We start from the raw sequence: 57,671 nt of genomic DNA, 5'->3' as shown, positions 1-57,671 counted from the left end.
CCAGCAGGTGAATGCAGGCACGACCGATTTCCTGCAGATTGTGCGAAGGAATATCGGTGGCCATGCCCACGGCGATACCGGTGGTGCTGTTGAGCAGGATATGAGGCAGGCGTGACGGAAGCAGCGCCGGCTCGGTCAGCGTGCCATCGAAGTTGGGTATGAAATCCACCGTGCCCTGCCCCAGCTCCTGCAGCAGAGTCTTGGAGAATCTGGCCAGACGCGATTCGGTATACCGCATGGCGGCAAAGGACTTGGGGTCATCCTGCGAGCCCCAGTTGCCCTGCCCGTCCACCAGTGGATATCGATAGGTGAAGGGTTGCGCCATCAACACCATGGCCTCGTAACAGGCGCTGTCCCCGTGCGGATGAAACTTGCCAAGGACATCGCCGACGGTACGCGCCGACTTCTTGTGCTTGGATACCGCCGAGAGCCCGAGCTCTGACATCGCATAGACGATACGGCGCTGTACCGGCTTCAGACCGTCTCCGATATGTGGCAGTGCCCTGTCCAGGATGACGTACATCGAGTAGTCGAGGTAGGCCTTCTCGGTGTAACTGCTCAGAGCCAGCTCTTCCACCATCTCCTGCACCGGTGGTGCCGATACCGGCTCGGTGCGGCTGACCGAAGTGCGTTTCCTGCTGGTGGTTTTCTTTTTCTGTGCCATGGTTCAGCGAATAATCAGGTCAGGCAATGAGGTTCTTGAATTTCAGGGCGCGATTGATCAGACCATTGGTCGACGCATCGTGCGTCTTGACAGTAGCAGCTTCTGCAATTTCTGCATGAATCGACTTGGCCAGCTGCTTGCCCAGTTCCACACCCCACTGATCGAAGGGGTTGATGTCCCAGATGGCCGCTTCCACGAACACCTTGTGTTCATACAAGGCTATGAGCGCTCCCAGTGCATGGGGTGTCATCTGCTGAACCAGCAAGGTGTTGCTGGGACGGTTGCCGGCAAAGGTGCGATGTCCGGAAAGACGCTCTATCTCCTCATCACTGGCACCGGCTGCGCGCATCTCCTTGGCAAGCTCATCACGGTTCTTGCCCATCATCAGCGCTTCTGACTGGGCAAAGCAGTTGGCCATCAGCAGTTCCTGGTGGATGCCGATGGGATTGAGACTCTCCAGCGCCATGATGAAGTCCGCCGGGATCAGATGAGTCCCCTGGTGCAGCAACTGGAAATAGGCATGCTGGCCATTGGTACCCGGCTCACCCCAGACAACCGGTCCGGTGGCAGCTTGCACGGGCGAGCCATCCACATGCACGGACTTGCCATTGCTTTCCATCGTGAGCTGCTGCAGATAGGCCGGAAAGCGATGCAGATACTGATCATAGGGTGCAATCAGGTGGCTGTAAGCCTGCCAGAAATTGTTGTACCAGACTGTCAGCAGCGCCAGAGTGACCGGCATGTTTTCTTTCAATGGCGCCGTGCGCGCATGCATGTCCATGTCATGCGCCCCTTGCAGGAACTGTTCAAAGCGATCCATACCGATGGACAGGATGATCGGCAGACCGATTGCCGACCACAATGAGTAGCGCCCACCCACCCAGTCCCAGAATCCGAACATGTTGCGCGTGTCGATACCGAACTCGCCGACGGCTTCCGCGTTGGTGGACAACGCCACGAAGTGCTTGGAGATATCCGCCCGGCTGGCATGACTGTCCAGAAACCAGCTTCTGGCCGAATGGGCATTCGTCAGCGTTTCCTGGGTCGTGAACGTTTTCGAGGCAACGATGAACATCGTGGTCTCCGGATCGACCTTGCTCAGTGCCGAGTGGATGTGTGATCCATCCACATTGGAAACAAAATGCAGCTTCAGGCGATCGTGAGCAAACGGCGCCAGGGCTTCCACGGCCATCAAGGGGCCGAGATCGGATCCGCCAATACCGATATTGACAATGTCGGTGATCGGCTTGCCGGTGAAGCCGGTCCATGAACCGTCACGAACACGTTCCGAAAAAGTGCGCAGTCGCGTGAGGACTGCCCTGACGTCGGACATTACGTCCTGTCCATCCACCATGACTGGCTGGCCGCTGCGGTTGCGCAAGGCGGTATGCAGTGCCGGACGGTGTTCGGTCGGATTGACGATATCGCCCGTGAACATGCGTTCGAAACGAGCCGGCACATCGCAAGCCTCCGCCAGCGATACCAGCAGTTCGTGTGTGCGAGTCGTTATGTGGTTCTTCGAAAAATCCAGAAACAGGCCGGCAGCAGTCAATTGAAATGTGTCGAAGCGGCTGTCATCCGCGGCAAACAGTTCTCGCAGTGAAACATCCTTCACCTCATCATGATGGGCAGACAGAGCTTTCCAGGCGTCAAGATCAACAGGATCAGTCATGGATACATACCACCTTCAGTCGGGTTTGCGAAATGTCGAGTAGTGGGAGCTTACACAATGAATCGGCTGTCGCCGACCGTCAGGGTTGCATGCAGACGGGATTGTCCCGAACCGACAGTCGCCAGCCCGTCGATTCCCAGGGCCTGCATGCCGGCCCTGACACGATCGGCATCCGGATGCGAGAGCTGGAGCGACGCCAGTCGCAGCTGCTGATCCTGCATCCGGGCCACCGGATTCACCCCGGTGGGCCACTGTATGAGTACGGGAAAGACGCCATCACAGGCCAGCGAACCATCCGCTCGCAGTGCAATACGCCACTGCAGGTCGCCGCGCGTTTGCGTGACGGGCTCGCCCGGATCGATCCCGACCGCTTTTGTGACGTCCAGCGCTGCATCCAGATCATCGGTCGCCACCACCCAGGTGGTCAGTTTTGGTGCAACAGCCAACTGCGCCTGGTGCTCTGCATTATCGAGCATGAACCAGCGTGACCTGTCCGCAGCCGGTGCGTCAGCGTCCGGGTCGTTGGCGATGATTTCCAGGAAACTGGTGTCGCCCAGTGCTGACAGATGATTGTGCGTCCCCATCAGCGGATGCCGCCCCCCGGCGGGCAGTCGAAGACCACTGCGTGCGGCAAACCAGTCGACACCTGCCGCCAGTTCATGCGCACAGATCACCAGATGATCGAGGCGGCAGCTGAATTCCGGAGATGGGCTCATGGCCATGCTTGAAAGCCGACGGGCGGTTGAATGTTGCCACAGTATACTCCGTGCGCACGGAGGAAAGACCGTGCTTGAAGCGCCGATCATCCGTTGGCCGTGGTGTTCTTCGGTGGGAACAACACGCGTGTTGTCCGGCAACCCCGAACTCTGCCGGAGCGTGGAATCGCGATAGGGAGATACAAATCGGCGCCGGTACTCAAGGCCGCAAGACGTAGCCTTACCTTGACGCTGAAGTTCAATGCCGAAGGGTGACGCCGGAACGCAACCGGCAGTGGCAGTGCAGATTCGAGGCCTGCAACAGGAACGAGTGGCAGAGCCCTACTGCAAGTCCGCCACTTGACAGCTCCCTCGGAGCAACGGTGCTGCCTGACAGCAGGATCCGCATCCCCGATTGCGGCAGGGCTAGCCGACGACGCTGTGCCGGAACGATGCACGACTGCCCCCTCAAGGTGCCGTGATGATGCCGCGGGCAACACGGCATGGTCGATCACGGACTCGTCATCGGCTGACAGTCGTGCCGGTCATGCAATCGAACACGGAAACAGGACTTTGGTTATAGTTGCTGCATGGCTGCAGAGGCGAATAGCGAAATGCCTCGAGGTCGGATGTGCGAACCTGAGGAATTGTCAAGGCAGTAATGTGTCCGGCAAGCAACGCTGGCAGCGTTATCCACGGCAAGTTCATGTACGTTGATAACGCAATGCTGGCAAGTGCTCAGGAATGGGTAATACAACGGGATGAAACCATGACAGCTAAAACTAGACGACATTTTCTGAAAGGCGCGGGTGGACTGGCAGCAGCTACCGGTATGGCGACAGGAATATCAGCGCCGGCCGTTATTGCTGCCGAGCCCATCCGCTGGCGCTTTCAGACCTATGCCGGCTCCACACTGGGCCAGTTCGTCACCAAACCGGTCATCGACATGATCAACGAGGCCGCTCAGGGTGAACTGGAAATCGAGTTGTTCTATGCAGACCAGCTGGTACCGACCGGCGAGCTGTTCCGTGCGATGCAGCGCGGCACCATCGACGCAGTGCACTCGGACGATGACTCCATGTCTGCCCCCGTCGACATCTCGGTGTTTGGCGGCTATTTCCCCATGGCAACCCGCCATGCGCTGGACGTCCCCACCCTTTTCTACCAGTATGGCCTGAAGGAAATCTGGGAAGAGGCCTACAATGAAGTCGACGGAGTGAAGTGGCTGTCGGCCGCCGGACAGGATCCGTGCAACTTCAATACCCGCGATCCCATCCGCAGCCTGGAAGATCTGGATGGCCTGCGACTGTACACCTTCCCGACGGCGGGACGATTCCTGTCCCGCTTTGGCGTCGTGCCGGTATCCATTCCCTACGAGGATGCCGAAGTGGCCGTGCAGACCGGAGAGCTGGACGGCATGGCCTGGTCTGGAATCACCGAGGACTACACGGTAGGCTGGGCCGACGTCACCAACTACATCACCACCAACAACATCTCGGGTGCGTGGATCGGCTCGTTCTTCGTCAATGAGGAACGCTGGTCCGAACTGAGCCCACGCTTGCAGGCGATTGTCATGAGCGCCATCCAGGCCGGTCATCACTACCGCAATCAGTGGTACTGGGGTGGAGAAGCCAAACTGCGTGCCACCGGCGACAAGCTGGAACTGACCTCCATCCCGGTTGCCGAGTGGCAGCAGGTTGAAGCGGCGGCTCAGGACTTCTGGGACGAGATTGCCGAATCTGGAGAACGGGCACAACGAGTGGTCAAGATCTTCCGCGACTACAACGACGCCGTTGGCAAGGCCGGACAGCCTTATACCTGCCCCGCCTAAGAGCTGAGGGTCAGACACGGGAACGGCGGAGTTTGCAGACTCCGCCGTTTTTTTTGCTCGTACCGCTACGCCTTTCGCATGACGGTACTCGGGTGCATCGGCAACGCAGCAAGAGGGAGGGCCATGACCGCATTCATGAACAATTACATCCGGATCATTGACGGGTTCAATTACCGGATCGGCCGTTTTGCGATGTATCTCATTTTCGTGATGATCGGGGTACTGCTGTATTCCTCGTTCACCAAGACGTTTGCCCGCCCATCGCTCTGGACGCTGGAGATGGCGCAGTTCGTCATGGTTGCCTATTACATGCTGGGTGGCCCCTACTCCCTGCAGCTCGGCTCCAATGTGCGCATGGACCTCATCTATGGCACCTGGTCTCCGAGGGGCAAGGCCTGGGTAGACAGCTTTACCGTGCTCTTTCTCATCTACTACCTGGTGGTTCTTCTGATAGGAGGCTTCAACAGCACGCTGTATGCCTTCGAATACGCGGAACGCAGCTATTCGGCCTGGCGACCCTACATGTGGCCTATCAAGTCGATCATGATCGTCGGCATCGTCATGATGCTGCTGCAGGCCGTCTCCGAGCTGTTCAAGGATATTCGTACCATTCGCGAAGGACGCCAAGATGTCGTATGAAATGATCGCCCTGCTCATGTTCTCCCTCATGATGCTCATGATGGCGACAGGGCAACGGGTATTTGCTGCCATCGGTTTCGTGGCGGTGGTAGCGGCGGTCTTCCTGTGGGGAACCGGCGGCGTGGATATCGCCTTCTCCGCGGCGATGAAACTGATGAAATGGTATCCCCTGCTCACCCTGCCCATGTTCATCTTCATGGGTTATGTCATGAGCGAAAGCCACATCGCAGACGACCTTTACAGAATGTTTCATGTCTGGATGGGAGGGCTGCACGGCGGCCTGGCCATCGGCACCATCGGACTGATGGTACTGGTCTCTGCCATGAACGGATTGTCGGTGGCCGGCATGGCCATTGGTGCCACCATTGCTCTGCCCGAACTCCTGAAGCGCGGGTATGACAAGCAGATGGTCACCGGTGTGGTGCAGGCCGGCTCCTCTCTGGGCATACTCGTGCCCCCGTCAGTTGTCCTGGTGCTCTACGCGATGATTGCTCGCCAGCCGGTCGGTCAGTTGTGGCTGGCAGGCGTTCTGCCGGGTCTTCTGATGGCGGCATTGTTCATCATCTACATCGTTGTCCGATGCAGATTCCAGCCGCACCTGGGTCCGATACTGCCCGCCGAAGAACGCAATGTACCGCTCGGGGAGAAATTGCGCCTGCTCAGGGCCGGACTACTGCCCCTGCTGATCTTCATCGCCATGATGGTCCCGTTTCTCAATGGCTGGACCAGTCTGGTAGAGAGCTCCGCCATCGGTGCCATGACAGCCTTCATGGTGGCGGTTGTCAAACGACGCATGACCCGCGAGGTGTTCGAGAACTGCGTTCGGCAAACGCTCGGCGTGTCCTGCATGTTCATGTGGATCATTCTGGCTGCGCTGGCCTTCGGAGCCGTCTTCGATGGACTGGGCGCGGTCAAGGCCATTGAAAGCCTGTTTGTCGACCAGTTGAACCTGAACCCCTGGGTCATTCTCATCCTGATGCAGCTCAGCTTTCTGCTCATGGGCACCTTTCTCGATGACACCGCCATGCTGGTCATCGTGGCTCCCCTGTATGTTCCCCTGGTGGGCGCTCTGGGGTTCGACCTCATCTGGTATGGGGTTCTCTATACCATCACCTGCCAGATTGCCTACATGACGCCGCCCTTCGGCTACAACCTGTTTCTGATGCGAGCCATGGCCCCTCCGGAGATCACGATTACCGACATCTACCGATCCATCACGCCATTTGTTCTCGTCATGGTTTTCGCTCTGGCCATCGTCATGATGTTCCCGGGCATTGCCCTGTGGCTTCCCGAACTGGTCTATGGAAAATAGAATGAGCAAACGATAACCGAATCTGCCGTGTACCGGCTGCCATGCCAGAGCGACTCACCTGATGATGGTTGCACTGTTCCGTCAGCCAACTGTTCAGCCAGCTGTCGAGATAGCCATGCCAGCACCTCAATCGTGAAAGTCCGATGAACACCAGTGTCGAGTTGCCTCTGTGGAGTGTCCTGCTCGGCCTGCTGCTTGCCACACTCTGGCTGCTCCAGCACTTCCTGCTGCCCTCGGCCCGCTGGATTCTGCGGCGGCGCGCCAATCGCCTGATCGATGAAGTCAACACGCGTCTGGCCTTGCAGATTCCCTCGTTCAAGCTGACGCGCCGTTCCGTGCTGGTGGATCGCCTGACCTTTCATCCTCGTGTGGTGGAACTGGTTGACCGGATGGCGCAGAGCGAAGACATCCCCCGCGAAGCCCTGATGAGAAAAGCAGGCATCTATGCCCGCGAAATCGTTCCGGCCTTCAACGCATTGTTGTACTTCAAGGCGGCGTATTTCATTGCTCGCCATGTCGTGCACTCCTTGTATCGGGTGCGCCTCGGCTTTGCCGATGACGATGCACTGCAACGATTGCCCGCCGGTTCCAGCGTTGTATTCCTGATGAACCATCGCAGCAATATGGACTACATTCTGGCAACCTATCTCGCCGCTGAAAAGACGGCTCTGTCCTACGCGGTCGGGGAATGGGCACGCATCTGGCCTCTGCAACAGCTGATCCGCGCCATGGGCGGGTATTTCGTCAGACGCGATTCGGGCAATGCACTGTATCGGCGAGTACTGGAATGCTACGTACAGATGGCTGCCGATGGCGGTGTACCGCAAGCCGTGTTTCCAGAAGGTCGTCTGAGTCGTGACGGGCAATTGGGTCCAGCTCGGCTGGGGCTGCTGGGCTATATGACGCGAGGGTTCGATCCGGACAGTGGTCGCGACATCGTTTTCATTCCGGTGGGCATCAATTACGACCGTGTCATCGAGGATCGCAGCCTGCTGCGAGACGCAGAAAAACTGCCTCGCCGAAATCTCGGTGATTCTCTCGGCATCCTGCTTCGCTACAGCAGCAGACTGCTGTGGCAAGCCGTACGCGGCAGGCGATTCAGAAACGGCTATGCCTGCGTCAACTTCGGCCAGCCCGTGTCACTTCGCGACTGGATGCGGGTGCGCCACCTGAAAGCCGGAGAACTGGAGGACGTCGGGCCACTGGCCGAGGCACTGATGTCCCGGATCGGGGATATCACCCCCATTCTGCCAGTGGCGCTGGTCACCACCCTGTTCGCACGAGCTCCTGAACAGACATTTACCGACATGGAGTTGAAAGCGCAGGTACTGGCTCTGCTGAACAGTCTCGAGCAACGCGGTCATCGCGCCTATATACCACGCAGCGATTATCACTACGCCGTGGATGTCGGCGTTCGCATGCTGACGCTGCGCGGCATACTGCTTGAAGAAGACGGCATCTACCGAGCAGCCGAAACGGAACAGCGCATCATTCGCTATTACGCCAATTCCATCGCACACCTGCTGCGCGATGAACCGGTGACAGAAGCCGGGGCATCCGAGACTTCCTGACCATCGTCACTGCTCGATGCGGCGTCGAACACCGGCGCAGGCGTAACCGAGCCGGCTCGCAAGAGAATCAGGCGGCTTTCGGCAGAATGCCGGGCCCCGACAGCAAGGACGGCTCCACCTCGCAAGGCCAGTCGAACAGAAAGCTTGCCCCATGCCCTGGCTCCGATTCGATGGTGATTTCACCGCCATGCCGACTCACCAGTTTTCTGACAATGGCCAGGCCCACCCCGGAGCTCATGGAGTGATCCTTTGGCTGCAAGGTGGAAAATACCTCGAATATCCTTTCATGGTACCTGGCGTCGATTCCCGGACCATTGTCCGACACGACAAAGCGATGAAAACCGGCTTTCGGACTATCTACAGCACTGACGATGACCAGAGCATCCTCCGGGTTGCCATGATATTTGTAGCCATTGCCCATCAGGTTCATGAACACCTGAAACAACTGCGTCTGACAGGTGGTCAGTACCGGCATCTCATCCAGCACCTGAAGCTGATCCTCCCTGACACCCAGCATGGTTCGAATGCCATGCAGAAGTTCCAGCACGTTCACGGTCTCCGGAATCTCCGCATCTGCCCCCAGACCGGAATATTCCAGAACACCGGTGATCAGGCCTTGAGAGAGTGTCACCTGTTTCCGAATGAGCCCGAGCCGTCTTGCGAATTCAGGTTGCGATTCCTCGAGACCGGGAAACTGCTCCGCCATGTCATCTTCAATGCAGCTGGCAAGCGCTGCGATGCCCCTGAGAGGTGTTTTCAGATCATGTGACACCACATAGGAAAATGATCGAAGCTCTTCATTGAGTTCTTCAAGCGTCGCATTGCTTTGCTGCAGGGCTTCCGATTGGCGATCATACTTGGCGGCGATCTTCCTGCCGTAATCCAGCGCTCGTCGGTTGGCCTGTGCCATGTAGACAAGCAGACAGACCAGCAGGGCGTTGATGATCAGTCCGCCGAACAATATCAGTGCCGGCTCGAGACGCTGATGGGCCTGACGAAAAGCGAGCGTACTATCGACCTCGAATCGCCAGACACGACCCATGAAGAACATCTCTCGGGAATACTGCAACATCGGTTCGGGATCGAGATCAGCACGATCGGCGAGTTGCTCGTCGTACATCACCTGGCCTTCATCCGAGACCTTGAGCGATACCTGACGACTGTCGTTTTCCAGAACCACAGCGGCCAGATTCTGAGTGAATATCGAGGCAACGACTGCCCCCCTGAAGCTCGCTCGTCGTTGCGCGACGGTATCCGGAGTTTGCGCATCGTAGATCGGGGCAAACAGCAGCAGGCCTGAATCTCTGTCCAGTCCAAACTGAACCGGTTCGGTAATCTGCACCTCGCCGGTATCCATTGCTCGTTCGATGGCTTGCATACGGCGCGACTCGCGTGCGGCATCCAGACCCAATGCTCTTTTTTCGAGCTTCCGCGGAGCGACGAAGGTTACTGGCAGATAGTACGGTCGGCTGTCAATGGATCGAGAATCGACGGCCGGATTGATACCGAATTCAGGACGCATTCTGCGCTGTTCCAGCTCGAACGAAGCCGCGTCTTCAGGCAATACCTTGTAGACGACACCAAGACTGTTGAGAGCGGGGTGCCGTCCCGCCAAGTCCATCCGGTCAGTGAAAGCCTGCCATTCGTCGGGCAGAATCCCCTCATTGCCGGAGACGTAGCCAACGCCTGCATGGAGCACATCCTCGTAACGACGCATCTGCTCTTCGAAATCACGAATGACGTCATGTGCCTGAGCGTCGAACTGCAACCGGGTGCGCTCCTGCACACCGGCAAGAGACATTTGCCAGGCAATGATTGTCGCCACGACGGAGACGCCCACCATGAGGTAATGCAACCGGGTGATTGGCTCTGCAGCGTTGATCTGACGACGCCCCCCCACAAGTCGTGCCATGCGGTCAGCCAGCCTTGCCACTAGCGTCGGGTCTGTTCAGGAAAACAAGGCATGATTCGAATCGGATTTTTTCGGGTGTAACGCAGGCTATCGGCCAACTCGCGTTCATCTGAAAACCGAATCACCGCTGAATTGACGGCAAGCTGTGACGTCATTCTCAAACAGGCAGTCAGCCCCACCTCGAGGCGGGGCGGCATCCGGCAAGTTCGATCTTGTCTGGCCCCCAGGCAATCGATCTTCGCCTTGGCCCCCACAGCGAGCCCATCAGTGCTCCGTCACTACTCATTTCTCGATGGTGTAGATCAGATCCGCACTGCTGCCGCTACCACTTTCGGCCTCCACCGCCAACTTGTCAGTCAGCCGATAGCGCATGTTGAACGTATTGATGGCATCGAACAGGCCAATGCCGTAGCTGACATACAAGTCCGGCGTCAGGTACTTTCCGAGGGTATAGCTACCCCCTGTGGCGCCAGGCGGCTGCCCCAGCAGGATGTAGGACAGAATGCTGGCATCCGGCATCGGTGGCTCCGAGTACAACTCCAGTCTCGGAGACTGGGCCGTACCCTTGATCCTTGCACCGGCAATGACGTCATATTCCTGGACTTCACGCGCCACTTCCATATCCAGACTGGGATTGTCCACCGGTCCTCCACTGAACAGGATACGACCACGTTCCATATTCAGCTGTTGACCGTAAATCACGTAGTCACCATTGAGCACATTGATCGTACCTGTGCCCCGAGGGGCGATTTCCGGGGTCTGCTGAACACGCAGATCACCTTCGAGACGCCCTCGAAAGTCGCCCGCCTCGACTTCCACGCTGTCACCGAGAATGATCTGCACATCCAGTTCGAGTTGGCTGGGCGGCGTCTCGGCCTGCTCTCCTTCCTCCGAGACGTACACCACATCGGATGAGGAACTGACGGTCTTGATGCCATCATTGCCGCCATTGGCATTGATATAGGCACTGGGAATGGTGACCTTGCCATCGACCTTCATGCCACTGTTGTCCATGGCGATGTCCAGTTCCGGACTGACGACTGCCTGCATCATGCCCGTGTTGGCTACCTGATAGTTCTCGCCGTCAACGCTGATCGAGAGCGTTCGAGTCCCCGGGTCGACACTACCGTTGATATCCAGCTTGCCCTCCCCCGAACTGGATTCGCCATCGATGAGCAAGGTGCCATCAGGATTGCCCCTGATGGTCAATCGGGTGTCTTCGATCAACATGGCGGTTTCGGGTATCTCCGCCGTGAAATCCAGCAGACTCAGTTCGCCTTCGATCTGCGGCGTCTTCAATGTACCTCCCATCGAGAGATTGCTCTTCAGTGCGCCAGACACCTGCTGGATCTGTGGTGCAAACGCGCTGATCAATGTCAGATCCGGTAAGTCGGCATTCAGACTACCAGCCAGTCTGCCTTCGCCAGCGAGATCCGATATCGACGCCTTCGCCGTCAGATCGCCAAAATCGGTAAAGGCTGTCGTCAAGTCCATCACGGCATCATTACCGGACCAGGAGCCCTGGATGCGTGTCGGCTCGAGACCGATCTCGACCGGCGATGTGTCCGCGTTCAAGGTCAACTTGCCCGAGTCCAGCACCAGACTGGCTTCGGCGTTCATGCTTCCTTGCGCACCAAGACTTGCCGTGACATCGCCATTGAGTTCCGTGTCCACGATGAATCCCGGTGGCAGATAGGCCTCCGCCAGGTCGGGGGACAGTCCGCTGATATTCAACGCTACGGTGGAATCACCGGCTGCCAGCCAGTTGGCATCGACACACAGGCTGCCGTAGGCATCGCTGTTGTCGAGACACAGCTGCGAGGCTTCGGCCTTTTCCGCCGATGCGCCGATACTGACCGGTTCACGCAACTGCCAGGTACCAGCGGGCGTCTCTTCCAGTTGCAGGGAAGTCAGCGAGCCATTCCATGCATTATCTCGATAGGCACCCGTCAGCTGCGTGGCGAGATTCCCCTGGTCCGTATCGGCCGACAATGCGAGTCGATGATCGGCCTGGCTGCCTTGAACGCTCAGATCGACATCACTGACAGTCTGCCCACCCGCCGTGATGTCCGCAGCTTCCAGCGACACATCCAGAGCCGCATCGCTGGCAAGGCCGGCATCGATATCAAACTGCAAGCTGCCTACACGGTTTTCGGCATAAGCCACATCGTCCGCCTCACCACTCATGTCGATCACGGGTGCTTCCTGAGTCCCCGACACGGTACCTGCCATGCTGATCGAACCGGCAAGCTCCGGCATGAGACTACCCAGATCGGGCGCTTCAAGTGTGAAATCGAGCGCCATCTGTTCATCGATTTCGCCATTTGCATCAAGCCTGGTCGAACCATGTGTCACATTGAGCTGATCGATGTTCAGTTTTTTCCCGTCCAGCTGGACTTGCCCACCACCGGACAAGGCCTGATCACGCAGGCGTCCCGAAAGACGCTTGATGTCAGCGGACACTTGCGGACCCTGTTCGGTAATCTGCCCCGTCGAGCTGACCGACAGATCGATACTGCCCGGAAAATCCTTCCACTGAACACCAGGATCGATCCCTTCCGTCACCAGCTCCACATCCCAGTCCGGCTGGTTCTCCCAGCTGGCAACGCCGTTGGCTGACACGGTTCCATCCAGAGTCTGCCCCTGCAGCGTGAAATCGCTGAGTGCGGTGGCCGAACCATTCAGTGACAGAGTCCACTGCCCTTCGGGAATGGCCTGACCGTCAACATCGGTGCTGAGGCTGGCCGTGAATTCCTCCGCTGAACCACTGGCATCGAAGGTGCCGCTGGCGCTGCTGAATTGCGCTTCACCATCCAGCGGCCAGCTCAGGTTCTGCCACTGCCCCTGGACTTCGCCTTGCAGCGTGGCAAAGGTCACCTGCCCCGCTGCGGATAACTGGCCACCGTTCTCCTCGATTAGGAGCTGCAGCGATCGAATGTCGAGGCTCTGCGTGGAGCCGCTGACATCGGCATCGAGAGTAACGGGACCTGTTTCGGCGGTAGCCGCATTGACGGTCGCCTGAGCCTGATAATCGTCCGGCGTGCCGCTGGACTGGAGTGATATCCGGGGGCTGGACGTGAGCATTTCGGACAGTGATTCGGGATTTGGCACACTAGCCTCGACCGAAGCCTCCCAGGCCGGTGCCTCGATGACATCGCTGACAGTCGCCGCGATGTCCGCTTCCGCGAATCCGCTGATCTGGTGATCGATCTGCAATCGGGCCAGACTGCCCGCCAGCGTTCCTTCACCCTGTAGCGGAGCAGACTGCCCGACATCGGCCAACCAGTCCAGCGACAGATCCATCGGGTAGTCATCACGGCTCGTCACATCACCCTGGACATGCAGCTCACCCTGCGGCGCAATGACCTCGAACTCCGCCAGATGGATATCAGCTGCTTCAGCACTGGCGCTCAATGCGACACGATCGATCTGTATGGCAGTATCCTGACCTGCCGGGTAGATGGCGATATCCGTCACGGCAATGTCGTTCAGCGTGATGGCCACAGGCAGCGATATATCAGGCAGTCCGCCCCCAGTGGCGCTGTCCTCTTCCGGCTGTTCGCTTGCCTCGGGCAAATGCACTTCCACGCCGTCCAGATGCAACTGATCCACTGCGACTTCCCTGCCAAGCAAGGCGCTCGGCCGCCAGTCGAAATCCAATGCACCCAGGTGGGCCTCGATGCCGTCGGTCTGTACATAATGCAACCCGCGAAGCTGTAGCGGCCCCGCCAGCTTGCCGCTGGCCTCCTTCCATTCCAGCGTACCAGGCGCAAACTTCTTGCCCATGGCCAATGCCTGCTGGAAGCCGCTCTCGGTGCCGACAATCCAGCTTACCCCACCAATGATCACGATGATCAGAAGCAGCAGAACCAGGCCGACGATTTTCAGAATACGTTTGATCACAGGTCGGATCCGATAGTCAGATGCAGGCGCAGCTCCTTGCCCGGCGGTTCATCCAGTGCATGTCCGAAATCCAGACGAACCGGCCCGATGGGCGAGCGCCAGTGAACACCCAGACCGACCCCGGTCTTGTAATCCGGCTCGTCGTCGAAAGCATCACCGACATCGACGAAAGCGGCGATACTCCATTTCTCGCTGACCGGCACTTCATATTCCAGGCTGCTCTCGAGCAGGTGCTTGCCACCCACGACATCGCTACCGATACTCGGTCCGATGACGTTGTAGGCATACCCCCGAACAGTCTTGTCGCCCCCGGTGAAGAACCGCAGCGAGGTCGGCAACTGATCGAAGTCGCTGACCGAAGTGGTACCGGCCGCGCCTCGTGCGATCAGACGGGTGGAGTTGGCAAAGGAATGGATCCACTTGCCGCTGATCATGGGTTGAATGAAACTGGTATCGGACAAGGCATCTTCACTGGCACCTCGAACACTGAGCTGCAACAGAGTGCCATACGCCGGATAGATCCGTTCACTCAGCTCCGCCGGAAAGGTACGAGTCCATTCCACGCTGGGAATCAGCAGCTTGCTGTTTTCATCCTCATTCGACACTTCATAACGTTCTACCAGGTAATCCACTGAATAGGTCTTCATCCAGAGCCCGTCCCGATGTCGATAGTATCCACCGAGCTTGGCGGTGGTGTAATCGCTGGTATCCGAGTGTTCGTCTTCCACCGAACCACGAATACCCCAGGAATCGGTACGCGGATCACTGCCGGGGATGGTGTAGTCTGCCGCGATCCCGTATCTGAGCTCGGAGATCAGCGCCTCGCCGGTGAAATGATGACCTGCCTGATTGACTCGCCGACGCGTCATGCCCGCCTTGATCCTCGCCCCCGTGTCCGTGCCATAGCCGGCACCAAAGGAATAGCGCGTCGGATTGCGTGCCGTCAGGTTGACGACGACCGGAATGACGTGATCGTCATTGGCATTCTCGGGAGAGACGTCGAGTGTGACTTCCTGATAGTACTCGGTATTGCTCAGATCACCCTGCAGCTGTTGAAGATCCTCCGCCAGATAGGGCTGACCGGGTTCGATTTCCGAGTAGCGCGCCAGCATGTCATCGCTCAGCCAGGGCTTGTCCTGATTGAAGCTCACTTCGCCCAGAAAATAGCGAACACCACTGTCGAAGTGCAGAACCACCGCCGCCTCGTACTTCTGCAGATCGATTCGAATCGCACCCTGTTGCAACCTGGCGTCAAAATACCCTCGCTGCGATGCCAGAACCTGAAAACGCTGCTTGAGCGCTTCATAGTCCTCGTGCACCAGGGGCTTGCCGACCTGCAGAGAAGACTCCCGGATGGCCGCAAGAAATTCCGGGTCTGTCTCGGCCTCCCCGCTGAGCGAGACGTCCACCTTACTCGTCAGGATACGGTCCTGTGGATCGACCACGTACGAGGCCTGCCAGACGCCATCGTTCCGCTCCAGCGTGGACGTCACGGTCGGACGGTAGTAGCCGAACGGCGCCAGGGCCTGACGAATCGACTCTTCTGCTTGCCCGTGCAGATAACGCAGACGGCCTTCGGTTGGTGCTTCCTTGTCATCGAAGGAGTACAACGGTAGAAAACCGCGGACATTGCTGAGCAATTCATCATCTACGCCCGAGATTGACACGGCGACCGTCGCCTTGGCATCGCTCTGGGCCAACACGGCACTCGGCTGCAGCACCAGCAGCATGAGTACAGCCAGCAGAGCATGCCCAAGAGCCTCGGGAAATGCCCTGCCCTGGGCCAGGCTGGTAGAGAACTGTTTCATCTGGCGCACGCCGGTTCCGTCGTTGCAGGGTCAGGAGTCGTTGAATGATAGACATCTCACGCGGAGGATTCCTGACAGTGATGGTGAAGTATCGTCAACTTGTTGATCGTACAGTGTAAATTCAGGCTATCATCATATTTCAGGCACACACCGAACCCCGCCTGCCTTACCGTGATTGTAGACTTTACAAACCGATTCAACCGATACGGGGAGAATCTCTGCCCAGAACTCGCCAGCGAAACGTGTCAGGCTGGCACATCGATTTCCTGCCTTCGCTCTATCTGCTGTGTCAGCATGTCGATATGCTGGCGCAGGGCATACAGCTCGTGCGCATAGCTCAGCGGTACCTCGATTGCCCGAGCCTCATCCTCGATACGCTTCAGTTCCAGCAGGCAGCGAGACAGTGCCGCCGGAGAACTGTCGTCGGATGTCGACTGATCAATCGCCTGTACTTCGTCATACCAGTGATACACCTTCTTTCTGACGGTCCAGCGATAGGCCGGTGGCAACATGCGCGACAGCGGCAACAGCAAGGCCAACAGTGGCAAGGCCAGCAATTTCAGACGGTCCACCAGATTGGCAGCCCAGAAAGGCAGATAGCGCAACAGGAAAGGCACGCCATACTTGTAATAGCGCTCGGCATCGGCACTGACCGGGAAGTCCAGGAAGTCACGGGAAGGAAATCGGCCGGCTCGTGAGAACAGGGTGTCACGAGCCGCCACACTGGCAGCTGCCCGCATCATCAGATCTGCCAGCGCCGGATGCAGATCGTCGCTGGCCACCAGAGTGGCAGCCACCGCAATCAGATCGATGGTCTCCGGTGGTCGATCCTGCGCCAGATCGATCACCCCGCGTGGCAGCGTCAGGTGCGAGAACCAGGAGTATCGTCGCGCATAGGCTTCGGCTCTGCCCACACTCATCAAGCGGACATCCGGCTCTGCCAGCAGTCGTTGCACCATGCCGGCATTGGCTGACGAGATGGTCAGCGCCGCATCGATCGACCCATCGAGCAAGGCGTCCACTGCGGCGGAACCGGTCAGTGGCAACAGGGTCAGTTCGGCGTCGGTCAGTGCATTGTCGGCGAGCAGTTTCAATGCCACCTGCCGCGTACCACTACCCGGTGCGCCTACCGCGACTCGCAGGCCTTTCAGATCACCGATACTGCGCAGTCGTGTTTGCTGATTCGAAAACAGCCACAGGGGTTCGAAGTCCACACTGGCCAGGCCTCGCAATTGCGGATGCTCTGCCGCGGAAGCGATACCGGACTGCAGAAAGGCCACCTTGACATCGCTGTCTTCTTCCAGCAAGGCCAGATTTTCCACCGACCCTGCGGTCTCTCGCAGCTGCAGCGTCACACCTTCCTTGGCAAACTCTTCTGACAGCTGCATCGCGAAGGCATGGTATGCCCCTTCACGATTACCGGTAGCCATCACCAGTGTATCCGGTGGCGCCGGCTCGATGAACTGGTAACTGATCCACAGTGCCGCGGCAATCAGGACAGCAGTACCGCCGTACACACCGAGACTTGGCAGCAATGTCTTGAACCGACGCCTGAAACGCCGCCGTGAATCCAGCTTGGCCGGATTGTTGTCCTGCACAGTCATGTCAAGGAGAAGCTATCGGTTGGTTCAGGCCAGTTTGTCCATCGTTCCGGTCTGCTGTGCCAGCAGGTAGTAGAAGGTGACACGACTCTTTTGCCGAGTACTCTTCATCTGCTCGCAAACTTGCTTGATACCCTCTTCGGCAGCGGCCTGGTCCAGATCCAGTTTCTTCGCCGCAAAGCCGTCTCTTACACGGTTCAGCTCACTCTGGTCGGAACTGGAGACCAGCGCGGCATCCTTGCTGCTGCGCAGCGCGATACCGCAGTACTTGACGATGTTATCGATGCAGGTCTGGTCGGGGTTTTCCACGAATCTGGATACATCTGCGGCGTAATCAGTGCTCATGGTTCATCAGCCTCTTCAGCAGGGTTCATTGACTTGAGATATTCGAAGGCCTCACTGCCGGTGGACATGATCAGAGTCGAGTTGTTCTGCAGAACGGTCCGGTACATGTCCATCGTTTTCTGGAATTCGTAGAAATCCACAGCCTCCGCGGACTGATTATAGGCACTGGCATAGATTTCGGTCGCCTTGGCATCGGCATCGCCGCGAATTTCCTCCACTTCCCGGTACGCCTCCGAACGGATCCGATTCAACTCCCGCTCGCGATTACCATTGATACGCGCAGCCTCACCATTGCCTTCCGAGCGGAAGCGTTCGGCAATCTGTCGACGCTCGCTGATCATGCGCTCGTAGATCTTGGGTCGAACGCTCTCGTTGTAATTGACTCGCTTGAAGCGAATGTCCGTCAGTTCGATACCAAAGACTTCCACCTTGGGCGCCGCCGCTTCGAATATTTCCTGCTCGACCAGCGCCCGGCCCTTGCTGATGGGCACCAATCCACCAAGGGTTGCCAGATCGGATTCCGACAAGGAAGCATCGCGCAGAGGTTGCCGCCCCTTGGTCGTTCTGATCAGTTCGATCAACTCGTGCTTGGCAACCGCATTGCGTGTTTCACTACCCAGAATGTCATCCAGGCGAGACTGTGCACTGCGCTCGTCACGCAGACGCAGAAAATACTGCAGGGGATCAACGATGCGCCAGCGCGCGAACAGATCCACAGCGATGTACAGTTTGTCCTTGGTCGGCATGTTGCTGGGAGAACCGTCCCACTCCAGAATGCGTTTGTCGACCGGATTGACCTGCTGGATGAACGGAATCTTGAATTTCAGACCGGCTTCGGTCTTCGGTTCTCCGACCGGTTTGCCGAATTGCGTGATGATGACCTGCCTGGTTTCATCCACGGTGTACAAGGCGCCGGACAGGATCAGCAAGGCAGCAGCCACAACGATGGCCAGTATGATGGATGTGATCTTCATTGTGCGGCCTCCTGGATGGCGTTCAGATGCATCAGGGGCAGTATCTGCTGCGACTGCTCATCCACGATCAGCTTGCTGTCCAGACCCGGCAGCACCTCCTGCAAGGTCTCGATGTAGATGCGACGCCGCGTGACTTCCGGCGCCTTGCTGTATTCCACCAGCACGGAGTTGAAGCGTGCCGCATCACCTTCGGCCTCATTGATTCGCTTGAGTCGATAACCATCGGCGGCGCGGATACGCTGGTCTTTCTCGCCCTCTGCCAAGGGAATCACCTTGTTGTATTCACGGCGTGCGGCATTGATCAGGCTTTCCTTCTCCTGCTGGGCCTGATTCACTTCGTTGAACGACTCCTGCACCGGCTGAGGTGGGTTGATGTTCTTGAGTTGTACCTGGTCGATACTGACGCCTATTTCGTACTTCGCCACCAATGTCTGCATGTTCGTCAGCGCCTCCGACTCGATCTCCTGACGGCCGATGGTGATGACTTCATCGACCGTGCGATCACCCACCACTTCACGCATGACCGATTCGGAAAGGTCACGCAGCGTCTCCCCCGGATTGCGGACATCGAACAGGAACTTGCGAGGCTCGGCGATGCGATACTGCACGACCCACTCGACCAGAGCGGCATTCAGATCGCCGGTGACCATCTGCGACTGCGCAGCAATATCCGGCCGGGTCTGACTGGGGTTTGTCACCCCCGAACTGGCGAATCCGAATTCCTGCTTCAGTTGTCGTTTGACCGGCAGGATAGTGACGGTATCAGCACCCAGTGGCAGCTTGAAATGCAATCCCGGATCCTGCTCGGCAACGTATTTGCCGAATCGCTGCACGATACCCACCGAGTCACTGGGTACCGTATAGGATGCGGTGTAGGCAATCAGTGCCAGCAATGCCGCGCCGAGCAGCCCTAGCCCGCCAAGCAATCGGTTCTTGCTGCCCTTGCCGCCCCCGAAGGCCCCGCGTGTCACATTGGGACCAAATGGACCACCGGTGCTGGCCCGTGCCCCCTTGAGTTGTTTCAGGAAATTGTCGAGCGCGTCATTACCCGCCATATGAAATCCTCCGCCAACATCAGAGCATAGACTGCTGAGCGAGGATTTCCTGAACAAGCGACGTTCAGGGCTTCGCACTGTAATGCTGCAATGGCACCACGACAATGCGCGGAAGCCAACGATTTGACACGCGGGACAACTATGAACTATTGTGATTTTGCCAAATACCGACAGGTCTGACCCTTGCCGGTAGGTTCGTGAACCGAAAGACCGCTGTCCGATCCGCATGGAGCGCTTGCGAGAGAATGAACTCTCCCTGCGAGCTGCAAGTTCTCGTCTGCTGTTTGAATCTCTGGAAGGCAATGACTGTCTGCCCATTATCACCACCGAGATCTTATCTGACATGAGCATGAATATTCGCCGACTGAAAACGTCGCTTTTGCTGGCTGCCTGCCTGCTGGGTACCACCCCGGCATTTTCAGAGACAGTCATCAACGTGGGCGCCTTCGGTGCAGACGCCAACAAGCTGGACCCTCACCTGTCAGGTGGCGGCCAGGATCGTGCGTTGTTTGGCTACATGTTCAACGGCCTGACACGATTCGCACCCGGCAGCATGAATCCGGATGACATCGAGAATGATCTGGCTGAGTCGATCACCGGTTCCGATGACGGCCTCGTCTGGACAGTTGTGCTGCGCAAGGGGGTGCAGTTTCATCATGGCTACGGTGAGCTGACTGCCGAGGATGTGGTCTTCTCTCTTGACAAGGCTCGCAGCCCGGATACGTCCGCTTTTGCCAACACCTTCGGTGTCATCAGCAGTGTCGAAGCTCTGGACACTCACACGGTGCGTATCACACTGAGTGAACGTACACCAACTTTCATCGGCTTGCTGGCCAACCCCGCTGGTGGCCTTGTCATCAGCAAGCAGGCAGCAACAGAGCTCGCAGGTGACGAAAAGGCGGCGCTGATCGGCACCGGCCCCTTCCAGTTCGACAGTTACACGCCCAAGAGCCAGACCGTTCTGGTAGCGCACGCCGACTACTTCCGCGGAACTCCGAAGGTCGACCGTATCAACTATCGCTATGTCGAATCCGACAATGCGAGGGAACTGGCTTTTGCCGCAGGCGAGATCGATCTTTTCTACGGCAAACGCGAACAGGACTGGGTTGATCGCATGCGCAAGCAATACGCCAATGACATTGCCATCGATATCTTTGCACCCAGTCAGTCTCGCATGTTGCACCTGAATCAGAGCGTCAAACCACTGGATGATATCCGGGTACGTCAGGCCATCGAACACGCGATCAACCGTGATGAGTTCCAGATGTTGATCGGACAGGACATCACTCGACAGTTGCGAGCGCCCGTGCCCAGCGGTTTCCTGGGTCAGAACATCGACGTACCTGTTTATGACTTCGATCAGGACAAGTCCAGGACTCTGCTGGCTGAAGCCGGCTATCCGGATGGTCTGACACTCAAGGTACCCACCAGCAAGATAGGCAGTCTGAAGCTGCCCTTCGAGCTGATCATGGAGCAGCTTCGTCGTGTGGGTATTACATTGGAAGTGGACTTCATTGACCACCGTGCCTGGCACGCCCTGATTCGCAATAATGAAAGCCCGCTGGTCATCTATGGTGCGGCCCCCTTTCCGGAGGCTGATGCCTTTCTGACACCCTTCTTCCATTCAGCTTCAATTGTCGGAACAGCTACCGCGCAGACCAATTTCTCTCACTGCAATGTGGCTGACGCCGCGATTGACAAGGCTCGCTCTGCAGCCGATTCGACGGAACAACTCGAAGCCTGGGCCGCGGCCCAAGTGAGCATCATGGAAGCTGCCTGCGTGGTTCCCATATTTGAACTACAACAAGTATGGGGGCGACGCCAATCACTCGATCTGGGTTATGAGCTGACCGGTACCCTGAATCTGGGCCCACCGATTACCGAGAACACCACGATCACACGCTGATGACACTTGGCCTGTGGTACGCCTTGCGACGGCTGGCGCTGGCAGTACCGACCATTCTGGCGGTACTGACAGTCATTTTCTTCGCCATGCGTACTCTGCCGGGAGACCCGGCTTACGCCATTCTGGGCGACGTCGCAACCGCTGAATCAGTTGCCGCACTGCGTGAGACTCTGGGTCTCAACAAGCCCGTCGCAACCCAATATATCGACTTCGTTGCTGGCATTTTTCGGGGAGATTTCGGCTCCTCACTGGTCTTCAACAGACCGGTGATTGATGAAATTGCACGAGTCCTGCCCTACACACTGGAGCTTACCGTGGCCTCGGTGATGATCGGCAGCCTCATTGGCATTCCCCTGGGCATACTCTCGGCCATTCATCGTAATCGCACGCTGGATTACATCACCCGCACTCTGTCTCTGGTGGGTTTCTCGATTCCGGTGTTCTTCATCGCCATATTGCTGATACTACTGTTCGCCGTCAAACTCGGCTGGTTTCCGGTGATCAGCTCGGGCCACCCGGGTGATCTCGGCGCACGCCTGAATGATCTGTTTCTGCCGGCTCTGACAGGAGCCTTGCCACTGGTTGCCATGATGACTCGCGCCACCCGTTCATCCATGCTCGAAGTGCTGGGCGAAGACTACATCCGCACCGCCCGCGCCAAGGGCGCACCGTATCGCCTGATCATACTCCGGCATGCCCTGCGCAATGCACTCATTCCCGTCATCACCATCATTGGCCTGTACTTCGCGCTCATCATCGGTAATTCGGTGTTGATCGAGACCGTGTTCACGCGACCCGGGCTCGGCTCGCTGATCATCGGTTCACTGGACAACCGCGATTATCCAATGGTGCAGGGGCTGTTGGTGGTATACGCCCTGATCATCGTGGTAATCAACATCCTGACCGATCTGACTTACAGCATGATTGACCCCAGAGTGAAGCATTCATGAGCGGCACCCTGCAGCCTCCCTCGCCATCGAATTCGCGCTGGCGACAGCTGGTCTCCACATTCAATTACAACAAGCTGTCCTGGGTCGGGCTCGGCCTGTTCTTCCTGCTGGCCCTACTGGCACTTTGCGCCCCTTTGATCGCTCCCTACCACCCCATCGACCAGAGCATCATGGACCGGATGCAGCCACCGTCCATGGACCACTGGTTCGGCACCGACCAGTTTGGTCGAGACCTGTTCACCCGAGCCTTGTACGGAGCTCGTGTATCGCTGTTTGTCGGCACCGTGTCCGTCCTGCTGGGCATGCTGATCGGTGGCTCTCTGGGTGTCATTGCCGGCTATTTCGGCAAATTGACGGACCTGATCATCATGCGCATCATGGATGTCATGCTTTCGTTTCCGACACTGATCATGGGCATCATCATCGTGGCCCTGCTCGGCCCCAGCCTGCCCAATGTCATCATCGCCATTACCGCAACCCTGATACCAAAATTCGCAAGAGTGGCCAGAGCGCCCACCATCACGATCAGAGAGCGTGCCTATATCGAAGCCTGCCATGCCATGGGCTATTCGGAACTGCGAATCATCGTGTTTCACATCATTCCCAATGTCCTTGCCGAGATTCTCGTCATGGCCTCGCTGTGGACCGCCAATGCCATCATGATCGAAGCGGGATTCAGTTTTCTCGGTCTGGGTGTGCGTCCGCCAACGCCTACCTGGGGCGGCATGATCAGAGAAGGCTTCGAGTTCATTTTCCAGTCGCCCTGGATGAGCCTGTTTCCCGGCCTGTGCATCTTTCTCGCTGTCATGGCCCTGAATCTGGCAGGAGATGGATTTCGAGATGCTGTTGATCCACGGCTCAGCCGCTTGAGAGATCTCTGACGTGCAGACAAGGAACACAGACAGTCTTGGCGAATCGCCCCTTCTGTCCATCAGTAATCTGACCACAGAGTTCAAGGTTCGCGGCAGCTGGCATGCCGCCGTACGCAATGTCTCGCTGGATGTTCATTCCAATGAAACCCTGGCCATCGTGGGCGAATCCGGGTGCGGCAAGAGCATGACGGCCATGTCCATCATGCAGCTTTTACCCGAACATGGCTGCCGCATCCGCCAGGGCGAGATCCGATTTTCCGGCAGGGATATGCTCTCACTACAGGAAAGGGAGCTGCAGACTCTACGCGGCAATCGCCTGGCCATGATATTTCAGGAACCGATGACGGCATTGAATCCGGTACTGCCCATTGGCCTGCAGGTAGCAGAACCACTGATGTTTCACCGCATGATGTCGGAACGCGAAGCTCGAAAGGAAGCCGTCAGCCTGCTCGAGCAGGTCGGCATAGCCGCCGCGGCAAGACGTCTTGATGACTACCCGCATGAATTCTCTGGCGGCATGCGTCAGCGCGTCATGATCGCCATGGCTCTGGCCTGCAACCCGGATATCCTGATCGCCGATGAGCCTACCACGGCACTGGACGTCACCATTCAGGCGCAGGTGCTGAACCTGCTGGCACAGCTGAAGGCTGACCGCGGCATGGGTATGATCCTCATTACTCACAGCCTGGGTGTGGTTGCTGCAGTAGCCGATCGTGTTGCCGTCATGTATGCCGGCGAAGTGGTGGAAACTGCACCAGTGGCGGAGATATTCTCGCATCCGGCTCACCCTTACACCGAAGCGCTCATTCGCTCCATACCCCGCTCGGACCGTGACATCGCAGCCATCAAGCCCATCGGCGGCGCGGTGCCTTCGATCGATCAGATGCCAGCGGGTTGTCGGTTCGCGGATCGATGCCCGATCAGTGAGTCCCGCTGCCACCTGGAGAGCCCACCGATAACTTCCGTGCAAGGGTCAAGCACACACCTGGCGCGCTGCTGGCTCCGGGCAGACGCCGCCGTTGACAGCGAATGAACAAGATGACGACACCCTCCAAAGCGCCGCTGGTACAGGTGCGTGATTTGCAGAAGTTCTTCACGACTCAACGTGGCCCCTTCGGCCGCGCCGGCGATACAGTGCGTGCCGTGGATGGCGTCAGCTTCAACGTCGATCGTGGTGAGTCCTATGGACTGGTCGGTGAATCCGGCTGTGGCAAATCCACCGTAGGCCGACTGGTGCTGCGACTACTCGACCCTGACGCCGGCGGCCTTGTCTTCGATGAACACGACATCACTCATTCATCCAGACCGGAGCTGCGCAAATTCCGCCAGCGCATGCAGATGGTTTTCCAGGACCCCTATTCATCGCTCAACCCGCGCATGCGGGTGGGCAGGATTCTTGAAGAATGCCTGAAGGTACATGGCACTGTTGAGCCGCAACAACGTGGCAATCGCGTCGCCGAGTTGCTGACTGAAGTCGGCTTGTCGCCTGCCGCGGCAGAACGCTATCCGCACGAGTTTTCAGGAGGTCAGCGGCAACGTATCGCACTGGCTCGGGCACTGTCGGTTGATCCGGAATTCATTGTCGCGGATGAACCGGTCAGCGCACTGGATGTGTCCATTCAGGCGCAGATGCTGGAACTGATGAAGAATCTGATGGAACGGCGCAATCTGTCCATCCTGTTCATCTCCCACGATCTGGGAGTGGTTCGTTACTTCTGCCAGCGCCTGGCGGTCATGTACCTGGGACGTATTGTGGAAAAGGGCCGTGTCCCGGAGATATTCGACAAACCCCTGCACCCCTACACTCAGGCTCTGCGTGGTGCCTCACCGATTCCGGATCCGGCTCTGGGTCAGCAGCTGGAAAAACTTGACGGCGAAGTCCCCTCAGCCAGCGCCCCACCCGACGGCTGCCATTTTCACCCGCGCTGCCCACGGGCTACCGAGTACTGTCGTCAGCTGTATCCGGCATGGATAAACGTCGATGAGGAGCGCGCTGTCGCCTGCCATCTGTATGACCCTGAACTTTCCGACAAGATGGCGCCGGAAAAGCGTCTGAGACAAGATTGAAGAAAAAAAAGGACAAACCGAGACTGGCAAGTTCACCAACTGAGCATTGACCTTCCCGCGCCGCCGTCAGTGCCCTCGTTCCAGCAACTTCAGCACACCCGCCAGTCCCAGTTGTTCCAGGCGGTCGATATTGCGTTGCGGAATACTGTCCGGATCCGGATGGCTGTCTACCGCCTTTTCCACACTGTCCTCCTGCAGCAGGTGCAGGATCGGAAAGGGTGCACGATTGGTCCAGTTGCTGACATCGTCCTTGTCGGTACCATCGAACTGGTAATCCGGGTGAAAGCTGGCGATCTGCAGAATGCCATCGAACTCCAGATCTTCGAACAGGGCTTCGGCCAGAGCCAGCAAGTCCAGATAGTCATCAAAATCCTCGAAGCCCGCGGGCAGAACCAGCAAGGTAGTTCGCTCTTCCTCATTGTCTACCAGGCGATGCGCTTCATCGGATAATTGCTGCAGGCATTGTTCGGTGCTGCTGTCGGCGGCAACCACGATGCTGACCTGTCCGCGCCGCCTGGCTGCATTGGCAAACGGACACAGGTTCTGGCCGATGACCATGGCATCGAGCCAGTGCTCGATGGTGGCGGTGATGTCATTCACGGGCAAGTTGTTGCTCAAGTCGGGCTCTTGTGATTCAGGTCTGCCGTTATAATAGAGCAATGACAAACCCTGAACTCGACTTGTTGCAACCCTACCCGTTCGAGAAGCTGCGCAAGCTGCTCGATGGCATCACGCCCGCAGACCTGCCTGCGGTGTCCCTGTCCATCGGCGAACCCAAGCATCCGGCCCCCCAGTTCGTTCTGGATGCCATGCAGGCTGCAGCGCGGACGGTAGAGAAATATCCCACCACCCGCGGCATCGATGAACTGCGCCAATCGATTGCCAACTGGCTGTGTCAGCGTTACGCACTGACCGGTGCCGACGCTCTGGCGGAACACCACATACTGCCCGTCAACGGTACACGCGAAGGCCTGTATGCCATCGCCCAGTGCGTACTGGACAGAAGCCGGCACGATCGCCAGGTGCTGATGCCCAACCCCTTCTATCAGATCTACGAAGGTGCGGCCCTGCTCGCCGGCTGCACACCGGAATTCTACGCCATTGACGAAAATGCCGATGCCAACCTGGATGCCATCAGCGATGCGCAGTTTGCGGCCTGCCAGATGATCTATCTTTGCACACCCGGCAATCCCACTGGCGCCGTGGTCTCCGAAGCCGCCCTGAAGCGCCTGATCCGCAAGGCGCAGCAACACGATTTCATCATCATCAGTGACGAGTGCTACAGCGAAATCTACCGTGAAGCCTCCGGCCCACCCTGCGGCCTGTTACAGGCGGCTCACGCCATGGGGCTTGACGACTACGAGCGTTGCCTGGTCTTCCATTCGCTCTCGAAGCGATCCAACCTGCCGGGCCTGCGCTCCGGTTTCGTCGCTGGCGACGCCACTCTCATCAAACGCTTCGTCGAATACCGCACTTACCAGGGATGCTCCATGTCAGGCTTCGTTCAGGCTGCCAGCATCGCCGCCTGGAATGATGAAACGCATGTCAGCGAAAATCGAGCAGCCTATGATGAGAAATACCAGGCCGTCACCGACATCCTGAATCCGGCATTGACCGTCAGCACCCCGCCCGCCGGCTTCTACCTGTGGCCGGAGCTGCCCGTCGATGATCAGCAGTTCACGCAGCGTCTGCTGGCAGAATTCAATGTGCGCGCGGTTCCCGGCAGCTACCTGGCCAGGGCCCCGGGCAGAGACAATTACAACCCGGGCGCCAATCATCTGCGACTGGCGCTGGTAGCCCCACTGGATGACTGCATCACGGCAGCGCAACGTATCGTCCAGTGTCTTTAAATCAATCATTCACCCACTACTGAGAACCCACACAATGAGCGAACTCGAAAGCATCATCAATGATGCCTGGGAAAACCGTGCCGATATCACCACCGCACAGGCTGACGGCGAAATCGGCAAGGCTGTCGAACAAGCCATTGCACTGCTGGATTCAGGCAAGGCTCGTGTCGCCGAGCCTCTGGGTGCCCCCGGCGAGTGGCAAGTGAACGAGTGGCTGAAGAAGGCCGTATTGCTCTCGTTCCGGCTGCGTGACAATGCGCCCATCCAGGCGGGTGGTTTCACTCAATTCTACGACAAGGTGCCGGGCAAGTTCACCGACATGAGTACCGAGGAATTCGCCGCCTCTGGCGTGCGCGTCGTCCCGCCGGCCATGGCCCGCAAAGGCAGCTATGTGGCTCCCAACACAGTGCTGATGCCCTCCTACGTCAATATCGGTGCGTATGTCGATTCCGGCACCATGGTCGATACCTGGGCCACGGTGGGTTCCTGTGCACAGATCGGCAAGAATGTGCATCTGTCCGGTGGTGTCGGCATCGGTGGCGTGCTCGAGCCCTTGCAGGCATCTCCCACCATCATCGAGGACAACTGCTTTGTCGGTGCGCGCTCCGAAGTCGTGGAAGGCGTGATCGTGGAAGCCGGCTCTGTCATCTCGATGGGTGTCTACATCGGCCAGAGCACGCGCATCTATGACCGTGAGCGCGATGAAGTGAGCTACGGCCGCATTCCTGCAGGCTCGGTGGTTGTTTCCGGCAATCTGCCGTCGGACAACGGAAAGTACAGCCTGTATTGCGCTGTCATCGTCAAGCGAGTGGATGAAAAGACGCGTAGCAAGGTTGGTATCAACGAACTGCTGCGTCTGGCTGACTGATTCACCGCAGCCTGTCCCGATCACTGATCGGGACGCCAGCCTGCCTGTCCGGAACCATAACGCAAGGCGATCTCGCCGTCATGCCATGGTCTGATGGATGGGAGATCGATCCTGGCTGGCTGCCAGGATCCCGGCTATTGATCGAAACAAGGTATTGTGCGGCGAACTCTTGCGCCAGGCCAGCGCGATGGTTCGTGGGCAGGCATCCGGCAAGGGCACCAGATCGATAGCGGCATGTGCCGCCACCCCACCATCGATCGCCAGTTCCGGCAACAGGGTGACACCCAGGCCCTCTGACACCATTGCCACCAGAGTAAGCAGGCTGGTGGCCGCAAAACTGTCATCCAGTGACAACTCATGGCCGGGAAACGCCGCCAGGGCATGTCGCTGCAGGCAATGCCCGCTTTCCAGCAGCATCAGATCCCGGCCACGAAACAGGGAATCTCTAACCTCCTCGCCGGACTCCTTCGACTCCGTTCTGGCCACGGCCAGTTGATAACCGTCGTCGAACAATGTCACATGTTCCAGATTGGCGATATCAAATGGCAGGGCAATCAGCGCCATGTCCAGCCGGCCTGAAGCAACCCCTTCAACCAGACTTTCCGTCACCTCCTCACGCAGATAAAGACCAAGGTCGGGAAATCGTCGACGGATTGCCGGCAGCGCTGCCGGCACGAGGTAAGGCCCGACCGTGGGTATCGCCCCCAGAGTGAATTTTCCCTGCTCGGGATTCGAGTGCGCGCTGGCCACGCTCTCGATTTCCGAGACACGATGGAGTACATCCTTCGAGCGTTCCACGATCTCGCGACCGATCGGGGTCAACATGACGCTGTGCCGCGTCCGTTCGACCAGGGCGACGCCCAGGCGATCCTCCAGCTCCCTGATACCGGAACTCAATGTCGGCTGAGTGACGAAAGCCAGTTCCGCAGCCCTGGAGAAGTTCAGGGTTGCAGCCAGTGCCGCCAGAAATCGAAGTTGCTGCAAGGTGATCATGATAGACACACTCGATTACGAACATTCAAATTATCAATTTCATGAATATTCATTCATACCATATAGTCTCGTCTCAAGAACAGAGACGAGGCGAAAAATGTCAATGAACGGAACGAATCAGAAGACTGTCGACAACTTGCGACACGTATTGGGACAGACTTTCAATCTGTATTTCCAGACTCAGAGCTATCACTGGAATGTGGAAGGCCCGAACTTCCGCCAACTCCACGGCCTGTTCGAAGAGCAGTACACCGAGTTGTCAGGGGCGCTGGATGACATCGCGGAACGCATCCGTATTCTGGGTGCCCTCGCTCCGGTATCCGTTGCAGAAATGATGTCCTACGCCGGTGATGACGCGGCCCCTGCCCACAGTGCTGCGGACATGATCTCGAATACCATCACGGCCCATCGTACCCTCGCCGACACCCTGCGGCAAGCGATTGCCCAGGCAGCCGATGAAGGCGATGAGGTCACGGCCGGCCTGCTGACGGACCGCCTGGCGACTCACGAGAAGACCCTCTGGATGCTGCAAGCCAGTCAGAAATGAGCCCGGTTGCAACAGCCAGAGCACCAGTGGCGACAGAAAAGATCCGGCTTCAAAAAATCATCTGACTGGTGTACAAGATAGCCCTTCCGCAAACGACCATTCCAGTGTGTGACTCATGAAACAGGCCTCTATCCGGATATTCGGCATCCCCAACTGCGACACGATGAAAAAGGCGCGTAAATGGTTGGTGGAACATGACATCGAACATGAGTTTCACGACTACAGGAAAGCCGGTATCGACGAGGAGAGGCTTCGAGACTGGATCGCTGTCACGGGTTGGGAGATCCTGTTGAACCGCCGCGGCACCACCTGGCGAAACGTACCGCAAGAGACCAAGGACAACATCGATGAGGCCACGGCCATCGAACTGATGCTGGACAACCCGAGCATCATCAAGCGGCCGGTGTTGACGATGGAAGATCGCATCGAAGTCGGTTTCAAACCCGAGCTCTACGCGGGCATCTTCGCCTAGGCAGTCAGACCCTTTCATGGCGACAGCGGCTGACGGTCAACGCATCCGTCAGTCGCATCTTGCCAGCGCGGCACGCTCAGCCGTGGTCTGCGCCACCTTGTCGCGCAGGTAGACCGGCGCTGCCTGTTCGGCAGGCAACAGCGCCGAAGTCGAAACAGCCGCCAAACCCAGCCTCAGCAGATCCTGCGCCATCGGCCAGCAGTCGGCATGAATACGCGCATCCAGCGCCGAGGCCAGTACCTGCTCCCGATAGCGTTCAGCCCCGGAACCCGCCCAGCACCAGTCACTGCCTGTCGGCAAGTCAGGCACCTGCCCGGGCGCGACCAGCATCTCATCGATGACCGGTTGCATCACGCCTTCATCGTCACAGGCAAAGGCGGCGAAATACACTTCATCCATGCGCGCATCCAGACTCACGGCGACGTGAGTCTCGCCATGAACCCGGTAGCATCCCTGCGCCAGCGACTGCAACGTGGAAACGCCATGCACACCGGCGTCGGCTCCCAGCGCGATACCCTGGGTCACAGCCACTCCGATTCGCACACCGGTAAAACTGCCCGGACCACGACCGAATATCACGCCATCGATCTGCGCGGGTGCCATACCCGCGCGATTCATCAGGGCATCAACCATCGGCAACACCAGCACACCATGTTGCTGTGCGGCGATGCGGTGATCCAGCAGCAGCTCGCCATCAACGGACAAGCCGACCGAACAGGCATCCGTGGAGGTTTCAATGGCCAGCAGGTTCATGATTGTGCAACTTCCTCATCCAGGACTTGCCTGGCCGATTGGTAGAATTCCTGGACTTCATCCAGACCACGCGTGATGGGCATGGGTGGCAGGCTGGTGATGAACACCTCACCGTAATGACGACTGCGAATGCGTGGATCGCACAGCATCAGTACACCGCGATCGGTTACATCACGAATCAATCGCCCGACACCCTGCTTCAGTGCGATGGCTGCCTGCGGCATCTGGAACTCGAAGAACGGATTGCCGCCTGCCCGTTTCATGTGGTCGATACGAGCACTCATGACCGGGTCACCGGGAGATCCGAATGGCAATTTATCGATCACCACCAGAGACAGGGCATCACCACGCACGTCCACACCTTCCCAGAAACTGCTGGTACCCAACAACACCGCATTGCCGACGGCCTGAAAGGCTTCGATGAGCTCTCGCTTGGGCATCTGCCCCTGCACCAGTATCGGGTAATCGACCTGACCTTCCAGTAGTCGCTCCGCTTCGTGCAGGGCTCGATAGCTGGTGAACAGCAGAAAGGCGCGCCCCTCACTGGCCTGCAACACCGGCTTGATCTTCTCCACGATGGCCGAGGTATAGGTGGCGTGTTGGGGTTCCGGCAGACCTTCCGGCAGATACAGCAAGGCGTTGTGCCGATAATCGAACGGACTATCCACCTGCAGCTCGCGACAATCTTCCAGCCCCAGCTGACTGCTGAAATGACTGAAGTCCCCACCCACGGCCAGCGTTGCCGAGGTAAAGACCCAGCTGGACGTCATCGCCTCCATGGCCTTCTGAAACGGGGTGGCGACCGTCATCGGAGTCATGTTCAGGCTGAAGCCGTTACGGAAGGTTTCATACCAGTGCACATACTCGCCATCAGCCGGATTCTGGACAAATCGTTTCAGTGTCTCGGCATGCTGCAAGGCACGCTTGTGACAGCTCTCGAGCCCCTTGCCGCGACTGGCTCCTTCAGCCAAGGCCTCTTCAAGAGAGCCAAGCAGGATGGTCAGCCGCTCCAGCTCACGCTCGATCGCAGCGGTATCCTTCATTGTCACCCAGGCATCGCGCCCCGGCTCGATGGGAAAGGCCAGCCGAAAATGCCGAATGCCGGTCTCCAGTTCCTGCGCCAGATCACGCAGCTCTCGCATGTCCGGGGCTTCGTGCAATTGCTCGCCGACCGTGTCGCGGGCCAGATCCAGTATCTGGCGGCTGCTGAACTTGTGCCCGAAGAACTGTGCAGCAATATCAGGCAGCTGATGTGCTTCATCAATGACAAAACCATTGGCGCTGGGCAGCAGCTCCCCGAAACCCTGCTCCTTGAGCGCCAGATCAGCCGATAACAGATGGTGGTTGATCACCACGATGTCCGACTCCTGCGCCTTCTTGCGGGCATGGTGAACGTAACAGTCTTCCAGATCCTCGAACTCGTGCTTGGAACAGAACTCGATGTTGGACACCACGAAGCTCCAGGCCATGGAGTCTTCCGGCACGTTCATCACCTCAGCGATGTCGCCGGTGGTGGTTCGGCGCGCCCAATCGGCAATGAGACGCAGATGTTGCTGGTGCTTCTCATCGAGCAGGGCCGGATTGCGCATCGCACGCTCGAGACGGTGCTTGCACAGATAATTGGCTCGCCCTTTCAGCAGGCTGGTTGACACCCCCGAAGACAGAGCTTTCTTGATCAACGGCAGATCACTGTAAAACAGCTGATCCTGCAGATGACGTGTTCCGGTGGAGATGATGATGCGCTGACCGGACAGAATTGCCGGCACCAGATAGGCGAAGGTCTTGCCGGTGCCGGTACCAGCCTCACCGACCAGCACGGAACCCTTTTCGAGCGTGCTGAAGATGGCCTCAGCCAGGTGCTGCTGTTCCGCGCGTGGCGCAAAGCCTTTCAGATGTCTGGCAATCGGCCCATCCTGGCCAAGCACATCCGTTATCGAATCAATCATGTCCATTGCCGGTGCCTCCTTGCTCCGGGTGGCAGCTGCGCATCGGCAGCCTGTCTCTTATCGGTATTGGTATTCTTGCACTTTCCTGTGCGCGCTCCTGACACCCAGCAGATCACCTCGGACCTGACGAGCCTGTTCGATGATGAGCCAGTTGCGATACAGCAGGGTTCTGTCGTCCGGACTGGCGAAGGCATTGGACTTGGACGCATAACTCTCCGCCAGAGCCGCCTCCAGAGCATCCAGTTGCAGCTCGGCCGCACGACTCCACAGCAGTGGATTCTGCGGACTGACATCCAGTGCTTCGTACACCAGTTTCAGGGCCAGAGCGTCCTGTCCGGACTGACGAGCCTTTTCGGCCGCCGACCACAGTTGCGCCACCTGCTGGTCATCGGTATCACCTCGGGCGATATCGTCGGCGGGCGGCGGCGTATCAGGCACAAGTGCGTGATCATTGGCAGCTGGCGTACTCGCGCACGCATGGAGAAACAGCACTGAGCACAATACGACTAATGCCTGTACCGATCGTCTGGGGGATGAAGTAAGGATGATCATGTTGTCCTGGGAGTCTGCAGGCGCATTTTGCCTAGCTTATTCGGCTACAGCAAGCCTTCCACCATGTTGATCTCGATTCTGCGGTTCTGTTCCCTGCCCTCGGCGGTTGCATTGGCGGCCCGAGGGCGGCTTTCACCGTAGCCAAAAGGCTTGATGCGATCGGGAGACATCCCCTGCGACACCATGTAACGCACGACCGACAACACGCGCTGTTTGGACAGTTCCAGATTGTCTGCGGCCGAGCCGCGGTTGTCCGTATGGCCTTCCACCGTGATCATTGTATCCGGATATCGCAGCAGCGCATCGACCATCTTGCTCAGAATCAGGCGGGATTCGACCGACAGGTCCGATTCATTGGGCTCGAATTTCAGCCCTTCGATCACCCCTGTGACAATTTCACAACCTGAGGAATCCACCAGAGCGCCGGAGGTGGTATCCAGGCACCGGTCGCCGATATCGGCGATTCCGTCGCGGTCTTTGTCCTCATCCACTCTCTGCGCAACCGGTTCGATCTTGCCGCTTGTCGACAAGGCCGGCTCCGGCAGACTGACGCTCTCGACGCTGCCTGTCGGCGCCTTCCCGGATGCACAGCCAACTACGATCTGTACAGCGCCGAGCAAAACGGCCCATCTGATGGTGTTCATGGTGCTGGTTCGTTCTCTTTTCATTCGCTTGTCCACGGCCAGGTTTACAACGCCGATTCAGCATGATCGCGCTGATGATTGTCAACAGACGCGGCAAAGGATGATTGCCACTCGATGCAATCGAGCAGCCTCACACCCAGCCCGGTGCTCACGTCCCCTTCCGGATCTGCCCCTGGCACGTCATCATCCAGGGTGATGTAACAGGACCTGCATCAGAGCGTGGCTGCATGTGAATCATATCCGCAGCCTTCTCATCCGGCACAGTGTGCTGAATCGAAGTCGGTACGAACTCCACATGGTTCATGAGCAACGTCTCCATCGAGATCCCGCGGCGTATAGATAACGCTGGTAATCCACCATCCGTGCCATCCGGGCCACCTGCGACGTCGAATTGGTTATCAGGCTGCCCGCCATCATCATCGACAGTGCTCACCACCAGATCAACAGTCTGTGTCGTCCAGAGGCAATACACTCACTATACCGAGCCCGCCAGACAGCCGAACGAATACGCAAGACACGCCGTCCGGCCCGTTTTCTTCGGGCAGAACGACGCGACCACACACTACTCCCACTCGATCGTCGCGGGCGGCTTGCTCGAAATGTCGTAGGTCACCCGGGAGATACGCGGAATGGAATTGCAGATGGTGCGGGATACCTCATCGAGAAAGTCCCACGGCAACTGCGCAGCCCTGGCCGTCATGAAGTCGATGGTCTCGACGGCCCGCAGAGCCACCACGTAGTCGTAGCGACGCCCATCACCGGTGACACCCACGGACTTGATCGGCAGGAAGACGGTGAAGGCCTGTGACACCTTGTTGTACAGATCATGACGCAACAGGGCGTTGATGAAAATGGCATCGGCTTCGCGCAGGATATCGGCATATTCCTTCTTCACTTCACCTAGAATACGCACGCCAAGACCCGGCCCCGGAAACGGGTGACGCTGCACCATGATCGGTGGCAGGCCGAGATCGACCCCGATGGTGCGCACCTCATCCTTGAACAGCTCGCGCAGTGGTTCGACCAGCTTGAGGCGCATTTCGCTCGGCAATCCACCGACATTGTGATGCGACTTGATCAGATGCGCGCTGCCGGAGGTGCTCGCTGCCGATTCGATGACATCGGGGTAGATGGTGCCCTGCGCCAGCCACTTGGCATTCTTCAGCTTCGCCGCCTCTTCCTCGAAGATTTCGACAAACAGATTGCCGATGATCTTGCGCTTGGCTTCCGGATCGGTCACGCCAGCCAGTGCCTCCATGAATCGATCCTGGGCGTTGACCCGGATGACATGTACGCCCATGTTATCGGCAAAGGTCTGCATGACCTGATCGCCTTCGTGCAGACGCAGCAGCCCGTTGTCCACGAACACGCAGGTCAGCTGCTTGCCGATTGCCTTGTGCAGCAGGGCAGCGACCACCGAGGAATCAACACCACCGGACAATGCCAGTATCACTTCATCCGCGCCCACCGTTTCCTGCACTCGCGCCACGGCATCGTCGATGATGTTGTCCGGCGTCCACAGGCCATCACACTGGCAGATATCCAGCACGAATCGACGCAGAATCTCCGCCCCCTGAGTCGTGTGGGTAACCTCCGGGTGAAACTGGATACCGTAGCGGCCCGCGGCTTCATTGGCGATGATGGCACCGGGTGCATTGGCACTGGTGCCGATCAGCGTGAACCCTTCCGGCAACTGCTCGACCCTGTCCCCGTGACTCATCCAGACATCCAGCTGCGCCTTGCCATCGCTGGAGTGATCCTGTAAACCGTCGAACAGACGAGCCCTGTCCTGCAGTGTGACACGTGCGTGGCCGAATTCACTGTGAGCCGCCTGTGCCTGTACCTCACCACCCAACTGATGCACCATGGCCTGCATGCCATAGCAGATGCCCAGAATGGGTACATCCAGCCCCAGCACGGCTGACGGGATGGTCGGTGAGCCTTCCTGAATGACAGACTCCGGTCCACCCGACAGGATCACACCTCTTGGCTGGAACTCCCTGACCACCTGGTCGCTGATGTCCCAGGGATGAATCTCGCAATAGACTCCGGATTCGCGAACACGCCGCGCTATCAGCTGAGTGGTCTGCCCACCGAAGTCGAGAACCAGTATTCGTTGATCGTGCAAGTCGGTCATGGCAATCAGCTGATCCGGTAGTTGGGGGCTTCTTTGGTCATCTGCACATCGTGCACATGGCTCTCGCGCATGCCGGCACCAGTGACCCGCACGAAGGTGGCGTCACGTTTCATGCTGGCGATATCGGGCGCGCCACAGTAACCCATACTGGAACGCACACCGCCGACCATCTGATGCACGATGGCGGACATGGGGCCCTTGTAGGGCACACGACCTTCGATGCCTTCGGGCACCAGCTTGTCTTCCACATCCTCGTCATCCTGAAAATAGCGATCACTGGAACCGGCGCGCATCGCACCAACCGAACCCATGCCACGATAGGACTTGTAGGAGCGCCCCTGATACAACACGACCTCACCCGGCGCTTCCTCGGTACCGGCAAACATGCTGCCGACCATGACCGACGAGGCACCCGCGGCAATGGCCTTGGCCATGTCACCGGAGAAACGAATGCCGCCATCGGCAATCAGTGGCACATCGGTATCCGCCAGAGCGGTCGCCACATTGTGAATGGCAGTGATCTGCGGTACACCCACACCGGCCACAATGCGCGTGGTGCAGATCGAGCCCGGACCGATACCCACTTTCACGCCGTCAGCGCCGCGTGCCACAAGATCGGTAGCCGCCTCGGCAGTGGCAATATTGCCGCCGATGACCTGTACGGAAGAAAAGTTTTCCTTGATCCAGGCAACCCGGTCCAGCACGCCCTGGGAATGGCCATGAGCGGTGTCGACAATCAGTACATCCACACCTGCCTGCACCAGTTGAGCAACCCGCTCATCGGTATCGGCCCCCGTACCCACGGCAGCCCCTGCCAGCAAACGGCCCTGTGTGTCCTTGCAGGCATTGGGAAAGTCCTGCGCCTTGCGGATGTCCTTGACCGTGATCATGCCGCGCAGTTCGAAGTTGTCATTGACCACCAGCACCTTTTCGATACGGTGCTTGTGCAACTGCTCGATAGCTTCGCTGCGAGGCGCATCTTCATGCACGGTGACCAGCCGATCGCGCGGTGTCATGATGGCCGAGACCGGTTGATCCAGTCGAGTCTCGAAGCGCAGGTCGCGCTGTGTGACGATACCGGCCAGCGTCTGCCCCTCGACAACCGGCAAGCCGGAGATGCCATGCTGGGCAATCATGTCCATCACTTGACGGATGGTGGTAGAGGGTGAAATGGTGATGGGTTCGGTCACGACACCGCTTTCGTGCTTCTTCACTCGTGACACTTCCATCGCCTGACGCTCGATGGACAGATTCTTGTGAATGATACCGATACCGCCTTCCTGCGCCAACGCTATTGCCAGCGGTGATTCGGTGACGGTATCCATTGCCGCTGAGAGCAACGGAATGTTGAGTCGCAGTGACCGGGTGAGTTGGGTTGACAGGTCGACATCGCGCGGCAGAACCTGCGAATGTCGGGGAGTCAGCAGTACATCGTCGAAAGTGAGAGCTTCCTGGGAGACCAGCATCGAAAAGCAACCTTGAGCAGAGACAGGATGCGGGCGAAGTATACAGTGATTACGAGCTCTGCCGGTGTATGCTTAACCTTGTGGATAAAAAGATTTATACAGTCAGTCGCCTCAACCAGGAGGTGCAGAAGCTACTGGAATCGGGCTTTGGCACGCTCTGGCTACAGGGAGAGCTGTCAAATTTCAGTCGCCCGTCGAGTGGTCACTACTATTTTTCCCTGAAGGACAGTCAGGCGCAGATTCGCTGCGCCATGTTCAAGGGACGCAATCGATTTCTGGATTTTCGGCCAGAGAGCGGCGATGCCGTGGTGGTTCGCGGCAAGCTCGGCCTGTATGCCGCTCGTGGCGACTACCAACTGATTGTCGAACACATGGAACCGGCGGGCGCCGGAAAACTGCAGGCCGCCTTCGAGGCCACCAAACGAGAGCTCGACAAGCGCGGCTGGTTCGACCAGGAAAACAAACAGCCCTTGCCGGCACTGCCGCAGACCATCGGCGTGGTCACCTCCCCCACCGGCGCGGCGCTGCGCGATGTGCTGCACGTGCTGGCGCGACGTTACCGGCAGGCCGATATCATCATCTACCCGACGCTGACCCAGGGTGCCAGTGCGGCCCCGGCCATTGTCAGAGCGTTGCAAACCGCCAACCGTCGCGCCGAGACCGATGTCCTGCTGCTGGTGCGTGGTGGTGGCTCGCTGGAGGATCTCTGGGCCTTCAACGAGGTAGCCGTCGCCGAAGCCATCAGGAACAGCCGGATTCCCGTCGTCGCCGGCATCGGCCATGAGGTGGACATCAGTATCAGTGATCTGGTTGCCGATCTGCGCGCACCGACACCCTCGGCCGCTGCCGAACTGGCCACCCCCGACACCAGCAGCCTGCAACACCGTCTGAGCTCGACCACCCGCCGCCTGCATCGTGCAGCACTGGGCAGACTCGGCAGCAGCCAGCAACGCCTGTCACAGCAGGTGGCGCGACTGCAACTGCGACATCCGCAACGCCGGCTGAACGAACAGCTGCAACGGGCCGACGAACTGGAAATGCGCCTGGCCAGAGCCTGGCAGTCACGACTGCAGCGTCATCAGTCCCGTTTGCAGGGTCTGCGGGCCAGTCTGGACGCTCATTCCCCCGCCATGCAGCTGACTCGGCACCAGGCGCGCTGGCAGGCACTGGACTCACGCCTGAACGTGGCCATGTCAAGTCGCCAGACGTTCGCCCGCTCGCGCTTCGAATTGTTGGCACGAGCCCTGCACGGGGTTAGCCCGCTTGCCGTTCTGGACCGAGGTTATGCACTGGTAATGGCGAAGGGAAAACTGGTGACGCAGGCCTCCAGTCTCGCGCCAGGCGATGAAATCAGTGCACGCTTCTCAAAAGGAGAAATCAGCGCTATCGTGAAGTCTGGTAACACATCAGAACAGTGAATATTACATGGACACAAGTTGCTTTTCTGGTTTATTACTGGTAAAACGCAGCGCTGCGAATTTCCTGACAGGTGCATGTCGTCAAACGGTAAACGATACGTCAAGTGCAGTTTCTGGCAGTCGTGCAGCTGGCACTTCGAATTCACGGAAGCACAGCGGTAGTACGAACGCCGAGTAAGGATTCCACGGAGAACACGATCTTGTCCACTTCAGCCGACAGCAAGTCATCCAAGAAAAAGGTATCCAGCAAGAAAAAGGCATCCAGCAAGAAGAAGGCTGCGAAGAAAAGCACTGCCGGGAAAACGGCCAGCAAGAAGACGACAGGCGAAAAAGGCGCCGTCGAAAAATCCGCGACTCCTGCGGAGCCGGATCAAGCGATCGACAGCGCTACCGGGTCAGCGGAAGAAACATCATCCTCAACGAAGGGTTCAAAGAAGACAGTGCCAGTATCCAAGACAAAGAAAACCACCTCTGCATCAACGGCTCCGAATGATATGGATTACGACGAGAATGATGGAGACAACGGAGAACTGGAAACCACCAGCAAATCCACCGTTGTGCCCTACGAGCGTGGCAATGGCCACTACATGGACGCCGAGCAGCTGGCCCATTTCAGTCAGAAGCTGGCGGAGTGGAAGCAACAGCTGATGGAAGAAGTGGACCGTACCGTGGGCCACATGAAAGACGATGCCACCAACTTTCCCGACCCCAACGATCGCGCCACTCAGGAAGAAGAGTTCAGCCTGGAACTGCGTACCAGGGATCGTGAGCGCAAGCTGATCAAGAAGATCAACGAAGCCCAGAAGCGCATCGACGACGATGAATACGGCTATTGCCAGACCTGTGGCATCGAGATCGGTGTCAACCGGCTTGAAGCTCGTCCAACAGCAGAATTGTGCATTGACTGCAAGACGCTCGAAGAGATTCGAGAGCGGCAGACTGCCTGATCTGCGACACACCAACCCCGGGCTGTCGGAATGACGATCTGACGGCTCGGGCGGTAGGTCGATTTGCCCCCTCGCCTACCGGATTGCTGCATCTGGGCTCCCTGCTGGCCGCCCTGGCCAGTTACTGCGACATTCGCAGCCGCCGGGGTCTCTGGCAATTGCGCATTGATGATATCGATGGGCCACGCTCCATGCCCGGATCGGCCGATGCCATCCGCAGAACGCTGGAAGCTCTGGGCTTTGAATGGGATGGCCCGATACGATGGCAAGGCAGCCGCCTCGACCTCTACCAGACTGCCCTGCAGAGCCTGATCGACAAGGGTCTGGTTTTCGCCTGTCAGTGCAGTCGCAAGAGCCTGCCTCGCGGTGAAATCTACCCCGGTCATTGTCGCGCCAACCGGATCGAGGCCTTCCCGGTCGCCGATCATGCCCTGCGTGTGCGACTCGTCGGCCAGGTCGCGTTTCACGATGCGGTTCAGGGGCTGCAGGAATTTGACCTGAGCCGCGATGTTGGCGATAGTATCGTCTGGCGCCGCGATGGCCTGGTGTCCTACGCACTGGCCTGTGCCGTGGACGATGCCGACGAGGTCACGCATGTGGTCCGAGGCGCCGATCTTCTGACAGGCACCGGAGCGCAATTGGGCATCATCAAGGCACTGGATCTGACACCACCGGACTATGCACATGTCCCGGTTGCACTGGACGCCAATGGCGACAAGCTGAGCAAGCATTCCCTGGCTCCTCCTGTCGACGAATCCGACCCGCTGGAAATCCTGCAACGCACCTGGCAACTGCTCGGTCAGCAGACATTGACAGACATCGGCACCGTGACCGATTTCTGGCAACAGGCCATACCTGCCTGGCAGATGAGCCGCGTACCGCGCACCCGGCAAATGAGCGTGTGAACCAGCGCCCTCTGCCCACCGATCACAGCCTGCTGATATTCCTGCTGGCGCTGTTTCTGGTCAACTCACCGCTCAGGCAATGGTGGTCAACCCTGTCACTGCCCTGGTATGCCATGTACCTGCCATGGCTGCTGATCATTGCCCTGCTGGCACTGAACCAGCATCGCCAGAAACGGAACCTCGACCGTGGGGATTGACCTTGCGTTTCTGTTCGTCATTGCGCTGAGCTACCTCGGCCTGCTGTTCGTCATTGCCTGGTGTACGGAACGAGGCTGGCTCCCTGACCGGCTGATACGCTCGCCACTGATCTACTCGCTGTCACTGGGTGTCTACGCCACCTCATGGACCTACTACGGCAGCGTCGGCCTGGCCGATACCAGCGGCTATGCATTTCTCAATATCTATCTCGGTCTGACCGGTGCCTTCATACTCGGTCCCTATCTGCTGCGTCCACTGCTGCGTCTGTGTCGGGAACATCAGCTGACCTCGCTGGCCGATCTGCTGGCATTTCGCTATGGCGGCCGGGCCACCGGCTTTGCCGTCACCCTGTTCATGCTGTTCGGCATTCTGCCCTATATCTCATTGCAGATCAGGGCCGTCACCGAATCCATTCAGGTACTGAGCCAGAGAGCGCCCCCCAATCTGCTGGCACTGGCTTTCTGCGCCGGGATCACCGGCTTTGCCATCCTGTTCGGTGCCCGCCACCTGACGCCACGTGAAAAACACCACGGTCTGGTGGTGGCCATTGCCTTCGAGTCTGCCATCAAGCTGATCGCCATGGTGGTGGCCGGCCTGTTCGCCGTCACCCAGGTGTTCGAGTCGCCTCTGGCGATGAGCCGCTGGGCGGACAGCCAGCCGGGCATGGTCGCCGAGTTGTACGCACCGGCCACTGCCGGACTGTGGCCAACTCTGCTGCTGCTGTCGTTCTGCGCCGCCTTCACGCTGCCGCGCCAGTACCACATGACCTTTACCGAGAATGAAAACCCGAAGCACCTGAATACCGCCTACTGGCTGTTTCCGCTATACCTGCTGATCCTGAACCTGCCGATCATTCCCATCCTGTTTGCCGGACGCTATCTGTCATTGTCCATGGAAGCGGACTTCTACGTACTGGGCATGACGCTGACTCTGGGGCGCGAATGGCTGGCCATCCTGGTCTTTCTCGGTGGTCTGTCGGCTGCCAGCGCCATGATGATCGTCACCACGCTGGCGCTGTCCTCGATGTGCATGAACCACTTCCTGCTGCCGGCGGCCCTGTCTGTCAACCGCCCCCGTGATTTCTACCGGCGCCTGCTGTGGGGCCGGCGTCTGGTGATTGCCGCGATCATCGCGGCAGGCTATGGCTTCTACATCATCATCGAGCTGCAGGAAGGTCTGGCAAGTCTCGGACTGATTTCCTTCGTCGCCGCCGCACAGCTGTTGCCGGGAATCATCGGCTTGCTGTTCTGGGCTCGTGCCACGCAGGCCGGTTTCATTGCCGGCTTGAGTGGGGGTGCTCTGGTCTGGTTCTTCCTGCTGATCCTGCCGCTGATGGTCAACCGCTTCGACCCGGTGCAGTGGCTGGCCCCGGACACGGACATCTGGACCCTGACCACAACGGCAACTCTCAGCATCAACTGCCTGCTGTTCGTGCTGGGCTCACTGCTGAGTCGGCCCTCCGAGGATGAAATTGCCGCATCACAGGCCAGCAATGCCTATGCAGGGCTGGCTTCGGGCGCCACGATCGCGCAATCGGTCGTGCATTATCGCTATGCCCTGCGCCAGGCCCTGGGCAGCGAAGTGGCTCGCGACGAGATAGCCCGGGCGCTGCAGGAGACCGGGATCGGCAAGAAGGAGACACGCCGCTCCGAACTGCGTGTCCTGCATGAACGTCTGGAACGCAATCTGACCGGCCTTCTGGGTCCGACCCTGGCGCGCGAGATACTGCGCCGGCAGCCGGGCAGTCATGACGGCCTGCTGAGCAACACACCCGATGCCCGCATGCTCGAACGCCGGTTGCAGACATCGCGTGAACAGATGCGTGGTCTGACCAAGCAGCTGGATGACCTGCGACAGTATCTGCAGGATGTGCTCAGACAACTGCCACTGGGCGTGTGCTCCATATCCGCCAACGGGCAGATCTATATCTGGAACTCGGCCATGCAGACGCTGACCGGCATCGCTGAACGCGACGCCTATGACAAGTCGCTGGATCAGCTCGAGGCCCCCTGGGGACCGTTGCTGGCAGACTTTGCCCGCTCCAGCGACGATCACCAGTTCCGCCGCAAGGCGTTCCCGGGCGATCGCCCGACCACCGTGAACCTGCACAAGGCCGATCTGGGTGCCGATATCGGCATGTCCGCCGACGCCCTGCCCGGCCAGGTCATACTGATGGAAGATCGCACCGACCTGGACAAGCTCGAAGCCGAGCTGGCACACAATGAGAGACTGGCCTCCATCGGACGACTGGCGGCCGGTGTTGCCCACGAGATCGGCAATCCGCTGACCGGCATCGCCAGCATCGCGCAGAACCTGCCTGACGATATCGATAACAGCGATCAGGAACCGCTGGTTCGGGAACAGACCGATGACATCCTCACCCAGGTTGCCCGAATCAACTCGATCCTGCGCTCTCTGCTGACTTTCTCGCATGCCGATGCCGTCGCGGAAAAGCCCTACGAGGCGGTGGATGTCAGCGACTGCATTCGAGAAGCCGTGCGCCTGGTCAGCCTGTCACCCGACACGCGCCAGCTGAACATCGAGATGAGTCTGCCAGATTCGGTCCTGGTCAACGGCGATTCGAATCTGCTGATGCAGGTGTTCGTCAACCTCATCAACAATGCCTGCCACGCCTCACCGGCAGGATCCAGCATCATCATTCAGGGCACCATTCAGGATGCCATGCTGGTGGTCGAAACCATTGATCAGGGCAGCGGTGTACCGCCGGAAATCCGCGATCACGTGTTCGAGCCGTTCTTCACCACCAAGCCCGTCGGCCAGGGGACCGGCCTGGGCCTGTCGCTGGCATACAGCATCGTGACAAACCACAATGGTCGATTGCGTATCGGCGACAGCGAACAGGGCACGCGTATGATAGTGACTCTACCCCTTTATGACAGTGATTCATGAAAAGACTGCTGCTCGTAGAAGATGAAGAAGTCATTCTCAAGGCCTTGCGCCGTTTGCTTGAGCGTAATCATTTCATCGTCGAGACAGCCACTACCGTTGAGCAGGCCATTGCCGCCCAGCCTCGCTCCTTCGATCTGATCCTCGCAGACCTGCGATTGCCCGGTGACGAGGGCACCAGCGTCATTCCACTGGCCGATCCGGTACCGGTGATCATCATGACCAGCTTTGCCAGCGTACGCTCTGCCGTCGATGCGATGCGCCATGGGGCCATCGACTACATCGCCAAACCGTTTGATCATGACGAGCTGCTGATGGTCATTCAACGAGCTCTGATGCAGAACCTGATGCAGGCGCAGAATCGCGCCCTGCGCCTGGATGTGCAGCGCATACAGCCCTGCCAGCAACCCCTCAAGGGCACGGCACTGGATGACATGCTGAGCCAGCTGGAAGACCGCAAGGACGTTCAGCCCTTCCTGCACCTGCACGGCGAACGAGGTACCGATCGAGAACGCCTGGCACGCCTCGTTCACGCCAACAGCAGTCGCTGCGATGCGCCCTTCGTCGTGGCTGACGTCGGCGCCGATACGGCCAGCTCCGATGCCATGGCTCTGTTGGGCAACAGCGGCGAGGTTCCACTGGATGAACTGCCACGTGGTGGACTGTTGCAGGCGGCCCACAATGGCACTCTGGTGCTTCGCCACCCGGAGAACCTGTCTACCGAGTCTCAGGAAAGGCTGGCAGAAGTACTGGAACAGGGGGCCGTCGACCTGCCAGGCAGCAGTCATCGACGCTCCATCAACGTCAAGATCATCACGATCGGTCTCGAGTCGATCGAAACCCTGCTGGCCAGTGGACAGCTGGTGCCGCAGCTGGGCAACCTGTTCGTGCATGATCAGTGCGCCGTCCCGCCATTGCGACAGCGCCGAGACGACATTCTGCCTCTCGCGCAGCAACAGTTGCGCACCATGGAACGTCGTCAGGGTTTCCCGCGAAAGAAATTGAGCGCCGATGCCGAAGCGGTGCTGCGTGCCAATGACTGGCCCGGCAATGTGGCTGAACTGGACAATGTGATCAGCCGCGCGGTGTTTCTGGCCAGCGGCAACACCATCAGCAGCGACAACCTGGGGCTGGGTGAAGGCGCCCTGAGTGAACGCAACATGAGTCTCGACGAGTACTTTCGGTATTTCGTGATTCGCAACCAGATGCATCTGTCCGAGACCGAACTGGCCGCCAGACTGGGGATCAGCCGCAAGGCCCTGTGGGAGAGGCGTACCAGGATGGACTTGCCGCGCAGCTCTGCCGAAGAACTGCCCGGTTGACGACTGACTCTCGGGGACTACAGCAAACTGTGAGTGATTTCAAGCTCCTGAGGGACTTGGATTTACCACATTCACTTTGTTTGACTCATTCTCGCTGAAGGGTACACTGCCGACATCAGCCTTAAAGCAAGACCTGCGTATGTCGACAGATCATATCTACCCTGTTCCTTCCGAACTGGCGGATTCTGCTCATGTGAATGAGGATCGCTACGAGGAGATGTATGCCCACTCCATCGAAGATTCCGATGGATTCTGGGCCGAGCAGGCTGAGGAGTTCATCGACTGGTTCAAGCCCTGGGACACCGTCCAGGAGTGGGATTTCCACAAGGGGGACATTCGCTGGTTCAACGGTGCCAAACTCAATGTGGCCTACAACTGCCTGGATCGACATCTGGAGAAAAGGGCCGACCAGACGGCCATCATCTGGGAAGGCGATGATCCTTCCGAGTCACGTGAAATCACCTATGGCGAGCTGCACGACGAGGTCAGCCGTTTTTCCAATGCCCTGAAAGGTATCGGAATCAAGAAAGGCGATCGCGTCTGCATCTACATGCCCATGATCCCGGAAGCGGCCGTGGCCATGCTCTCCTGTGCACGTATCGGTGCCATTCATTCCATCGTCTTCGGCGGCTTCTCGCCCGATGCGCTCAAGGATCGCATCAAGGATGCAAACTGCTCGCTCATCATCACGGCCGATCAAGGCCTGCGCGGTGGACGCAAGCTGCCGCTCAAGGCCAATGCCGACATCGCCTGCGAGCAGAGCGACTGCGTCAAGCGCATGGTGGTCGTCAAGCGTGGCGGCGATGACATCGAATGGAAGGATGGCCGCGATCTGTGGTATCACGAACTGATTTCCGGCGCCTCCAATGATTGCCCGGCCGTGGAGATGGACGCTGAAGATCCACTGTTCATCCTGTACACATCCGGCTCCACCGGTACCCCCAAGGGTGTCCTGCACACCAGTGGCGGCTACATCCTGTATGCCGCGGCGACGCACAAATACGTGTTCGATTACCAGGACGGCGAGGTCTACTGGTGTTCGGCCGACGTCGGCTGGGTAACCGGCCATTCCTACATAGTCTATGGTCCGCTGGCCAATGGTGCCACCACACTCATGTTCGAAGGTGTGCCCACCTACCCTACCGTCAGCCGCTTCTGGCAGGTCATCGAGAAACACAAGGTCAACACCTTCTACACTGCACCCACTGCGATCCGTGCGCTCATGGCGCAGGGCGATGAGGCCGTCACCTCTGTCGACAGAAGCTCCCTGCGACTGCTCGGCAGCGTGGGTGAACCCATCAACCCGGAAGCCTGGGAATGGTACTACCGCGTGGTGGGCGACTCACGTTGCCCGGTCGTCGACACCTGGTGGCAGACAGAAACCGGTGGCATTCTGATCACCCCTCTGCCCGGCGCCACAGCGCTCAAACCGGGTTCGGCAGCCAAGCCGTTTTTCGGTGTCGAGCCGACACTGGTGGATGAGGAGGGCAATGTTCTGGAGGGGGCGACCAGTGGCAATCTGGTCATTGCCAGGCCCTGGCCCGGCATGATGCGCACGGTCTACGGCAATCACGAACGCTTCCGCGACACCTACTTTTCCATGTATCCGGGCTACTATTTCACCGGTGATGGGGCACGTCGCGATGAGGACGGTTACTACTGGATCACTGGTCGTGTGGATGATGTGCTGAACGTTTCCGGGCATCGTCTGGGAACCGCAGAAATCGAAAGTGCCCTGGTGCTGCATGAAGCCGTCGCCGAAGCCGCGGTCGTGGGTTATCCGCACGATATCAAGGGTCAGGGCATTTATGCCTATGTCACCCTCATGAACAATGCCGAACCCAGTGAGGAACTGAAAGCCGAACTGGTCAGACACGTCCGGTCGGAAATCGGCCCGATTGCCACCCCCGATCTGCTGCAGTGGGCACCGGGCTTGCCCAAGACACGCTCGGGCAAGATCATGCGTCGTATCCTGCGCAAGATTGCCGAGAATGACGTCTCGACGCTGGGTGATATCTCGACGCTGGCCGACCCCGGCGTGGTAGACGGTCTGGTGGAACATCGGGCCAACCTGGTCTGAGTCGACAAGGCGGCGAGTAGCCGTTGACTATCCCGGCAGCCGTCGATTCGAGCGAACATCGACGTTGCCGGTGTCAGCAGCCGCTGAGCTCAGTTCGATGTCTCGACAGATGCGGCGTCGTCAGTCGATTCGCGCAGCTCGAGCACCTTCTCAAGCAGAACGGGATCATCCCATTCCCGGGGACCCAATGCTTCATGCACCACCTGGCCTTGAGAATTGACGATCAACGTCGTAGGCAGGGCCATGACTGACCAGTTGTTCAGGCTGTTGACATCGCCAAGCAGCGTCGGAAAATCGATGGGAATCTTCTTCAGGAAGGCATCGACGGCCTCCTGACCTTCCCCGGCGTTGATGGCGAGCATGCCCACACCCTCAGACTCGAGCGCTTGCCAGGCGGCATTCATCGACGGAATCTCCTCGACGCAGGGTGGACACCAGGTTGCCCAGAAATTGATGACCCACGGCTTGCCCAGCAGACGCTCCGCCTGCCACTGCCCGTCGCCGACCGACGCCAGATCGAATGTCGGCAGCGCCCGGTCGACATCATCCAGCAGTGGTTCCGCAGCCAGTGTGCTGGATGCGAACAACGCCAGAGAAAGGCTCAAGGCCCCTGTCCATACAGAGACTCTCATGCTCACTTGCGCTCCTTGAAATCCAGCGACGCCGAGTTGATGCAATAACGCAAGCCGGTCTTGTCTGGCGGGCCATCGGGAAACACATGCCCCAGGTGTGCACCGCAGGCATCACACATGACCTCGGTGCGTTGCATGCCCATTGAATTGTCCGCCTCTTCCTCGATGACCTCCTCCTTGGCCGGCTGATAGAAACTGGGCCAGCCGCAGCCGGAATCGAACTTGTGCTCGGACTCGAACAATGGCTCTCCACAACAGATGCACACATAGGTGCCATCGGCCTTGTGGCCGTCGTATTCACCGGTAAACGGTGCTTCGGTCCCCTTTTGCCGGGTTACCCGGAACTGCGTGGGCGTTAACGTTCTGGCCCATTCTTCAAGTGATTTCTCTACCTTTCGTGCCACAAGTCTCTCCCCTGAAATTGGTTTGTCTGCCAGCCTACTCACAGACCCCGTATAATGGGGGTGTGAGCGCAAAAAAAACAGTCAGCGACGACGACATGGCCATGTTCCGCGAGGCCGTTGGAGAAGTGCGCTCGGTGAACAACGACCGGGTTGAAGACGAAAAACGACCACAGCGTCCTCTGCTCAGACATACCGAGCAGGACGATCGTTCCGTGATGCAGTCTCTGCTTGATGATCTGAGCGAGTACGACCTGCTCGAGACCGGCGAGCATCTGTCGTATACCCAGCCAGGCGTACAGCGATCGGTGCTGAAGAAACTCAAGAGTGGCCGCTATTCGGTGCAGTCGGAGATCGATCTGCACGGCCTGACGGTCAATGAAGCCCGTCAGGAACTCGCCGACTTCCTGCACGCCGCGCAGGAGCGCCGGCATCTCTGCGTCCGTGTCATCCATGGCAAGGGACGCAAGAATGCCGAACGCGCGCCACGTCTGAAACCGGCCGTCAATCAGTGGCTGCAACGCAATCGGCAGGTCCTGGCCTTTTGCTCGGCCCGAATGAACGATGGCGGCACCGGTGCCGTCTACGTACTTTTAAAGCGAATCTGAACCTTGATAATCCTCGATACAGCTCTGCAGCGGCGTGCCGATGCAGGCCAGCCCATACGCGTTGGCATCGTCGGCGCAGGCGCCATGGCTCGCGGTGTGGCGCTGCAATTGTTGAAGTACTGCCCCGGCTTTCACCTGGCCGGCGTCAGCAACCGGCATGTTGACGGAGCACGGCGCCTCTACAACGAGGCAGAGGTGCTGGACCTGATCACGGCCACTCATCAGCAAACGCTGGATGATGCAGTGCTTGCCGGCAAACACTGCATCATGGAAGATCCGCACCTGCTGTGTGCCTGTCCCCATCTCGACGTCATCGTGGAGATCACCGGCGCCGTGGAATTCGGTGCGCATGTGGTCATGGATGCCATCGCCCATGGCAAGCATGTCGTCATGATGAATGCAGAGTTGGACAGCACGGTCGGGCCGATTCTGAAAACCCATGCCGACAAGGCTGGTGTGGTGCTGACCAATGTCGATGGCGATCAACCCGGCGTGCTGATGAATCTCTACCGTTTCGTCAAGGGTATCGGCGTCAAACCGGTGCTGTGCGGCAATATCAAGGGCCTGCAGGACCCGTATCGTACTCCGACCACTCAACAAGCCTTTGCCGAGCGCTGGAAGCAGAGCGCACCGATGGTCACCTCCTTTGCCGATGGCTCCAAGATTTCCTTCGAACAGGCACTGGTTGCCAATGCCACCGGCATGCGGGTTGGCCAACGTGGCATGTTCGGCCCTACCGTGGACAATGGCGAGCACATCAATGATGCCGGCAACTGGTATCCGCTCGATCTGACGCAGCACCCTACCGGCATCGTGGATTACGTGGTCGGCGCCAGTCCTGCACCCGGCGTATTCGTACTCGGCACCCACGACGATCCGGCGCAGCAGCATCTGCTCGAACTCTACAAACTGGGTACCGGACCGCTGTACGCCTTCTACACCCCCTACCATCTGTGTCATTTCGAGGTCCACAACACCATCGCCCGGGCCGTGCTGTTCGACGATGCCGCAATTGCACCAACCTTTGGTCCCTGCGTGGATGTCATTGCCACCGCCAAACGCGATCTGAAAGCCGGAGAAACCATCGATGGCATCGGGCACTACATGACTTATGGTCAATGTGAAAACGCTGATGTCGTACACGCCGACAGACTGCTGCCCATCGGCCTGGCCGAAGGTGCCGTGCTGTTGCGAGATCTGCCACGTGACACCTGCCTGACACTGGACGATGTGCGCCTGCCGCAAGGCCGGCTGGTGGATCAGCTGCGTGACCAGCAAAACGAACGATTCTTCAACAAACAGGCTTAGAGCATAGTGAAAGCAGTCATTCTCGCCGGTGGGCTGGGAACTCGCATCAGCGAGGAAACCAACATTCGCCCCAAACCCATGGTGGAAATCGGTGGCATGCCGATCATCTGGCACATCATGAAAACGTACTCGCACTTCGGTGTGCACGAGTTCGTGGTGCTGTGTGGTTACAAGGGCCACATTATCAAGGACTTCTTTGCCAACTATGCCATGCGCGCCTCATCAGTGGAGATCGACCTGAACGATGGCTCGATGAAACTGCTGGATCCGGTGCGGGAACCCTGGAAGGTCACACTGGTGGATACCGGCGAATCCACCATGACCGGCGGACGCATCAAGCGCGCCAGACCCTATATCGGCGACGACACCTTTCTGCTGACATACGGCGATGGCGTCAGCAACGTCAATATCGATGAACTGCTGGCCGCTCACCGGCAGGATGACTCCCTCGTCACCCTCACGGCTGTCCAGCCTCCGGGACGCTTCGGTGCGCTGGCGCTGGGAGAATCGCAGACCAAGGTCACGCAGTTTCTGGAAAAACCCGAAGGCGACGGCGCCTGGATCAACGGCGGCTACTTTGCCGTGGAGCCTGAGGCCATCGATTTCATCGACGGTGACGAGATCTCCTGGGAACAGCAGCCTCTCAGTGGCATTGCACACCAGGGCAAGCTCAGCGCCTACAAGCACAAGGGATTCTGGCAGCCGATGGATACCCTGCGTGACAAACAGTACCTCGAGTCACTGTGGCACGACAGAGCCGCCCCCTGGAAGGTCTGGTAGATCATGCAGTTCACACCGACAGCACTGGAAGGTGCGATGATCGTCGATCTTCAGCGGCTGGAAGACGAGCGCGGATTCTTTGCCCGCTCCTTCTGCCGTCAAGAGTTCGAGCAGCTGGGGATGAACAGCGACGTGGTGCAGGCCAATGTGTCGTTCAATGTGAACAAGGGCACTCTGCGCGGCATGCATTATCAGGTGGCGCCGGCTCTGGAGACAAAGCTGGTCCGCTGCACACGCGGGGCCATCGTCGATGTCATCGTCGACATGCGCGAGTCCTCTCCGACCTATCGCCAGCATATTGCGGTGGAGCTGAGCGCCGAGAACCGTCGCGCCCTGTTCGTGCCTGCAAACTTTGCCCACGGATTTCAGACACTGGAGGATGATTCCGAGGTCATGTACCTGGTGTCGGGTTATTACACCCCCGAGTGTGAACGGGGCTTGCGCTACAACGACCCGGCCCTGAACATCCAGTGGCCTGTACCCGTGCAACACATGTCCGACAAGGACGCACAATGGCCGCTACTATGAGCTTGCGATCATGAACGATACCTTCTGGAAGGGACGACGCGTCCTGCTTACCGGCCACACCGGGTTCAAGGGGAGCTGGCTGGCCCTCTGGCTGTCGTCACTGGGAGCCCGTGTTCACGGTTATGCACTGGCACCTGACACCGATCCGAGCCTGTATCAGCTGGCACGTGTCGACGATCTGCTGGATTCGACCATCGCCGATATCCGCGATCGTGATCAGCTTGAACAGTCCATGCAGGCGGCGCGGCCCGAGATCGTGCTGCACCTGGCAGCGCAGCCTCTGGTCAGGGAATCGTTCAGGGATCCGGTAACAACCTTCGACACCAATGTCATGGGCACCATCAATGTGCTCGAAGCGGTACGTCGCTGTGAAACGGTCAAGGCTGTGCTTGTCGTCACTACCGACAAGTGCTATCTGAACCGGGAATGGGACTGGGGCTACCGCGAAAACGAAGCTCTCGGCGGCCATGATCCTTACAGCGCCAGCAAGGCCTGCACCGAACTGGTCGCTCAATCATGGCGCCTGTCCTTCATGGGGGAAGGCGGTGAGGACGAGCGACGTTGTGCCCTGGCCACCGCCCGTGCCGGCAATGTCATCGGTGGCGGTGACTGGGCCAGGGACCGCCTGGTTCCCGATCTGCTCGATTCCATTGCCGGCAACCAGGATCTGGTGCTGCGCAACCCGGAAGCCATACGTCCCTGGCAGCATGTTCTCGAGCCATTGGCAGGCTATCTGATGCTGGCCGAAAAACTCTACCAGGAAGGTGATCGCTGGGCCCAGGCCTGGAATTTCGGTCCGCATGACGCCGATGCTCGCAGCGTATCCTGGATCGTCGAACAGTTGATTCGGGAATGCAACAGCTCGACCCAGTGGCGCCGTGAAACCGCAGCCCAACCTCACGAAGCCCAGCACCTGAAACTCGATTGCTCAAGGGCCCGGCAACAGCTGGGCTGGAATCCGGTCTGGGGACTCGACCAATGTCTCCGGGAAATCGCTGCCTGGCACGCGGCATGGGTGGCTGGCGACGACATGCAGCAGTTTTCCTTGCAGACCATCGAACGTTACCGCAACAACCGCTGACCTCAGCCGCAAACGTCAGGACGCGCTGCGCCGGGTTTTTCGCCGGCGCAGCCGCCAGAGTCGTCCATCGATGGCAGACAACCCGACACCGATCAGCAGCATGCCCAGAAAATGCGCTGATTCCAGTCGCTCGTGCAGGAAGCTGTAGCCCAGAAATATGGCAGATACCGGGATCAGAAACGTCACCAGCAAAAGGTTTGACGCACCCGCCGAAGCCAGGATGCGAAAATACAGGATATAGGCCAGCGCCGTTGACAGCACCGCCAGAGCAATCAGTGCCAACCAGACAGTCACTGAAGGCATCGGCAATGACAGCGGCCGGTCGACATACAATACCAGCGGCAGCAGTAGCAGTGTCGACAGGCTCACCTGCCCCGTTGCCGCCATCACCGGACTGATACCCATGCCCTTGAAGCGTCGCCCGAACACGCTGGCCAGCCCATAGGACAGAGCTGCACCGACTATTGCCAGCTGCGCCAGTGTGTCCGCTCCCAGACCTTGCAAGGCCGAGGGACCGATCATGACGACGGTGCCACTGAAGCCGAAGAAGACACCCAGCAGCTTCATCCTGGTGAATCGCTCGTCGCTGAGCAGCAGACCGGCCAGCAGGACACCGAACAGCGGTGTCGTGGCATTGAGTATGGATGCCAGTCCCGACTCGATATGCGTCTGTCCCCAGACTATCAGCGTGAACGGTATGACGTTATTGAGTATCCCCATGATCAGCAGCGCCAGCCATGCAGCGAATGACCCGGGTAGCGGCACGCGCATGAGCATCACGACACTCCACAGTACCGCAGCAGCCAGGGCAACTCTGATCAACACGATGGTCAGTGGTGGCAGAGCCGACACTGCCACACTGACGAAGAAAAACGAACCGCCCCAGAGAATCGACAAGGCGGCGAGCATCAACCAGATTCCGGCCCCCATGGTCGTGCTGATTCCTGTTCCGTCTGGTGTCGTCATTGTGAAAGCTTTTGTTGAGCAGTGGCGATATCATGCACTCCAGAATGATCAACGTCTTCCCATTTTGTGTTTTCGGAGTCTGTATCAATTGCAACAGACAGTTCCACAGCTCTCAGACAATATACTCGCGTGAATACATCAGAAACATCTGCAGAGACACACGATCAAGCCATGCGCCTGAGCGACATTGCCGGCACCTTGAACGACCTGGCACAGGAGGATGACTCGGTTTCCATCGGCCGTGTGCTGGAGAAGTTGGGCAACCGCGGTTACGCGCCCTTTCTGATCGTGCCTGCTGCGCTGGAAATCAGCCCCGTTGGGGGACTGCCCGGCGTGCCGACATTTCTGGCCTTCATCGTCATACTGGTTGCCGGACAGATGTTCCTGGGGCGCAACCATCTCTGGCTGCCGAAAATACTGCGCAATCGCTCACTGGGTAGTCGCAAGCTGTCCGGGGCACTGGAGAAAATCGATCCTGCCATCAACCGCATGGATCGCTGGTTTTCGCACGAGAGACTCTCGTCACTGACGCAGTCCCCGGTTACCAATCTGGCAGCGCTGGCCTGTATTCTGCTGGCGATGACCGTCCCCCCCCTGGAGTTCATCCCCTTTGCGAGTACCGCTCCGATGGCAGCCATTGCCATGATCGGCATTGCCCTGCTGGTACACGATGGCTGGCTGATGCTGGCAGCCCTGACAGTCTCCATACTGTCGTTCACCACGGTTGGCATACTGTTGAACTAGCCTACAGCGAGAGCATGAACTCGAAGAGGCAACTCCAGTCTGGCGTGATCGAGTACTGCCGGAACTGCGACGGATGTCGCGACAACACCGGTCGGAAAAACCCTGATTACACCATGCTTGCGTTTTGAGCGACGCCCCGAAGCGCTTTCTTCAAGGCAGGGATGCCAGCAATCGATCCACCAGAGCTCCCAACGTCCTGGACGAAGTTTCGTTCACGAGTTCGCCCTCATCATCGAAGGCCTTGTAGGCACCCGGCAGTGTTGCAAATCCCGGCACGACCTCGAAACTCAGCTCGGCGAGAAAATCCCGCAAACGAGGTATGACCCGCACTCCACCCAATCCTCCGGGTGATGCTGCGGCAATGGCTACCTTTTTCCCTTTGAAAGCAGCGCAGGATGCCTCATCACCTTCCGGTCGCGATGCCCAGCTCATCACATTCACCAACAACGGTGGTATGCATCCATTGTATTCCGGCGAGACGATGATCAGAGCATCATGCGAAGCACACAGCGCCTTGAATGACTGCATGGTGGCCGGCAGACCATCCTGTTCTTCGATGTCACCATCGTAGACCGGTGCCGGATAATCGGCGAGGTCCAGCAGCGTGACTTCCGCACCGGCGGCGCCAGCACGACTGGCGGCGACAGCGGCCAGCTTCTTGTTGACAGAGTCCTTGCGGGAACTACCGGCAAATACCAATATCTTTTTCATGGTTATCGTGACAACCCTCAGGTGACCAGTTCAGATAGTCGATGGTAACCCATAACACCACGATGCCTCCCACCAATGCACTGTTGGCGGGAGGCTGTCTCATGGTCGAGGATTCGCTCTGGATCAGAACAGGTAGGCTGCACCTACCGCGATGCCATCACCCAGGTCATCTTCCCTGTCGTAGTATGCCGCTTCGACATAGGTATACAACGCTGGCGTGATTTCATAGGTCGTCCCCACCACCACTTCATTGAAGGAATCGTCGCTTCCGTCTGCAGCACCGCCAGCCAGATTGCTGAACTGTGTATCGCCGACATCGACGAACTGATAGGTGCCGTAGATATCGCCCTGACCGTAGTGATAACGTGCCGCCAGAGCGTATCGACTTTCGTCAGCAACGAAATCATCATCTCCGGAATTGTATTGTTCCAGTTTGACGGCCAATCGCAGATCGTCGTTGACGGTGTACTGAACGCTGAGACCGAACTGGTCTCCCGCGTCAAAGCTGCCTGCTGCAGCGCCGTTGGCGTCCAGGTTCTGTCGGCCGGTCACATCGCCATCGTAGTTGTCCAGAGAGTCGTAAACGAAGGCAACGCGAACCGGTCCTGTCGTGTACTCGGCGCCACCGAAGAATGCCGCCTTGTCCGAATCTGAAATGTTCTCGCTCTCCGAGCTTCCCTTGAACTGAAACCCGGCCGCAATTCGAAAACCGCTGAAGCTGGGAGAAACGTACTGAAACTTGTCCCCTTCTCTATCGGTCGATGTATCACCCAGCGTCGTCACACCACTGATCCCCTGTATGGCCCCATTCGAGTCGGACACGTCGAAGAATTCGTTGTTGCTTACGGGATCCTGCACCCAGTCATCGATCAAGGCATCCCAGGATCCGACTCGGCCGTCGCCAAAATTTCCTTTCAGACCGAAATAGGCCTGATCACCGGTATCCAGGCCATTGCCCGTCTTGATTTCATCGGCATCGGATTCGAATTCGTACTTGAAATAGGCAGTCAGATCGTCATTGACCGAATGCTCGCCCTTGAATCCGAGGGTCGAACCATTGTCGCCGAATTCATTGCTGGCATCGACATCACCACTGCCATCAGGCTGCTGCAGACTCCAGAATGCGAATTGCAGATTGCCGTACACGTCGAAGCTCGTGCCATCCTTGTTGAGAATTTCCGCAGAGTAGGCATTGGAACCGAAACTCAAGGCACCGACTACAGCGGTGGTCACTAAAGATTTTTTCATTGTCCTGATTTCCTGTTACATCGTCTGGCAGCGAGGAGCGCTGTCTTCTGTCTGCAAAGCCCGTCCGCTTTGCAAGCCGCAGGAAAATATTGGTCTCACATCATTTCGTCATGCTTGCTGGGATCTTACCGATTGTTAAAGTGCAAAAATCGACTGAACGTTGTCGCATACCATGTGGACAGCCGGAGAACCATCGCAACGGTCGGGCAATGATCGAATCAGGCAGCATTCGACGCAGAATACGTGACGGCATTACTGTCAAGGCGAGGACAATGCAAGGGGTCATCGGATCACCAAAGCCTTGTTTTAGCGGGAACTTCAAGGGCAACGATCCATTCAGGCAGGTGGCATCCATACTGCAGACGAACGGTTCGTTCACTCAGTCTTGCGAGATCCCCATCGAAAAACCTTCTTGACCCAGGACACGACCTTGCGGGTCCAGCGCCTTACAAAGCCTTCCTTCACAACTGTCTGTACGTCGTGTTCACTATCGACGTCAGCACTGTTTGTCTCTGCCTCGGCGACAAGCACGATGTCCCGCTCATCCTCGACACTGATCAGTGCACTGGAGCCGACCACACCTTCTGATTCCCGCAGCTTTTCGACCGCCGGTTCCCCCGGTTCGCCAATCAGCGATTGTGCTTCTGGCGAGCCAGCAGCACTCGGTGCTTCAGGTGCTTCAGGTGCTTCAGGTACTTCAGGCACTTCAGGCACTTCAGGCACTTCAGGCACTTCAGGCACTTCAGGCACTTCAGGCACTTCAGGCACTTCCGGCACTTCCGGCACTTCCGGCACTTCCGGCACTTCCGGTACTTCCGGTACTTCCGGTACTTCCGGTACTTCCGGTACTTCCGGTACTTCCGGTACTTCCGGTACTTCCGG

The 57,671-nt window shown here is 58.4% G+C and carries 50 protein-coding genes (1 of these 50 cut by a window edge); 26 read left to right on the top strand and 24 right to left on the bottom strand.

Going from position 1 to position 57,671, the window contains the following annotated elements; genetic code table 11:
* The 3 genes from parC to ACUNV4_RS03975 all read right to left on the bottom strand — a co-directional run.
* A protein-coding gene (parC, locus tag ACUNV4_RS03985; protein WP_430877405.1) for a DNA topoisomerase IV subunit A crosses the window boundary here: on the bottom strand, positions 1-580 show its start. Its footprint begins 1,643 nt before the window's first position; the window shows 580 of its 2,223 coding nt (coding positions 1-580); it begins with the start codon at positions 578-580; its stop codon lies beyond the left edge, outside the window.
* 103 nt (positions 581-683) lie between these two features.
* Positions 684-2,336 (bottom strand): glucose-6-phosphate isomerase, encoded by a 1,653-nt coding sequence (gene pgi / locus ACUNV4_RS03980; RefSeq protein ID WP_430877200.1) that lies wholly within the window; start codon positions 2,334-2,336, stop codon positions 684-686.
* Between the two features lie 50 nt (positions 2,337-2,386).
* The gene (locus ACUNV4_RS03975) at positions 2,387-3,052 is read right to left on the bottom strand and encodes a VOC family protein (RefSeq protein ID WP_430877199.1); all 666 of its coding nucleotides are present in this window, start codon (positions 3,050-3,052) and stop codon (positions 2,387-2,389) included.
* A gap of 748 nt (positions 3,053-3,800) precedes the next feature.
* On the opposite strand from ACUNV4_RS03975, the gene ACUNV4_RS03970 reads away from it, so the two are divergent.
* The 4 genes from ACUNV4_RS03970 to ACUNV4_RS03955 all read left to right on the top strand — a co-directional run bounded on the left by ACUNV4_RS03970 (position 3,801) and on the right by ACUNV4_RS03955 (position 8,384).
* The gene (locus ACUNV4_RS03970) at positions 3,801-4,862 is read left to right on the top strand and encodes a TRAP transporter substrate-binding protein (RefSeq protein ID WP_430877198.1); all 1,062 of its coding nucleotides are present in this window, start codon (positions 3,801-3,803) and stop codon (positions 4,860-4,862) included.
* Between the two features lie 123 nt (positions 4,863-4,985).
* Entirely contained in the window at positions 4,986-5,501 is a 516-nt protein-coding gene (locus ACUNV4_RS03965) for a TRAP transporter small permease subunit (protein WP_430877197.1), read from the top strand.
* Complete coding sequence (locus ACUNV4_RS03960; RefSeq protein ID WP_430877196.1) at positions 5,491-6,813, top strand: TRAP transporter large permease; 1,323 nt, start codon at positions 5,491-5,493, stop codon at positions 6,811-6,813. Before ACUNV4_RS03965 ends, ACUNV4_RS03960 begins: the two co-directional genes overlap by 11 nt.
* A 143-nt stretch (positions 6,814-6,956) precedes the next feature.
* Positions 6,957-8,384, top strand: a complete 1,428-nt coding sequence (locus ACUNV4_RS03955; RefSeq protein ID WP_430877195.1) for a 1-acyl-sn-glycerol-3-phosphate acyltransferase — start codon at positions 6,957-6,959, stop codon at positions 8,382-8,384.
* 67 nt (positions 8,385-8,451) lie between these two features.
* On the opposite strand, the gene ACUNV4_RS03950 is transcribed toward ACUNV4_RS03955, so the two are convergent.
* The 7 genes from ACUNV4_RS03950 to hflK all read right to left on the bottom strand — a co-directional run bounded on the left by ACUNV4_RS03950 (position 8,452) and on the right by hflK (position 19,982).
* Positions 8,452-10,296, bottom strand: coding sequence for a sensor histidine kinase (locus ACUNV4_RS03950; protein ID WP_430877194.1), 1,845 nt, complete (start codon positions 10,294-10,296; stop codon positions 8,452-8,454).
* A gap of 282 nt (positions 10,297-10,578) precedes the next feature.
* Complete coding sequence (locus ACUNV4_RS03945; protein WP_430877193.1) at positions 10,579-14,199, bottom strand: translocation/assembly module TamB domain-containing protein; 3,621 nt, start codon at positions 14,197-14,199, stop codon at positions 10,579-10,581.
* On the bottom strand, positions 14,196-16,007 hold the full coding sequence (locus ACUNV4_RS03940) for an autotransporter assembly complex protein TamA (protein WP_430877192.1): 1,812 nt from the start codon (positions 16,005-16,007) through the stop codon (positions 14,196-14,198). The genes ACUNV4_RS03945 and ACUNV4_RS03940 overlap by 4 nt, the downstream gene beginning before the upstream one ends.
* Positions 16,008-16,252: 245 nt before the next feature.
* On the bottom strand, positions 16,253-17,611 hold the full coding sequence (locus ACUNV4_RS03935; protein ID WP_430877191.1) for a TAXI family TRAP transporter solute-binding subunit: 1,359 nt from the start codon (positions 17,609-17,611) through the stop codon (positions 16,253-16,255).
* A 24-nt stretch (positions 17,612-17,635) separates the two neighbouring features.
* Positions 17,636-17,953 carry a DUF2853 family protein gene (locus ACUNV4_RS03930; protein ID WP_430877190.1) on the bottom strand — a complete coding sequence of 106 codons (318 nt, stop codon included), beginning with the start codon at positions 17,951-17,953 and terminating at the stop codon, positions 17,636-17,638.
* Entirely contained in the window at positions 17,950-18,927 is a 978-nt protein-coding gene (gene hflC / locus ACUNV4_RS03925) for a protease modulator HflC (protein WP_430877189.1), read from the bottom strand. Before hflC ends, ACUNV4_RS03930 begins: the two co-directional genes overlap by 4 nt.
* The gene (gene hflK, locus ACUNV4_RS03920; RefSeq protein WP_430877188.1) at positions 18,924-19,982 is read right to left on the bottom strand and encodes an FtsH protease activity modulator HflK; all 1,059 of its coding nucleotides are present in this window, start codon (positions 19,980-19,982) and stop codon (positions 18,924-18,926) included. The genes hflC and hflK overlap by 4 nt, the downstream gene beginning before the upstream one ends.
* Before the next feature lie 343 nt (positions 19,983-20,325).
* Between hflK and ACUNV4_RS03915 the strand changes: the two genes are divergently transcribed.
* The 5 genes from ACUNV4_RS03915 to ACUNV4_RS03895 are packed head-to-tail and all read left to right on the top strand — an operon-like array spanning position 20,326 to position 25,777.
* Positions 20,326-21,888, top strand: coding sequence for an ABC transporter substrate-binding protein (locus tag ACUNV4_RS03915; protein WP_430877187.1), 1,563 nt, complete (start codon positions 20,326-20,328; stop codon positions 21,886-21,888).
* Entirely contained in the window at positions 21,888-22,838 is a 951-nt protein-coding gene (locus ACUNV4_RS03910) for an ABC transporter permease (RefSeq protein WP_430877186.1), read from the top strand. Before ACUNV4_RS03915 ends, ACUNV4_RS03910 begins: the two co-directional genes overlap by 1 nt.
* Positions 22,835-23,719 (top strand): ABC transporter permease, encoded by an 885-nt coding sequence (locus ACUNV4_RS03905; protein ID WP_430877185.1) that lies wholly within the window; start codon positions 22,835-22,837, stop codon positions 23,717-23,719. Before ACUNV4_RS03910 ends, ACUNV4_RS03905 begins: the two co-directional genes overlap by 4 nt.
* A gap of 1 nt (position 23,720) precedes the next feature.
* The gene (locus ACUNV4_RS03900; protein WP_430877184.1) at positions 23,721-24,743 is read left to right on the top strand and encodes an ABC transporter ATP-binding protein; all 1,023 of its coding nucleotides are present in this window, start codon (positions 23,721-23,723) and stop codon (positions 24,741-24,743) included.
* A gap of 5 nt (positions 24,744-24,748) precedes the next feature.
* Entirely contained in the window at positions 24,749-25,777 is a 1,029-nt protein-coding gene (locus ACUNV4_RS03895; protein WP_430877183.1) for an ABC transporter ATP-binding protein, read from the top strand.
* 66 nt (positions 25,778-25,843) lie between these two features.
* Here the strand turns inward: ACUNV4_RS03895 and ACUNV4_RS03890 are convergent, their stop codons facing one another.
* Complete coding sequence (locus tag ACUNV4_RS03890; protein WP_430877182.1) at positions 25,844-26,395, bottom strand: DUF1415 domain-containing protein; 552 nt, start codon at positions 26,393-26,395, stop codon at positions 25,844-25,846.
* Positions 26,396-26,436: 41 nt separating this feature from the next.
* Between ACUNV4_RS03890 and dapC the strand changes: the two genes are divergently transcribed.
* Positions 26,437-27,627 (top strand): succinyldiaminopimelate transaminase, encoded by a 1,191-nt coding sequence (gene dapC / locus ACUNV4_RS03885; protein ID WP_430877181.1) that lies wholly within the window; start codon positions 26,437-26,439, stop codon positions 27,625-27,627.
* A gap of 34 nt (positions 27,628-27,661) precedes the next feature.
* Positions 27,662-28,495: a 2,3,4,5-tetrahydropyridine-2,6-dicarboxylate N-succinyltransferase gene (gene dapD, locus ACUNV4_RS03880; RefSeq protein WP_430877180.1), complete on the top strand. Its 834-nt coding sequence runs from the start codon at positions 27,662-27,664 to the stop codon at positions 28,493-28,495.
* A gap of 78 nt (positions 28,496-28,573) precedes the next feature.
* Here dapD and ACUNV4_RS03875 read toward each other — a convergent pair whose 3' ends face one another.
* Positions 28,574-29,488, bottom strand: a complete 915-nt coding sequence (locus ACUNV4_RS03875) for a hydrogen peroxide-inducible genes activator (RefSeq protein ID WP_430877179.1) — start codon at positions 29,486-29,488, stop codon at positions 28,574-28,576.
* 103 nt (positions 29,489-29,591) lie between these two features.
* Here ACUNV4_RS03875 and ACUNV4_RS03870 point away from each other — a divergent pair, with 103 nt between their 5' ends.
* On the top strand, positions 29,592-30,035 hold the full coding sequence (locus tag ACUNV4_RS03870) for a Dps family protein (RefSeq protein WP_430877178.1): 444 nt from the start codon (positions 29,592-29,594) through the stop codon (positions 30,033-30,035).
* 115 nt (positions 30,036-30,150) lie between these two features.
* The gene (locus tag ACUNV4_RS03865; RefSeq protein ID WP_430877177.1) at positions 30,151-30,507 is read left to right on the top strand and encodes an ArsC family reductase; all 357 of its coding nucleotides are present in this window, start codon (positions 30,151-30,153) and stop codon (positions 30,505-30,507) included.
* A gap of 48 nt (positions 30,508-30,555) precedes the next feature.
* Here ACUNV4_RS03865 and tsaB read toward each other — a convergent pair whose 3' ends face one another.
* The 6 genes from tsaB to guaB form a co-directional block, all read right to left on the bottom strand.
* Positions 30,556-31,260 (bottom strand): tRNA (adenosine(37)-N6)-threonylcarbamoyltransferase complex dimerization subunit type 1 TsaB, encoded by a 705-nt coding sequence (gene tsaB, locus ACUNV4_RS03860; RefSeq protein ID WP_430877176.1) that lies wholly within the window; start codon positions 31,258-31,260, stop codon positions 30,556-30,558.
* Positions 31,257-33,212: an ATP-dependent DNA helicase gene (locus ACUNV4_RS03855; protein WP_430877175.1), complete on the bottom strand. Its 1,956-nt coding sequence runs from the start codon at positions 33,210-33,212 to the stop codon at positions 31,257-31,259. Before ACUNV4_RS03855 ends, tsaB begins: the two co-directional genes overlap by 4 nt.
* Positions 33,213-33,263: 51 nt before the next feature.
* Complete coding sequence (locus ACUNV4_RS03850) at positions 33,264-33,644, bottom strand: hypothetical protein (RefSeq protein WP_430877174.1); 381 nt, start codon at positions 33,642-33,644, stop codon at positions 33,264-33,266.
* Between the two features lie 158 nt (positions 33,645-33,802).
* Entirely contained in the window at positions 33,803-34,402 is a 600-nt protein-coding gene (locus tag ACUNV4_RS03845; RefSeq protein ID WP_430877173.1) for an OmpA family protein, read from the bottom strand.
* Positions 34,403-34,964: 562 nt separating this feature from the next.
* Positions 34,965-36,539, bottom strand: a complete 1,575-nt coding sequence (gene guaA, locus ACUNV4_RS03840) for a glutamine-hydrolyzing GMP synthase (RefSeq protein ID WP_430877172.1) — start codon at positions 36,537-36,539, stop codon at positions 34,965-34,967.
* Positions 36,540-36,544: 5 nt separating this feature from the next.
* The gene (guaB, locus tag ACUNV4_RS03835) at positions 36,545-38,005 is read right to left on the bottom strand and encodes an IMP dehydrogenase (RefSeq protein WP_430877171.1); all 1,461 of its coding nucleotides are present in this window, start codon (positions 38,003-38,005) and stop codon (positions 36,545-36,547) included.
* Between the two features lie 80 nt (positions 38,006-38,085).
* Here guaB and xseA point away from each other — a divergent pair, with 80 nt between their 5' ends.
* The 7 genes from xseA to acs all read left to right on the top strand — a co-directional run bounded on the left by xseA (position 38,086) and on the right by acs (position 47,782).
* Entirely contained in the window at positions 38,086-39,423 is a 1,338-nt protein-coding gene (gene xseA, locus ACUNV4_RS03830; protein WP_430877170.1) for an exodeoxyribonuclease VII large subunit, read from the top strand.
* A 494-nt stretch (positions 39,424-39,917) separates the two neighbouring features.
* Entirely contained in the window at positions 39,918-40,370 is a 453-nt protein-coding gene (gene dksA, locus ACUNV4_RS03825; protein ID WP_430877404.1) for an RNA polymerase-binding protein DksA, read from the top strand.
* Positions 40,328-41,275 carry a tRNA glutamyl-Q(34) synthetase GluQRS gene (gluQRS, locus tag ACUNV4_RS03820; RefSeq protein WP_430877403.1) on the top strand — a complete coding sequence of 316 codons (948 nt, stop codon included), beginning with the start codon at positions 40,328-40,330 and terminating at the stop codon, positions 41,273-41,275. Before dksA ends, gluQRS begins: the two co-directional genes overlap by 43 nt.
* On the top strand, positions 41,272-41,472 hold the full coding sequence (locus tag ACUNV4_RS03815) for a UTP--glucose-1-phosphate uridylyltransferase (protein WP_430877169.1): 201 nt from the start codon (positions 41,272-41,274) through the stop codon (positions 41,470-41,472). The genes gluQRS and ACUNV4_RS03815 overlap by 4 nt, the downstream gene beginning before the upstream one ends.
* Positions 41,462-44,383, top strand: a complete 2,922-nt coding sequence (locus ACUNV4_RS03810; RefSeq protein WP_430877168.1) for an ATP-binding protein — start codon at positions 41,462-41,464, stop codon at positions 44,381-44,383. The genes ACUNV4_RS03815 and ACUNV4_RS03810 overlap by 11 nt, the downstream gene beginning before the upstream one ends.
* Positions 44,380-45,702 carry a sigma-54-dependent transcriptional regulator gene (locus ACUNV4_RS03805; RefSeq protein ID WP_430877167.1) on the top strand — a complete coding sequence of 441 codons (1,323 nt, stop codon included), beginning with the start codon at positions 44,380-44,382 and terminating at the stop codon, positions 45,700-45,702. Before ACUNV4_RS03810 ends, ACUNV4_RS03805 begins: the two co-directional genes overlap by 4 nt.
* Before the next feature lie 139 nt (positions 45,703-45,841).
* Positions 45,842-47,782, top strand: a complete 1,941-nt coding sequence (acs, locus tag ACUNV4_RS03800) for an acetate--CoA ligase (RefSeq protein WP_430877166.1) — start codon at positions 45,842-45,844, stop codon at positions 47,780-47,782.
* Positions 47,783-47,871: 89 nt separating this feature from the next.
* On the opposite strand, the gene ACUNV4_RS03795 is transcribed toward acs, so the two are convergent.
* Together ACUNV4_RS03795 and msrB are read right to left on the bottom strand one after the other, a co-directional pair.
* The gene (locus ACUNV4_RS03795) at positions 47,872-48,414 is read right to left on the bottom strand and encodes a TlpA family protein disulfide reductase (protein WP_430877165.1); all 543 of its coding nucleotides are present in this window, start codon (positions 48,412-48,414) and stop codon (positions 47,872-47,874) included.
* A gap of 2 nt (positions 48,415-48,416) precedes the next feature.
* Positions 48,417-48,818 carry a peptide-methionine (R)-S-oxide reductase MsrB gene (gene msrB / locus ACUNV4_RS03790; RefSeq protein ID WP_430877164.1) on the bottom strand — a complete coding sequence of 134 codons (402 nt, stop codon included), beginning with the start codon at positions 48,816-48,818 and terminating at the stop codon, positions 48,417-48,419.
* Between the two features lie 62 nt (positions 48,819-48,880).
* Here msrB and ACUNV4_RS03785 point away from each other — a divergent pair, with 62 nt between their 5' ends.
* Genes ACUNV4_RS03785 through rfbG form a run of 5 tightly spaced genes read left to right on the top strand, consistent with a single transcriptional unit; the run spans position 48,881 to position 53,120 of the window.
* Positions 48,881-49,423 carry a Smr/MutS family protein gene (locus ACUNV4_RS03785; protein ID WP_430877163.1) on the top strand — a complete coding sequence of 181 codons (543 nt, stop codon included), beginning with the start codon at positions 48,881-48,883 and terminating at the stop codon, positions 49,421-49,423.
* Between the two features lie 3 nt (positions 49,424-49,426).
* Positions 49,427-50,731 (top strand): NAD(P)H-dependent oxidoreductase, encoded by a 1,305-nt coding sequence (locus ACUNV4_RS03780; RefSeq protein ID WP_430877162.1) that lies wholly within the window; start codon positions 49,427-49,429, stop codon positions 50,729-50,731.
* Positions 50,732-50,737: 6 nt separating this feature from the next.
* The gene (gene rfbF, locus ACUNV4_RS03775) at positions 50,738-51,511 is read left to right on the top strand and encodes a glucose-1-phosphate cytidylyltransferase (protein WP_430877161.1); all 774 of its coding nucleotides are present in this window, start codon (positions 50,738-50,740) and stop codon (positions 51,509-51,511) included.
* A 3-nt stretch (positions 51,512-51,514) separates the two neighbouring features.
* On the top strand, positions 51,515-52,039 hold the full coding sequence (gene rfbC / locus ACUNV4_RS03770; RefSeq protein ID WP_430877160.1) for a dTDP-4-dehydrorhamnose 3,5-epimerase: 525 nt from the start codon (positions 51,515-51,517) through the stop codon (positions 52,037-52,039).
* A 10-nt stretch (positions 52,040-52,049) separates the two neighbouring features.
* A complete protein-coding gene (gene rfbG, locus ACUNV4_RS03765; RefSeq protein ID WP_430877159.1) occupies positions 52,050-53,120 on the top strand; it encodes a CDP-glucose 4,6-dehydratase in 1,071 nt (356 codons plus the stop codon).
* A 15-nt stretch (positions 53,121-53,135) separates the two neighbouring features.
* Here rfbG and ACUNV4_RS03760 read toward each other — a convergent pair whose 3' ends face one another.
* Positions 53,136-54,086: a DMT family transporter gene (locus ACUNV4_RS03760; RefSeq protein ID WP_430877158.1), complete on the bottom strand. Its 951-nt coding sequence runs from the start codon at positions 54,084-54,086 to the stop codon at positions 53,136-53,138.
* A 129-nt stretch (positions 54,087-54,215) separates the two neighbouring features.
* Here ACUNV4_RS03760 and ACUNV4_RS03755 point away from each other — a divergent pair, with 129 nt between their 5' ends.
* On the top strand, positions 54,216-54,830 hold the full coding sequence (locus ACUNV4_RS03755) for an exopolysaccharide biosynthesis protein (protein ID WP_430877157.1): 615 nt from the start codon (positions 54,216-54,218) through the stop codon (positions 54,828-54,830).
* A 150-nt stretch (positions 54,831-54,980) separates the two neighbouring features.
* Here the strand turns inward: ACUNV4_RS03755 and ACUNV4_RS03750 are convergent, their stop codons facing one another.
* From ACUNV4_RS03750 to ACUNV4_RS03740, 3 genes are all read right to left on the bottom strand, one after another.
* Complete coding sequence (locus tag ACUNV4_RS03750; protein WP_430877156.1) at positions 54,981-55,541, bottom strand: NADPH-dependent FMN reductase; 561 nt, start codon at positions 55,539-55,541, stop codon at positions 54,981-54,983.
* 123 nt (positions 55,542-55,664) lie between these two features.
* Positions 55,665-56,789, bottom strand: a complete 1,125-nt coding sequence (locus ACUNV4_RS03745) for a porin (RefSeq protein WP_430877155.1) — start codon at positions 56,787-56,789, stop codon at positions 55,665-55,667.
* Positions 56,790-57,164: 375 nt separating this feature from the next.
* A partial coding sequence (locus tag ACUNV4_RS03740; RefSeq protein WP_430877154.1) for a hypothetical protein occupies positions 57,165-57,671 on the bottom strand: 507 nt, incomplete at its 5' end.

The organism is Granulosicoccus sp. 3-233 (genome assembly GCF_052681095.1).
The sequence above is the reverse complement of the archived record's forward strand: the minus strand, read 5'-3'. Positions and strand labels throughout refer to the sequence as shown.

Excerpts from the sequence above, each read along its gene's own strand:
- ACUNV4_RS03960 (WP_430877196.1), top strand. The coding sequence starts at position 5,491 with ATGTCGTATGAAATGATCGCCCTGCTCATGTTCTCCCTCATGATGCTC.
- rfbG (WP_430877159.1), top strand. The coding sequence starts at position 52,050 with ATGAACGATACCTTCTGGAAGGGACGACGCGTCCTGCTTACCGGCCAC.
- pgi (WP_430877200.1), bottom strand. The coding sequence starts at position 2,336 with ATGACTGATCCTGTTGATCTTGACGCCTGGAAAGCTCTGTCTGCCCAT.
- ACUNV4_RS03745 (WP_430877155.1), bottom strand. The coding sequence starts at position 56,789 with ATGAAAAAATCTTTAGTGACCACCGCTGTAGTCGGTGCCTTGAGTTTC.
- ACUNV4_RS03955 (WP_430877195.1), top strand. The coding sequence starts at position 6,957 with ATGAACACCAGTGTCGAGTTGCCTCTGTGGAGTGTCCTGCTCGGCCTG.
- ACUNV4_RS03760 (WP_430877158.1), bottom strand. The coding sequence starts at position 54,086 with ATGACGACACCAGACGGAACAGGAATCAGCACGACCATGGGGGCCGGA.
- ACUNV4_RS03855 (WP_430877175.1), bottom strand. The coding sequence starts at position 33,212 with ATGGACATGATTGATTCGATAACGGATGTGCTTGGCCAGGATGGGCCG.
- ACUNV4_RS03795 (WP_430877165.1), bottom strand. The coding sequence starts at position 48,414 with ATGAGAGTCTCTGTATGGACAGGGGCCTTGAGCCTTTCTCTGGCGTTG.
- guaB (WP_430877171.1), bottom strand. The coding sequence starts at position 38,005 with ATGCTGGTCTCCCAGGAAGCTCTCACTTTCGACGATGTACTGCTGACT.
- ACUNV4_RS03865 (WP_430877177.1), top strand. The coding sequence starts at position 30,151 with ATGAAACAGGCCTCTATCCGGATATTCGGCATCCCCAACTGCGACACG.
- ACUNV4_RS03965 (WP_430877197.1), top strand. The coding sequence starts at position 4,986 with ATGACCGCATTCATGAACAATTACATCCGGATCATTGACGGGTTCAAT.
- hflC (WP_430877189.1), bottom strand. The coding sequence starts at position 18,927 with ATGAAGATCACATCCATCATACTGGCCATCGTTGTGGCTGCTGCCTTG.
- ACUNV4_RS03970 (WP_430877198.1), top strand. The coding sequence starts at position 3,801 with ATGACAGCTAAAACTAGACGACATTTTCTGAAAGGCGCGGGTGGACTG.
- ACUNV4_RS03845 (WP_430877173.1), bottom strand. The coding sequence starts at position 34,402 with ATGAACACCATCAGATGGGCCGTTTTGCTCGGCGCTGTACAGATCGTA.
- ACUNV4_RS03940 (WP_430877192.1), bottom strand. The coding sequence starts at position 16,007 with ATGAAACAGTTCTCTACCAGCCTGGCCCAGGGCAGGGCATTTCCCGAG.
- rfbC (WP_430877160.1), top strand. The coding sequence starts at position 51,515 with ATGCAGTTCACACCGACAGCACTGGAAGGTGCGATGATCGTCGATCTT.
- ACUNV4_RS03930 (WP_430877190.1), bottom strand. The coding sequence starts at position 17,953 with ATGAGCACTGATTACGCCGCAGATGTATCCAGATTCGTGGAAAACCCC.
- dapC (WP_430877181.1), top strand. The coding sequence starts at position 26,437 with ATGACAAACCCTGAACTCGACTTGTTGCAACCCTACCCGTTCGAGAAG.
- ACUNV4_RS03895 (WP_430877183.1), top strand. The coding sequence starts at position 24,749 with ATGACGACACCCTCCAAAGCGCCGCTGGTACAGGTGCGTGATTTGCAG.
- ACUNV4_RS03870 (WP_430877178.1), top strand. The coding sequence starts at position 29,592 with ATGAACGGAACGAATCAGAAGACTGTCGACAACTTGCGACACGTATTG.
- ACUNV4_RS03950 (WP_430877194.1), bottom strand. The coding sequence starts at position 10,296 with ATGGCACGACTTGTGGGGGGGCGTCGTCAGATCAACGCTGCAGAGCCA.
- ACUNV4_RS03805 (WP_430877167.1), top strand. The coding sequence starts at position 44,380 with ATGAAAAGACTGCTGCTCGTAGAAGATGAAGAAGTCATTCTCAAGGCC.
- ACUNV4_RS03935 (WP_430877191.1), bottom strand. The coding sequence starts at position 17,611 with ATGACTGTGCAGGACAACAATCCGGCCAAGCTGGATTCACGGCGGCGT.
- ACUNV4_RS03905 (WP_430877185.1), top strand. The coding sequence starts at position 22,835 with ATGAGCGGCACCCTGCAGCCTCCCTCGCCATCGAATTCGCGCTGGCGA.
- ACUNV4_RS03875 (WP_430877179.1), bottom strand. The coding sequence starts at position 29,488 with ATGATCACCTTGCAGCAACTTCGATTTCTGGCGGCACTGGCTGCAACC.
- tsaB (WP_430877176.1), bottom strand. The coding sequence starts at position 31,260 with ATGAACCTGCTGGCCATTGAAACCTCCACGGATGCCTGTTCGGTCGGC.
- ACUNV4_RS03750 (WP_430877156.1), bottom strand. The coding sequence starts at position 55,541 with ATGAAAAAGATATTGGTATTTGCCGGTAGTTCCCGCAAGGACTCTGTC.
- dksA (WP_430877404.1), top strand. The coding sequence starts at position 39,918 with ATGGATTACGACGAGAATGATGGAGACAACGGAGAACTGGAAACCACC.
- ACUNV4_RS03910 (WP_430877186.1), top strand. The coding sequence starts at position 21,888 with ATGACACTTGGCCTGTGGTACGCCTTGCGACGGCTGGCGCTGGCAGTA.
- acs (WP_430877166.1), top strand. The coding sequence starts at position 45,842 with ATGTCGACAGATCATATCTACCCTGTTCCTTCCGAACTGGCGGATTCT.
- guaA (WP_430877172.1), bottom strand. The coding sequence starts at position 36,539 with ATGACCGACTTGCACGATCAACGAATACTGGTTCTCGACTTCGGTGGG.
- ACUNV4_RS03915 (WP_430877187.1), top strand. The coding sequence starts at position 20,326 with ATGAGCATGAATATTCGCCGACTGAAAACGTCGCTTTTGCTGGCTGCC.
- hflK (WP_430877188.1), bottom strand. The coding sequence starts at position 19,982 with ATGGCGGGTAATGACGCGCTCGACAATTTCCTGAAACAACTCAAGGGG.
- dapD (WP_430877180.1), top strand. The coding sequence starts at position 27,662 with ATGAGCGAACTCGAAAGCATCATCAATGATGCCTGGGAAAACCGTGCC.
- ACUNV4_RS03975 (WP_430877199.1), bottom strand. The coding sequence starts at position 3,052 with ATGAGCCCATCTCCGGAATTCAGCTGCCGCCTCGATCATCTGGTGATC.